This window comes from Aeromonas sp. FDAARGOS 1419 (genome assembly GCF_019047045.1).
Classification (GTDB): Bacteria; Pseudomonadota; Gammaproteobacteria; order Enterobacterales; family Aeromonadaceae; genus Aeromonas; species Aeromonas veronii.
The window spans coordinates 1,890,126-1,947,796 of sequence record NZ_CP077209.1 but is presented as its reverse complement, the minus strand read 5'-3'; the positions used below and the strand labels follow the sequence as shown (position 1 = coordinate 1,947,796).

The window sequence follows — 57,671 nt, the reverse complement described above, 5'->3', positions numbered from 1 at the left end:
GATGTCGTGGATAAGTCCCGCAAGTCCCGTCTCCTCAATCTCGATGGGGTTCATGCCGAGTTCGCGTGCCATCAGCATGGCGATAAAGGCGACGTTGAGGCTGTGTTGCAGCAGGATATCGGTGTGGGGGCTGCGAATAAGGTGGAGCCCGAGAGGCCCTTCATGCTGACTGAGGGTGAAGGCGGCATTGCGGACGATCTGGGCGGTATTGGCCAGTCCCTCATCCGGTTTGAGGTTCAGCGCCCCGAGTGCATCGCGCAGCTCGCTCATGGATTGGCCAAAGGCTTTGTCGGCTGCGCGCATGGAGCGGCGAAAGGCCTTTTCGTCAAAGGGGGGCGGGCCCGAGTCAATCAGCTCGTCCAACTCGTCAAGGTCAGGCCCGGCATCCGGGATATCGCCGCGCAGCAGCGGCTCGATGGGCAGATCGCTCTTGTCGGGGTCGACCATCAGCAGGGTGAGATCAAGATGACGGAGAATGTCGAGTTGCTGCTGATCCTTGATCTTGAAGGTATTGAACATAAACGGGTGGTTAGTCCATCCCGTGGGGAGATGGATATAGTGGCCTACTCTCAATTGCTCTATCGAGGCTTGGATCAGTGCCATCGGTTAACCTGCATTTCGTGAATGCCTACTCAACAAGCTAGCAAAATCCGATGGATAGACAACTAAAAATCCATTTCGGGGCTGCGGAGCACCCCGTGCTGTGATGGTGCGCACGAGCGCCGTGCTTCTCCTCTTAATTCGCGCTTAAGTTTTACTTCCTACGCTGGCCCCGTCGTTTTTGTTGGCTTGGCCGGCCCGCTGCAGTGCAGGCCGGTATGTAGGAGTTGTTTATGCGTGTAACTCTCGGTGTACTGCAGACCAATCTGTTGCTGGTGCTCTTTTTCGCCCTGGTACTGAACTGGCCAATCTTTTTGCATTTCTATACGGTGCTCAGCGCCCTGACCCATGTCAAAGCCGGATTTGCCATCTCGATCCCGCTGGTGCTGATCGCGGCGCTCAATGCCGTGTTTATTCCCTTCACGTTCCGGTTTGTGCTCAAGCCCTTTTTTACCGTGCTCATTCTGACTGGCTCCATCGTCAGCTACGCCATGCTCAAATACGGCGTCATCTTTGATGCAGGCATGATCCAGAACATAGTGGAGACCAACAGTGGTGAGGCGGGGGCCTATTTGAATGGCTCCGTTGCGCTCTGGTTTCTGCTGACCGGGCTGCTGCCTGTTCTGGTGCTCTGGTCACTGCGGATCCGCTATCCGGCTCGCTGGTATCAGGGGGTGGCGTTGCGGGCTGGTGCACTGGCTATCTCTCTGCTGTTTATCGGGGGCGTCGCGTCACTTTACTATCAGGATTACGCCTCGGTCGGGCGCAACAACAAGTCGCTGGCCAAAGAGATTGTGCCTGCCAACTATGTGCACGGCCTCTACAAATATGGGCGGGATGTGCTGTTTGCCACGCCGATCCCTTACCAGCAGTTGGGGACCGATGCCCGGGTGGTGGCCCGGGGAAGCAAGCCGACTTTGATGTTCCTGGTGGTGGGGGAGACGGCGCGCAGCCAGAACTACTCCCTTAACGGGTATGGCAAGGCGACCAACAGCTTTACGGCAAAAGAGCAGGGAGTGGTGTCGTTCAGGAATGTACGCTCCTGCGGTACAGCCACTGCAGTTTCGGTGCCCTGCATGTTCTCCAACCTCACGCGCCGTGGCTACGATGACCAGCTTGCCAGCTCCCGTGACGGCCTGCTCGATGTGCTGCAACATGCCGGAGTCTCGGTGTTGTGGAAAGAGAACGATGGCGGCTGCAAAGGGGTGTGCCGCAATGTGCCGACCATCGAGATCCTCCCCAAATCCTATCCTGCGCTCTGTCAGGGGGAGTCCTGCTATGACGAGGTGCTGCTGGAGGGGCTGGATCAGCAGATTGCCGGCATGAAGGGCAACAAGTTGGTGGCCTTTCATCTGATGGGCAGCCATGGCCCGACCTATTTCCGTCGTTACCCTGCCAGCGAGCGCGTCTTTATGCCGGACTGCCCGCGCAGCGACATCGAAAACTGCAGCAACGAAGAGCTGGTCAACACCTATGACAACACCATCCGCTACACCGACAAGGTGGTGGGGCTGCTGATAGACAAGCTCAAGTCGCTGGAGAGCCAGTACGATGTGGGGCTGGTCTATCTCTCCGATCACGGTGAATCCCTTGGGGCCATGGGGCTCTATCTGCACGGCACGCCCTACAAGTTTGCGCCGGATGATCAGACCCGGGTGCCGCTGCTGACCTGGTTCTCGCCTCAGTTACAGGCCGATCGCCAGCTTGATATGGGTTGCCTGGCAGCGGAGGCAAGCAGCCAGCGCTTCTCCCATGACAACCTCTTTCACTCCATGCTGGGGATCATGGATGTGCAGACGAGTGTTTACGACAACAAGCTGGATCTGTTCAAGCCATGTCGGGCGGGTTAAACCGCCAGCAAGCACACAATAGAAAACGGCAGCCACTGGCTGCCGTTTTGTTATCTCGCAAGGTCAGTGTCTTACTTCTGCTCCATGATGATCTGCAGCAGATCCCCTTCCAGCAGGGCACGTTTGACCAGCGCAAAGCCGCCATAGGTCGGCTGGTTCTGGAAGCGCGCCTTCACGATGGGCAGGCCACGGTGGAAGCTAGGCAGGGACTGGTGCTCAACGCAGCGGCGGATTGCGGGGAAGAGGATCTCTTCGGCTGCAGTGATTTCGCCGGCGATCAGCACCTTTTGCGGGTTAAAGAGGTTGACCGTGATGGCCACCGCCCGTCCCAGATGCTCACCCACGTTCTCGATCACGCTGCGAGCCAGTTCGTCCCCCGTCAGTGCCGTCTTGCACACCTCCTGAATGGTGATGTGCTTCTCCTGCAGCGAGCTCTGGTGGCCGCGGCTGATAAGCTCCTTCACCTTGTCGATGATCGCTTCGTTGGAGGCGATGGTCTCAAGGCAACCGAAGTTACCGCAGTGGCAGCGCTTGCCGAGCGGCTCGACCTGGATATGGCCGATCTCGCCGACGTTGCGGTTCTGACCGAGGAACACCTGACCCTTGGTGATGATCCCGGAGCCCGTCCCCTGGTGGACACTCACCAGAATGGAGTCCATGCAGTCGCGGGACTCGCCGAAGAAGTGTTCGGCCAACGCCAGCGAGCGGGTGTCGTTGCCCACGTAGCAGGGGAGGTTGAAGTGGTTCTCAAGCAGCTTCGCCAGCCCCAGATTGCGGATCTGGTACTTGGGGGTGTAGATGACCATACCGGATTCCGGGTTGACCAGACCCGGCATGGTCAGCGCGATGCTGATGAGGTTGCGACAACGTTCGCGGTTGGCATCGATAAAGGCGCCAATCTCTCGCAGCAGCATGTCGACCACGGGTTGCTGGTCGATCTCGGTCACCTGAATGACGTGCTGGTCGAGCTCCTTGCCATCGAGGTCATAGAGACTCAGTTGCAGGTAGCCGCGGCCCAGCTTGGCAGAGACAAACTGAAAGCGATGTTTGATGGTGGTCAGGGAGATGGCACGCCGCCCGCCGGTTGAGGCTTGCGGAGAGGTCTCCTTGATCAGGCCATGCTCGATCAGTTGCCGGGTTATTTTGGTCACGCTGGCCGGGGCCAGCTGACTCAACTCGGCAATCTTGACCCGGGAGATGGGGCCTTGCAGGTCGATGAGCCGATACACGGCTGCACTGTTGACCTGCTTGATAAGATCTACGTTTGCTATTTGTCCGCCAGTCATGATGTCACTGTTGTGTGTAGTGTCCGTTAACCACGGTCCCACGGACCGTGAAGTCCTGATCGAAGACAGTGAGGTTGGCTACTTTACCGACCTGGATACTACCGAGACGTGAGTCCCATCCAATGGCGCGAGCGGGGTAGAGGCTGGCCATTCTCAGTGCTTCATCGAGCGGTAATCCGACCTGCTTGACCAGATTTTCCACCCCCTCAATCATGGTGAGGGAGGAACCGCCGAGTGTACCATTCTCGTCGACACACTGACCATCGCGTAAAAAGACGGTGGTGCCACAAAAATCAAATTTCTCAAAGCCTTCCGGCGCTCCGGCTGCCGCGGTGGCATCGGTGACCAGCACCAGTCGCTCCCCCAGCGCCTTGTGAGCCAGACGCACGTTGGCCCAGTGCACATGGTGGCCATCGACGATGATGCCCGCGTAGACATCCTTGCGATCGTAGATGGCGCCCACGACGCCCGGCTCGCGACCGTTGAGGGTCGGGGTCATGGCGTTGTAGAGGTGGGTCGCAAAGCGAATACCGTTATCGAACCCGGCCATGGCCTGATCGTAACTGGCGGCAGTGTGACCGGCCGAGACCAGAATGCCCGCTTCCACCAGACGGCGGATATGGGCCGGCTCGTTGCGCTCCGGAGCCAGGGTGATTTTGGTGATGGCATCCGCGTTGGCGCAGAAGAAGTCGATCATTTCGTCCGCTGGCTGGCGAATTTGCGCGGCAGGGTGGATCCCCTTGCGCTTGAGGTTGGTGTAAGGCCCTTCCAGATGGACGCCCAGCACCTCGTTGGGGTGTGCCGCCATGTAGTCACGGGTGACCGCAACGGCCTGCTTCATATCCGCATCCGGACTGGTGATCAGGGTCGGCAGGAAGCTGGTGGTACCGGATTTGAGGTTGGCCGCCTGCATGGTCGCCAGGGTTTCGGTGGTGATGTCGGTGTTGAACATCACACCGCCACAGCCGTTGAGCTGCACGTCGATAAAACCGGCGGTCAGGTTGGCGCCTTTGAGGTCAATCTGCTCGATGCCCGCAGGCAGCTCGGCCAGTTGAGAGATGGCGACAATCTTGTCGCCCTCGATAAGCACCCCGTAGCCGGTCAGCACGCAGCTGCCGGTGTAGAGGGTGCAGTTGGTCAATGCGTACATGACGACTCCTTACAGACGGCCGATGTTGGCGGCTTCCAGTTGCTGGAAGTAGCGAACGGTCTTGACCTTGAGCTCCATGGTGGAGGGCTCGTCGCACACCATCATTCCCTTCGGATGCAGTTGCAGGGTGGAGATGGTCCACATGTGGTTGACGCTGCCTTCCACTGCGGCCTGCAGGGCCAGTGCCTTGCCGTGGCCGGTCACCAGGATCATGATCTCTTCCGCATCCATCAGGGTGCCGACACCCACAGTCAGGGCCAGCTTGGGCACCTGCTCCATGTCGCCACCGAAGAAGCGGGAGTTGGCGATACGGGTATCTTCGGTCAGGGTCTTGACCCGGGTGCGGGAGGAGAGAGAAGAAGCCGGCTCGTTGAATGCGATGTGGCCGTCGTTACCCACGCCACCCATGAACAGGTGGATCTTGCCGTAGGACTTGATCTTGTCTTCATAGCGCTTGCACTCGGCCACCAGATCCTCGGCATTGCCGTTGAGGATGTTGATGTTCTCGGGACGAATGTCGATGTGGCTGAAGAAGTTGTTGTGCATGAAGCTGTGGTAGCTCTCCGGGTGATCTTCCGGCAGGCCGACGTATTCGTCCATGTTGAAGGTGACCACGTTCTGGAAGCTCACTTCACCGGCTTTGTGCAACTCGATCAGGCGCTTGTAGGTGTTGAGCGGGGTGCCACCGGTGGGCAGGCCCAGTACGAACGGGCGATCGCTGGTCGGCTTGAACGCGTTGATGCGGTCAACGATGTAACGAGCAGACCACAGGCCTACTTGGCTGGCAGATTTCAACGGGATCAGGCGCATATGGGATACCTCTGTGTCGGGTTGCGACCGGTTTGGCGGTGGCAATTGGCTAAGACGGATTCAAGTTGTTTTATAGCGTAAATAAAGATTGCGAACTAAGCCACATCTATCCACCACCTTTATCTTGTTTGGGTGATAAGGATCACGATTATCGGTTTATTAATTTGCGCAGCGAAATAAAAGCCCTAGACTGCCAATCAAGCCTTGATGGCTTATGCGTCAAACGTGATAAGCACTTAATTTCTAGAAAAACATTAACTAAGGAGAGGAACCGTGAACATTCTCGGTTATTTGCAAAAGATCGGCCGTGCCCTGATGGTGCCGGTAGCGGTATTGCCTGCCGCAGCGATCCTGATGGGGGTTGGCTACTGGATTGACCCGAATGGTTGGGGTGGTGACAGTGCGCTGGCTGCCTTCCTGATTAAAGCGGGCGCAGCCATTATCGATAACATGTCCGTACTGTTCGCAGTCGGTGTCGCCTACGGTATGTCCAAGGATAAAGACGGTTCTGCTGCCCTGGCCGGTCTGGTCGGCTTCCTGGTCGTTACCACCCTGCTGAGCCCGGGTGCTGTGGCACAGATCAAGAGCATCCCGGTGGAGCAGGTTCCTGCCGCGTTTGCCAAGATCAGCAACCAGTTCGTGGGTATCCTGTGTGGTGTTATCGCCGCTGAGCTGTACAACCGCTTCAGCAGCGTCGAACTGCACAAGGCACTCTCCTTCTTCTCCGGTCGTCGTCTGGTACCGATCGTAACCTCCGTGGTGATGATCGTTGTATCCTTCATCCTGATGGCCGTATGGCCGGCAATCTACGGTGGTCTGGTCTCCTTCGGTGAGTCCATCGTGAGCCTGGGCTCTACCGGTGCCGGTATCTACGCCTTCTTCAACCGTCTGCTGATCCCGATCGGTCTGCACCACGCCCTGAACTCCGTGTTCTGGTTCAACGTGGCCGGTATCAACGACATCCCGAACTTCCTGGGTGGTCAGGCTACCATCGATGCCGCTCTGGCCGCAGGCAAGAGCCTGGATCAGGTGAAAGGCGTGGTCGGTATGTACCAGGCTGGCTTCTTCCCCATCATGATGTTCGGTCTGCCGGGTGCCGCTCTGGCCATCTACCACTCCGCCAAGAAAGAGAACAAAGAGAAAGTTGCCTCCATCATGATCGCAGCTGCCTTTGCCTCCTTCTTCACCGGTGTTACCGAGCCGCTCGAGTTCTCCTTCATGTTCGTGGCGCCGGTACTGTATGTCATCCACGCCGTACTGACCGGTATCTCCGTGTTCATCGCTGCCTCCATGCAGTGGATGGCCGGTTTCGGTTTCAGTGCCGGTCTGGTGGATATGGTGCTCTCCAGCCGTAACCCGCTGGCGACCAACTGGTACATGCTGATCCCTCAGGGTCTGGTCTTCTTCGGCCTCTACTACACCGTGTTCCGCGTAGTGATTGCCAAGCTGAACCTGAAAACCCCGGGTCGTGAAGATGACGAAGAGAGTGCTCCGGCTGCCGCTCAATCTACCAACCGTACCGAGCTGGCCAAGCAATACCTGGAAGTGCTGGGTGGTCAAGAGAACCTGGTCTCCATCGATGCCTGCATCACCCGTCTGCGTCTGACTCTGAAAGACCGCAGCATCGTCGATGAGCGCAAGCTGAAAGCCCTGGGTGCGGCCGGTGTGGTCAAACTCGGTGAGCAGAACCTGCAGGTGATTCTGGGCCCATTGGCCGAAATCATCGCCGGTGAGATGAAAGCCCTGCGTTAATCGAGCGACTCGCTCACCTCAAGTCTAAGTCCATTGTTGACATAACTAAGGGCCCCGCTCAGGGGCCCTATATAAAAAAGCCAAGAAAATCCAACCTTTACTTCAAATGAGAGCAGCAGTTATGAACTTGAAACATTCTCTGTTAGCCATTGCCATGTCTACCGTTTTTGTCAGCCAGGTCCAGGCAGCCGATGCCGCCAAGCAGGCCGTGGTCGACTCCCTCGCCAACAACCTGGTGGTCAAGTATGAAGTGGTCACCAACGACGGTGCCGGTGCCGGCCTCGATTGCCAGGCGCTCGGTTCCGAGTGGGCAAGCTGTGGCGTTGCCAAGCTGCACCTGACCAATACCGGTGCGGACGTGACCTCCAAAGACTGGAGCATCTACGTCTCCTCCATCCGTCGTATCCAGCGTGTGGATAACGACCAGTTCACCATCACTCACCTGACCGGCGATCTCTATCGTTTGACGCCAACCGAGAAGTTCCAGGGCTTTGCCAAGGATGCCACGGTCGAAGTGCCGCTGGTGGTGGAATACTGGGTACTGTTCGAATCTGACATCATGCCGAACTGGTATGTCGCCAGCGAAGGTGCCGAGCCGAAAGTACTGGCCAGCATGAGCAACATCAATGATGCCAGCACCTACGAGAAGCCGATGCCGGCTGATGGCTGGAAGCGTACCAAGGATGACAAGAACATCCTGATGAACAGCGAGACCCGTTTCGCGGCCAACCAGACCAGCACCCTGCTGCCGGCTGGCAAGATTGACAACCAGATCCTGCCGACCCCGATGAAGCAGGTAGTCAAAGCTGGTCCGCAGGTTGACTTCTCTACCATCAAGCTCAATGCCCTGGACTTGCCGAGCGATCGCGCCGAGGCCCTGAAGGCTCAACTGACCAAGCTGGGTGTTACCCTCTCCGACACCGGCTACCCGGTGACCATCAAGCTCGGCAGCAAGCTCAAGCAGGCTGAAGGCTATGATATGACCATCGGTCAGAAGGGCACAGTGATCCAGGGTCGCGATATCGACGGGGCATTCTGGGGTGCACAATCCCTGATCTCCCTGCTGGGTGTTGATGACAAGCTGGTGAGCCCGATGATCGTCGAGGATGCGCCGCGCTTTGAATACCGTGGCATGCAAACTGACGTGGCCCGCCACTTCCGCAGTCTGGATACCATGAAGAAGCTGGTTGACCAGATGTCTGCCATGAAGCTCAACGTGCTGCACCTTGGCCTGACCAACGATGAAGGCTGGCGTTTGGAGATCCCGGGTCTGCCGGAGCTGACCCAGGTCGGTAGCCAGCGTTGCCACGACGAGTCCGAAACCAAGTGCCTGATGCCGCAACTGGGTTCCGGCCCGGCCAGCGACAACCAGGGTTCCGGTTTCTACAGCAAGTCTGACTACGTGGATCTGGTGCGTTATGCCAAGGCCCGCGGTGTGACCGTAATCCCCGAGATCAACATGCCGGCCCACGCCCGTGCTGCCGTGGTCTCCATGGAAGCGCGCTACAAGCGTCTGATGGCGGAAGGCAAAGAAGCGGAAGCCAACCAGTTCCGTCTGACTGATCCGGCTGACACCTCCAACGTCACCTCGGTCCAGTTCTACGACAAGATGTCCTTCATCAACCCTTGCCAGCCGGGTGCTGCCACCTTCGTGGCCAAGGTAATGGATGAAGTTGCCCAGATGCACCAGGCCGCCGGTCAGCCGCTGACCGCATGGCACTACGGTGGTGATGAGGCGAAGAACATCATGCAGGGCGGTGGCTATCAGGATCCGGCCGTCACCAAGAAAGAAGAGCTGGTCGCCTGGAAAGGCAACGTCGACTCCAGCAAGCAGGACAAGCCGTTTGGCAAGTCCCCGATGTGCCAGAAGATGATCGACGAAGGCAAGATCAAGGAAGTGGGCGAGCTGCCGGTTTACTTCGCCAAGGAAGTGGGCCAGATGGTCAAAGACCGCGGCTTCTCTACCCTGCAGGCGTGGGAAGATGGTCTGAAGTACGCCAGCGGTGCCAAGGACTTCGCCACCGACAACACCCGTGTCAACTTCTGGGAAACCCTCTACTGGGGTGGCTTCAACGAAGCGATGAAGTGGGCCCACAAGGGTTACCAAGTGGTGCTGTCCAACCCGGATTACCTCTACTTCGACTTCCCGAACGAAGTACACCCGGCCGAGCGTGGCTACTACTGGGCAACCCGTTTCAACGACACCCGCAAGGTGTTCGCCTTCGCCCCGGAAAACCTGCCGCAGAACGCCGAGACCTCGGTTGACCGCGACGGCAACGCCTTCGTGGCCAAGGGTGACCAGGATCCGGTCAAGTTCAAGGGGATCTCCGGTCAGCAGTGGAGTGAAACCGTGCGTACCGATGCTCAGTATGAGTACATGGTCTACCCGCGTATCTTCTCCGTGGCCGAGCGTGCCTGGCACAAAGGTGGCTTCGAGCTGAACTATGTGAAGGGTCGCGAGTTCTCCGGCGAGACCAAGTTCGTCAACAAGGCCACCCTCAACAAAGAGTGGAACCAGTTTGCCAACGTACTGGGTCAGCGCGTGCTGCCGAAACTGGATCAGGCCGGTGTTGAATACCGCCTCTCCGTACCGGGTGCCAAGGTAGTGAACGGTGTGCTGGAAGCGAACGTAGATCTGCCGGGTCTGCCCATCCAGTACAGCCTGGACGGTACCAACTGGAGTGCCTATGACGCCGCGGCCAAGCCGAGCGTGAATGGCAAGGTCTACCTGCGTACCACCAGCTTCGATGGCAAGCGCACCAGCCGCGTCACCGAACTGAACTGATAGCAGTCAACCGTTAACATCAGGTGGGTCGCAAGACCCGCCTTTCCCAAGGGCGATGGCGCATCGGGTTTGGGAAAGGTTGACTGTGCGTGTGAGCCTTTGTTGTGTGTAATTGTCTGTTTTGTGTTTTTCATCACTTTCAGCCCCGCCTTGTGCGGGGCTTTTTTATGCATTTGGTGTGCAATGTGCCAAGCCACGCCGTTTTTAGTGGCGCAATGGCCGGGAAATGGCCCGGAAGTGCCAAATTCAGGTTGAGACAGCGCCCGTAATAAGGGATCATACCCGGCTTGACGGCGGGGGGATGAGGGTGCCAGCCGGCACAACTTCCGCCAGTGACGCTTTTTTGAGGTGAGCCATGAGTCAGGCGAACAGCCCAACTAACTTTATTCGTCAGATCATTGATGAAGATCTGGCCAGCGGTAAGCACAGCAGCGTGCATACCCGTTTTCCGCCCGAGCCGAACGGTTATCTCCATATCGGCCACGCCAAGTCCATCTGCCTGAACTTCGGCATCGCCCGCGACTATCAGGGCCAGTGCAACCTGCGTTTCGATGACACCAACCCGGTGAAGGAAGATATCGAGTACGTAGAGTCCATCAAGCAGGACGTACAGTGGCTCGGCTTCCAGTGGAACGGCGAGATCTGCTACTCCTCCGACTATTTCGACAAGCTGCACGGCTACGCCATCGAGCTGATTGAAAAGGGTCTGGCCTATGTGGACGAGCTGACGCCCGAGCAGATGCGCGAGTACCGTGGCACCCTGACTGAAGCTGGCAAGAACAGCCCGTTCCGCGATCGCAGCGTGGAAGAGAACCTGGCGCTGTTTGCCAAGATGAAGAATGGCGAGTTCGCCGAAGGCACCGCCTGCCTGCGCGCCAAGATCGACATGGCATCCCCCTTCATGGTGATGCGTGATCCGGTTATTTACCGCATCAAGTTTGCCCACCATCACCAGACCGGTGACAAGTGGTGCATCTACCCGATGTATGACTTCACCCACTGCATCTCGGACGCGCTGGAAGGGATCACCCACTCCATCTGTACCCTGGAGTTCCAGGACAACCGTCGTCTGTACGACTGGGTGCTGGACAACATCACCATCGATTGCCACCCGCGTCAGTACGAGTTCTCTCGTCTGAATCTCGAATACACCGTCATGTCCAAGCGCAAGCTGAACCTGCTGGTGACCGAGAAGCATGTCGATGGTTGGGACGACCCGCGCATGCTGACCGTCTCCGGTCTGCGTCGTCGTGGTTACACCCCGGCTTCCATCCGCGAGTTCTGCAAGCGCATCGGCGTCACCAAGCAGGACAACATCGTCGAGATGAGCATGCTGGAAGCCTGCATCCGTGAAGACCTCAACGAGAACGCGCCGCGCGCCATGGCCGTGTTGCACCCGGTGAAAGTGGTCATCGAGAACCTGGCTGCCGACGAAGTGCTGACGGCCCCGGCCCACCCGAGCAATGCCGAGATGGGGACCCGCGAGCTGAACTTTACCCGCGAAATCTTCATCGACGAAGCGGACTTCAAAGAAGAGGCGAACAAGCAGTTCAAGCGTCTGGTACTGGGCAAGGAAGTGCGTCTGCGCAATGCCTATGTGATCAAGGCCGAGCGTATCGAGAAAGATGCGGATGGCAAGGTCACCTGCATCTACTGCTCCTACGATCCCGAGACCCTGGGCAAGGATCCGGCCGATGGCCGCAAGGTGAAAGGGGTGATCCACTGGGTCAGCGCCACTCACTCCCTGCCAGCGGAAGTGCGTCTCTACGACCGTTTGTTCAAGGTACCGAACCCGGGTGCCGAGGATGACTTCGAAGCCGCGCTGAACCCGGAATCTCTGGTGATCATCGAGGGTGCCCGTGTCGAGTCTTCCCTGAAGAACGCCAAGCCGGAGCAAGCTTACCAGTTCGAGCGTGAAGGTTACTTCTGCGCCGACAACAAGCTCTCCAGCCCGGAGCATCTGGTGTTCAACCGCACCGTTGCCCTGCGCGACTCCTGGGGCAAAGTCGAAGGCTAACTCAGTAGGGCAGGGGAGACCCTGCCCTGTGCGATGCCACGGCCTTCGCCGGACAATAAAAAAGCCAGCATCAGCTGGCTTTTTTATTGTCCGTTATCTGCAAGTCGCGGGCGACTTATTCGTCGTGCTTGCACTCACCTGTTGCACAGTGACCGTAGAGGTAGAGGCTGTGATTGGTGAGACGGATATTGAATTTCTTGGCGATCTCGCGCTGACGCTGTTCGATCACTTCGTCGGAGAACTCGATCACCTTGCCGCAGTCGAGGCAAACCAGGTGGTCGTGGTGCTCCTGAGTGGCCAGCTCGAATACCGACTTGCCACCTTCGAAGTGGTGACGGGTAACGATACCGGCATCATCAAACTGGTTGAGAACGCGATAGACGGTAGCGAGACCAATCTCTTCACCCAGGTCGATCAGTCGTTTATAGAGATCTTCGGCGCTGGTGTGCTGGCAGTCCGGCTGTTGCAGGATTTCCAGGATTTTGACCCGGGGCAAGGTGATCTTGAGCCCGGCCTTTTTTAACGCTTGGTTGTTGTCTGCCATATTCTACTTATTCGCATTCTCGAAGGTGGGGTTATTCTGATGGACTGCCGCAGGAATGGCAACCTTGAACTCGCTTGGCCTGTCATTATAGGTCGTAGCTTCCCTAAAAATAAACCCAGCAATTCAAGGGGTTTAGCCATAAATGGCCGGTTGGATTGAAATAATCAATCGTGTCGTCCGACTTGCTGGCATGGCAGATGTTGATAAGATGTAACTTTCATATTCTGGTCGGATGAGATCCATGGATTGGCTTTTTGACAATGCGGCCTGGGTGCGCCGTGCACTCAACGCCTGGCCCCCTTTCTGGGGCGCCGGTATCAAGATAGAGACCCTGAGCGATGACTTTCGCTACTGCCGGGTGACCCTCAAATCCCGCTGGTGGAACAAGAATGCCAACCGCACCCAGTTTGGCGGCAGCATGTTTGCCATGACTGACCCCATTTATCCGCTGATGCTGATGGGCTACTTCAAGAATCGCTATTACGTCTGGGACAAGGCGGGCAGCATCAACTACATCAAGCCGGGCAAGGGCAAGCTGGTGGCCGAGTTTAACCTGACCGAGGGCAAGCTGGCCGAAATCGTGGCGGCGACCGAAGGTGGCAACAAACACTTCCCAGAATTCGAGGTCTCGGTGCAGGACAAGAGCGGCGAGCTGGTGGCGCAGGTCAAGCGCACCCTCTATGTGCGGGCCAAACCGGAGCACAGAGGGGAATAACAGGGGTGAATAAAGGCAGGCATCGCCACTTGCAGATACAACAAGGGCCCCGTCGGGGCCCTTGTTGTCAGAGGTATGAGGGGAAGCGGATTACTCCAGCTCGCCCAGGCACATCTCTTCGTGCAGCTGCTTGCACCAGCCCTTGACGCGCTCGGCGGTCAGCTCCGGCTGGCGATCTTCATCGATACCCAGACCGACAAAGTGCTTGTCATCGACCAGTGCCTTGGAGGCTTCGAACTCGTAGCCGGCAGTCGGCCAGTGACCGATGATGATGGCGCCTTTGGCTTCGACGATGTCACGCAGGGTGCCCATGGCGTCGAGGAAGTATTCGGAATAGTCTTCCTGATCACCGCAACCGAAGATGGCGACCAGCTTGTTGGTGAAGTCGATTTCGCCCAGATCGGGGAAGAAGTCGTCCCAGTCGGCCTGGGCTTCGCCGTAGTACCAAGTCGGGATGCCGAACATCAGCAGATCAAAGCTCTCGATGTCGGCCTTGCTGCTCTTGGCGATGTCACGGACTTCAATCAGATTTTTGCCCAGCTCTTTCTGGATCATCTTGGCGACAGCTTCGGTGTTACCGGTATCGCTGCCAAAAAACAGACCTACACTTGCCATAGTGTTTAGTTACCCGTATTTGGTGTTAATGCTCAACGCTCAGACTGCAATGTCCACCGCAAAGGCGGACTCAATCTGTTGTTTCAGGATAGATTGGATCAGCTCGGCTCGGCTGATGTTCTGTTGTAACGCAAGTTGGTTCAGGCGCTCCAGCAACTCGGCCTCCACCTTTAACTCTACCCGCTTCAGCCCATTTTCCCGATCGCGCTTAAGCTGGTTACGCTTGTTGATCTTGAGCTGGGTCTCGCGGGGGAGTGGATTGGTCTTTGGCCTGCCGGGGCGCTTCTCATTTGCGAACAGATCCAGTGTTGTTCGATCAGTTTGCTGTTTGGCCATACATCACAGATGAAAATAAGTTAGCCGAGTCCTGAGCCTTCCCAGCCCAGTTCGATCAGCCCCTTGGCGACAAAACCCGCACAACCCAGAAACAGTACCAACCAGACGATAAAACGACCGAAACGGGGCACGTTGCCGCGCTTGAGTACGTCCTGAATGGCCAGGCCAATCAATATGAAAATGGCCACAAAGAATAACTTGAGGCCCAAACTTTCGATCAGGTCGATATGTTCACTTAGCATGGATTGCGCACACTCCTTATGACGGGCGCACTATATCACAAAGGATTTGAAACTGTTAACCGCCTGTCGACAGGAAATCCACAACCAATTTGTTGAACAGAGCCGGTTTTTCAGCATGCAGCCAGTGGCCGGTACCCGCGATGACACGCACCTTTGCCGCCGGGAATTGGGCCAGTGCCGTCTCGCTGTATTGCGGCTGCATATAGTCAGAATCCCCCCCTTTGATAAAGAGCACAGGCCCCTCGAAGCGGCGTTCATCGTCTGGCCAGCCCATTATGTTGGCGTAGTTTTGCTCAAGGGCGGGCACATTGAAGCGCCAACCCCAGCCATGCTCGCCTCTGGCGAACGATTTGAGCAGGAACTGGCGTACCCCGGCGATCTCGATGTGCTGCGCCAGCATGGCTTCCGCTTCACTGCGGCTTTGCGGCGCCGTGCGCAGTGTGGCGTTGAGTCCGGCGAACACATTCTGGTGGCGGGAGTGGGGATAGGCGACCGGCGCCATGTCGGCCACCACCAGCTTGGTCACCCGCTCTGGCGCCAGCTTGGTGACCTGCATCCCTACCTTGCCCCCCATCGAGTGGCCTACTATCGCCGCCTGATCAAGCTCAAGGTGATCCATCAGCGCGAGAATGTCGGCCGCTTGCGCCGGATAGCTCATCTCGCTGCTATGAAAGGAGGCGCCGTGGTTGCGCAGATCGACGCTGATGACCCGGTACTGTTCGCAGAGGGCACGGGCCAGCAGGCCGAGGTTGTCGAGGCTGCCAAACAGGCCGTGGATCAGAATGACCGCCGGCCCCTGACCCTGCTCCTTGAAGTTCAATATGCTGTTTTGTTGCAAAATGACACCTTGTCGGTCGTGGGTGCGTATCGCTGTTTTATTTAACGCACTGGAAGGAAAAGGATTTCGTCCAATGGATTGGGATTTTATGTGGTTTTTTTTCTAAAAAATCCCGTCCGGATCGGCTATCAGTGCGGCTGATCACACACTTGGCCCGCTATTATGCCGTATTCTCGATGAGATTCATGTACATCTGCCAGCCCCTTGCTTGGGCTGTCGGGTTTGCCTATGTATAATCGCCGCATCCGAATTTCGACGAGTCCAGCGCATCCCTATGAAAACCATCGAGCTTGATGACGATCTCTACTTCTATATCGCCAGCCAGACCCGGCACATTGGTGAGAGTGCCTCCGATATCCTGCGCCGTCTGCTGGAACAGCCTGCTCACCAACGTGTGCCGGTTGCCGAGCCCGTTGCTGTCGCGCAGCCCAGTACCGTAGCCACCCAACAAGGGCTGCAAGCCTTGCTCGATTCTGGTGAGCTGCAAAAAGAAGAGAAGTCCATCAACCGCTTCATGCTGGTGCTGAGTACCCTCTACCGGGATAACCCGGAAGGCTTTACCCAGGCCACCGAAATCAAGGGGCGCAAGCGCGTCTATTTCTCGCAGGATCCCGAGGCTCTGCGCGCCAGTGGTAGCACCACCAAGCCCAAGCCGGTACCGGAGACCCCGTTCTGGGTGATCACCAACACCAACACCAGCCGCAAGCAGAACATGGTTGCCCAGCTGATGGCCAGCATGGGCTATGGCGAAGAGGTGATCGCGCAGGTGTGTGGCGCCATTTAACGATTCTTCAAGACTCAGGCCTTGCCCGGCAAGGCCGCCATTACGCAAGGAAAACGCCATGGCTCAGCATTCCCACGCCGGTCAACCGGCCCGTTTAAGCGATCTGACCAACATCCCCCGTCTGGTCAGCGCCTACTACCTCAACAAGCCGGACATGAGCCGCCCCGAGCAGCGGGTTGCCTTCGGTACCTCCGGCCACCGTGGCAGCGCCCTGCACAATGCCTTTACCGAATCCCATATTCTGGCGGTGACCCAGGCGCTGGTGGAGTATCGCCAGCAGGCCGGCATCACGGGCCCGCTGTTTGTCGGCATGGATACCCACGCCCTGTCCGAATCCGCCTTTGCCAGCGCCGTCGAAGTGCTGGCGGCCAACGGCGTTGAAACTCGCATTCAAGCCGGTATGGGCTTTACCCCGACCCCGGTCATCTCCCACGCCATCCTGCGCTACAACTCTGGCAAAGAAGGGGCCAGCAAGCCTGCGGCTCGTGCCGACGGCGTGGTGATCACTCCGTCCCACAACCCGCCGGAAGACGGTGGCTTCAAATACAACCCGCCCCATGGTGGCCCCGCCGAAGGGGAGATCACCAAGTGGGTGGAGGATCGTGCCAACGCCATTCTGGAAGCGGGTCTGACTGGCGTGAAACGGATGCCGTTCGCCGAGGCGCTCAAGAGCCCGTTCGTAGTCGAGCACGACTATGTCACCCCCTATGTGGATGATCTGAAGAACGTGCTGGATATGGATGCCATCAAGAACGCGGGCATCAAGATCGGTGTCGATCCGCTGGGTGGCTCCGGCGTTGCCTACTGGGACGTCATCGCCAAGACCTACGGCCTTAACATCGAGGTGGTGAACTACAAGGTCGATCCGACCTTCTCCTTCATGACCCTGGATAAAGACGGCAAGATCCGGATGGACTGCTCCAGCCCGTTCGCCATGGCGAGCCTGATTGCCCTCAAGGACAAGTTCGATATCGCCCTTGGTAACGACCCTGACTACGATCGTCACGGCATCGTCACCAAGTCTGGCCTGATGAACCCGAACCACTATCTGGCGGTGGCAATCCAGTATCTGTTTACCCATCGCACCGGCTGGTCTGCGGATGCGGCCGTTGGCAAGACGCTGGTCTCTTCCTCCATGATCGACCGGGTTGCCGGCGAGATTGGCCGCACCCTGAAAGAGGTGCCGGTCGGCTTCAAGTGGTTTGTGGATGGCCTCTACAGCGGCGAGTTCGGCTTTGGCGGCGAAGAGAGCGCGGGCGCCTCCTTCCTGCGCAAAGATGGTACCGTCTGGACCACCGACAAGGATGGTTTCATTCTGGCGCTGCTGGCGGCGGAAATTCTGGCGGTGACCGGCAAGGATCCGCAGGCCCACTACGACGCACTGGAAGCCAAGTTTGGCCGCTCCAGCTATCGCCGTATCGACGCCCCGGCCAACAGCGCCCAGAAAGCTGTGCTCTCCAAGCTGGATCCTGCTCTGGTAGAAGCCTCCACCCTGGCCGGTGAGCCCATCATCGCCAAGCTGACCAAGGCGCCGGGCAACGATGCTGCCATCGGCGGTCTCAAGGTGGTGACCGAGAACGGCTGGTTCGCGGCGCGCCCCTCCGGCACCGAGTCCATCTACAAGATCTATATGGAGAGCTTCAAGGGCGACGCGCACCTCGACCTCATCCAGCAAGAGGCCCAGCAGATCGTCTCCGCGGCACTGGCCAAGGCCGGTGTATAAGCCACCTTCAAGTCACTGACCGCTGACTAAAAAGAGGAGCCGCAATGGCTCCTCTTGTTTATGCGCGGATTGAGGTGGTCTGGTGTTTACGCCTCGTTACAGATCCCTGTACTCGCTCGGCGGGCTTGCCAACGTTTGAAGAAGGGGCGTGCTGGCAGCTTCATCAGGAACAGGGAGAGCAGGATCACCCCGATGCCGATCCACTGGCTGACATCCAGGGTTTCACCCACCATCAATACCCCAAGCGACACAGCCATCATGGGATTGGTGAGGGCCTGCATGCCCATCACCTCCGGGCCGTGGTGCTTTAATCCCCACAACCAGGCCCAGTAGCCCAGCGCGGTGTTGAGCAGGATCAACCAGAGCAATCCCGGCGCACTGGCCGGATCCGGTAACGGCATTGGGCCAGCTAGCCACCAGGCGAGCGGGATCAGCATCAAGCCCCCAAGCAGCAATTGCCAGGCGGTCAGCGCCAGCAGATCGTTTACCGGCCAGTGGCGCATCCAGCGGCTGGATTGGCCGATCAGCACTGTGGCCAGCATGGCGCATGCAACTCCGACAGGATCCAGATTGGCAGAGGGGTTGAGCAGCAGTAATACCCCAGCCAACCCCATCAATCCCAGCAGTAGCCATTTCAGGCTCGGTCGTGTGCTATCTTGCAACCAGGCCAGTAGCATCAGCACCAGCGGCAGGGTGGCACCAAGTGTACCTGCTACTGCCCCCGGCAGCCGGAAGGCCGCCACAAACAGCAAAGCGAAGAAGGCGGCAATGTTGCAAAACGCCAACAGGAACTGCTTGCCCCAGGGCAGAGGCGGCATGCGCGGATGTAACAGTAACAAGAGCAGCCCAGCAGGCAGTGCCCGCCATACGGCAACCCAGTAGGGTGAGTAGTCAGTCAGGTAGAGGCTGACGACAGCATAGGTGCTGCCCCACAGCAGTGGAGCCAGCAAGGCGATCAGCATTGGCATTATTTATCTCTTTATGAAGTATCTTCAAGTAAAGATAAGTTAGCGCCAAATTGATTTATCATCAAGTATCTCGATATAAAGATAAGTAGTTGGCGATGGAATCAGATCATGTAGACCTGCTGCTGGCTCAGTGGGCCCGGCAGCGACCGGATCTCGACTGTTCTCCTATGGGGGTGCTGGGTCGGGTAGCCCGGATGGCGGCAATTGCCGGTCGTGAGGTGAATGAAGAGCTCAAGGAGTGCGGCTTGCTTGGCACGGACTTCGACATTTTGGCGACCCTGCGTCGGTCGGGTGAGCCACTGACGCCGACAGTGCTCTACCAATCGGCCATGTTGAGTTCGGGTGCCATGACGGCCCGGCTCGACAAGCTGGCCGAGCGGGGACTGATAGAGCGGCAAGCGGCGCCCAGCGATCGGCGCAGCCTGCTGGTCTGCCTCACCGAATCGGGCAAAGCGCTTATCGACCGGGCGGTTGAGCTGCACGTGGCCAACGAGCGTCGCCTGCTGGCGCCACTGACCGAGGCGGAGCAGGCTCAGTTAGCGGCACTGCTCAAACGCTGGTTGCTGGAAAACGAATAACAAAAACGGGCCAGCAGGCCCGTTTTTGTTGGCAAATCAGTACCTGACTCAGTAACCGCCTTTGGCCTCTTTCACCGCCAGACCCAGCTGCCACACCGCCATGGCGTAGTGGGTGCTGTGGTTGTAACGGGTGATGGTGTAGAAGTTGGGTAGGCCGTACCAGTATTGGTAGCCGGTGCCGACATCGAGGCGCAGCAGGCTCGACTCGCTGTGGTTGCCGAGGGTGCTGGTGGGCGTCAGCCCTGCGCGGCGCAGGGTGGCCACCGGGTAGCGGGTCTGGAAGCCATGCTCATAGCCGGGCAGTTGGCCCTGACCACGCACCGCCACCGGTTGCCCTTTCTCCCAGCCATGGGCCTTGAAGTAGTTGGCGACGCTGCCGATGGCATCCACCGGATCCCACAGGTTGGTGTGGCCGTTGCCGTCAAAGTCCACCGCATAGCGCTGGAAGCTGGAGGGCATAAACTGGCCGTAGCCCATGGCACCCGCATAGGAGCCCTTGGGTTCGGTGGGATCCATCCCCTCATCGCGGGTCATCACCAGGAAGGCTTCCAGCTCGCTGGTGAAGAATTCGGCGCGGCGCGGGTAATCAAACGCCAGGGTGGCCAGTGCATCCAGAATGCGGGTCTTGCCCATCACCCGGCCCCAGCGGGTCTCGACCCCGATAATGCCGACGATGATCTCGGGCGGCACCCCGTAGGTCTGCTCCGCCCGGTTCAGCTCGCTTGCGTATTCACGCCAGAAGTTGACGCCGTTCTGTACGTTGTCCGGGGTGATGAACTTGGCGCGATAGCGGTTCCAGGCACCGGTCGGGCCAGTGGGCTTGGCGGTGGTCGGCGCCTGGGCATCCATCAGGCGGATGATCCAGTCGTAACGCTCTGCCTGTGCCAGCACCTGATGCAGCTGGGCGTTGTCAAAACCGTGCTTCTCGACCATCTTCTGGACGAATCTGTCCACGTTTGGGCGATTGGCGAAGTCCCCCTTGCTAACCCCTTGTGTATAAACGGGTTTGCTCGATGGCGCCTGATTGATAAAGGCGCTCTTGGGCTGGGGGACGACCACGGGCTTTGGCGCAGGGGCGCTGCTGCAGCCACCGAGCAGGGGGAATAACGACAGAGTGAGAAGAGAGGCAAGGCGACGCATAGGGTTCTCAAAGAGACTGATAAAAGTGCCGTCATGGTAAAACATTGTCATCCCCGTGCAAGTGTTCCGTGTGCCTTGTTTGCCGCCAATTCATCGTGCGATGGATTAGCCCTCCGGTGAGGGCTGTGCTGTTTATGGCTGGGGGGGACGCAGGGTGTGGTAACCGCTCCAGAGCCGGGTCAGGGTGGTGATGGCGCAGAGCATTGCAAAGCCGTAGGCGAGCGGGGCGAAGGCGGTGGGCCACAGGCACATCAGCACAAAGAGGGCGATGGTCTCGCTCCCCTCGGTGAGGCCGCCCAGATAGTAGAGGGATTTGTGGTGGTAGACCGGATTGTCGATCCCCCGCTTGCCCGCCATGATGGCAAACGCCAGAAAGCTTGACCCTGTGCCCATAAAGGCAAACAGCAGGGTGGCGGCGGGTAGTGGATTGGCGGGGGCGGCGAGGGCAAAGCCCAGCACCACGGCGGCGTAGAAGATAAAATCCAGCGTGATGTCGAGAAAGCCGCCGCAGTCGGTGATGCCGGTTTCCCGCGCCACGGCGCCATCGAGCCCGTCCAGCAGCCGGTTGAGCAGGATGGCCGCGAGCGCCCACGGATAGCAGCCAAAGGCCAGTAGCGGCAGCGCCAGCATGCCGATGGCAAAGCCGGTGAGGCTCACCTGATTGGCACTGATCCCGGCGCGGCAGAGCGGCTTGGCGAGCTGGGTGAGGGGGCTGCGGATCACGGGGATCAGATGGCGATCAAACAAGGTGAACTCCTTGGTCAAAAACAGGATTCGGTGAGATTGAGTATGGTGCCCGGCGCATCCTCTTCGTCGTGGGTCACCAGAATCGCGGGGATGGCCAGCGTCTTGATCTGCGCGAATACCAGCTCGCGAAAGGCGGCCCGCAGTGGCTTGTCGAGGCGGGAGAAGGGCTCGTCCAGCAGCAGGGCATCGGGTTCCGCCAACAGCGCCCGCAGCAGACTGACCCGCGCTCGCTGACCCCCTGACAACAGTTGTGGCAGCTTGTCAGCCTGATCCGCCAGTGCGACTTGTGCCAATGCGGCCAGTGCTTTTTCCCGCCGAGCGTGTTTTCCCTTGATGGCCGCAGGCATACCGAACATCAGGTTCTCCGCCACCGTCAGATGGTCGAACAGCAGGTCATCCTGAAACAGCATGCCGATGCGCCGCGCTTGTGCAGGCAAGGTGTTGAGTGGTCGCTCGCCGAGCCTTATCTCCCCCTCCAGCCGGATCGGGCCATTTCCTGTCTGCGCGCCCGGCAGTACTCCGGCCAGCCCTGCCAGCAGGGAGCTTTTACCGCAACCGCTCGGCCCCATCAGGGTCAATACCTCGCCAGGGGCCACCTGCAGGGCAGGGAGCGAGAGCAGCGGATTTTCATCAAGGTAAAGTCGAAGAGGCGTGGTGCTCAGCATATGGCTGTTTCCATCATCAGAGTTCATCGTGAGCCACCCCCCTTGAGCGCCGGATTGATCCGCGCCGGCAGCCAGAGCGCCAGCAGATAGATAATGAGCGGCAGCAGCAGTTGCAGCAGACCGTATAGCCCCGCCAGTCGCCGGTTTAGGCCGCTGCCGATGGCCACCGCTTCGGTGGTGATGGTGACCACTCTGCCTGCGCCAAAGAGCAGGGTCGGCAGATATTGGGCCAAACTCACCGCCGCCCCGACGCTGAAGGCAAATAGCAGCGGGCGCACCAGCAGCGGCGCTTTCACTTGCCACCAGGCTCGCCATGGCGTTGCCCCCAGCAGCAGCGCGCTTTGGGTGATCCGTGGATCGAACTGGCGATAGGGGCCGTGCAGACACAAATAGACATAGGGAAAGACAAATAGCAGCTGGCTCCAGAGCACCCAGCCCCAGCCAATGCCGCTGCTTATCGAACCATGTGCAAGCCAGTCCACCCCGAGCCGGATACCAAACAGCAGGCTCGCCTGCGGCAGCAACAGCGGCAGGCAGATAAGCCAGAGCGGCCAGGGGCGGCGGCCGGCTTGTGCCTCCAGACTGCACACCGCCATCACCAGTGCCAGCAAGCCGCTCGCCAATGCAAGCAGTGCGCTGGTTGCCAGCAGCGGCAGCAGGGTTGGCAGCAGATCCAGCCAGTAGTGACCACTCCACTGACTGGGCCAGAGGGCGGGAAAGGGCCAGCGGCGCGCCAGCGACCAGAGCAGCAGCGCCGCCAGCACCGCCAGATTGAGGGTGATCAGAGTGAAGGCAGAGCCTGCTGCGAGCCGGTTGGCAAAGAAGTGGGGCGCCGCCCGTTTGCCATCGAGCCAGCAGCCTTTGCCCATCTCTTTATGAAGCCACTCCAGTAATCTGAGCAGAGCGATGAGCAACGCCGTGATGGCGAGCAAAAGCAGGGCGCCGCTGGCGGTGGCGCCGCGCCAGAGCAGATCCGGATCCTGATACCAAAGCCACAGCCGTACCGCCAGCGGGGCGGGGGCATCGGGCCCGAGCAGCTGGGCGAGATCCACCACCGCCACTCCGTAGGCCGCCACCGCATAGATGGGCAGGCGCAGGGCGGGCCAGAGTGCCGGTAGCAGCAGACGCCACCAGATCTGGGGGACACTGAAACCGAGGCTTGCCCCCAGCCACTGCTGGCGTGCCAGCTGGATGGGTTGCTGTGCGGCCATGGCCATCAGCAGCAAAAAGGGGGTCTCCTTGAAAACGAGCAGTGCAATCAGCCCGAGCCCCCAAGGGTCACGAATGGTCTGCCAGTCGGGGGGGAGATCAAACCCCGTTAGAGCTGGCGAGACGAGCCGCAGCAGCCAGCCGGAGGGGGCGAGCAGAAAGGCAAAACCGATGGCAAAGGCGACGTGGGGCATGGCCAGCATGGGCGAGAGCAGACGACGGAGCAGCCCGAAAGCCCGGCTGTCGCTGTGGGCCAGCAGCAGGGCGGTCAACAGCAGACTACCGAGGGTTGAGGCGGCGCCAATCCACAGACTCAGTGCCGCTGAGTGCCAAAGACCGGGTTGGGCGAGCAGCAAGGCGAGATGAGAGGCGGTCATCCCCTCCGCCAGCAGTTGCCACAGCCCCGCCAGCAGAGGGATGACGAAGATCGCCAGATAAATGACCGCCATCCCCACATTCATACTGGGGTGGCGTGTCAAGCGGCGCCACGGTCGGGAGCAGGAATGCGGGTGACCAGCGGCACTCATCAGTGACCGTAACGCTCGGCCCAGGTGGCTTCGAGCCTGAGCTGCCAGCTGGGGTGAGGCTCGGCTACCGCCTTGAAGCGCAGTGCCGGTTGCCCTTTGGCGGGATCAGGCAGCGCATCGGCCCGCAGCACGCTGGGATCACCCCAGAAGGCCGGATTGGCCTTGCGCGCCTGCGCCGCCGGGCTCAGCAGGAAGTTGGCCACCACCTTGGCACCCGCACGGGCACTGGCGTTGAAGGGGATGGCGAGAAAATGGCTGTTGGTGAGCGCCCCTTTCTCCATGGCTACCGCTTCCACGCTGGGGGGCAGGGCGCCAATCTGGGCGGCGCTCTGCGCCTCCTGCGGGTTGAAGCTGATGGCCATGGCCAGTTCGCCATCATCGAGCAGCTGGCGGGTTTCGGCGGCGCTGGTGGGGAACAGCTTGCCCTTGCGCCAGAGTGCCGGGTGCAGCTCATCGAGCCAGGCCCAGAGCGGTGCTGTGAGCTTGGTAAAGTCGCTCTCGGTCGCCTCCCGATAGAGGGGGGCGGGATCCGGGGTCAACTCCAGCAGGATCTGCTTGAGAAAACTGGAGCCATGGAACTGGGGCGGTTTCGGATAGGTGAAGCGACCGGGATGGGCCTTGGCCCACGCCAGCAGGGCTGCAGCCGAGGTGGGTGGGCTGGTGACCTCTTCGGTATCGACCATCAGATTGAGCTGACCGATGCCCCAGGGGGCCTCCAGTCCCTCCACCGGCAAGGTGAAGTCCTCACTCACCGGCAGGGTGCTGTCGACCAGCGCCATGTTGGGCAGCTCCTGAGTAAAGGGTGCGCCAAGCAGTCCCTGCTCCTTGAGCGCCTTGAAGTTCTCGCCATTGACCCAGAGCAGATCGATGGGGCCGCCAGCTTGCTTGCCCGCCTGCTTGTTGGCAAGCAGCTGGCTGACGCTTTGGGCGATATCGTCCACCTTCACCTGCACCAGCTTGACCTGATAGTCGCGCGCCAGCTCCTGCCCGGCCCACACCAGATAGGCGTTGATCTCCGGGCTGCCGCCCCAGGCGTTGAAGTAGACGGTCTGCCCCTTCGCCTCCTCAAGGGTCTGTTGCCAATGGTCATCAGGGCTGGCTAACAGCGGGCCGCTGGCCAGCAGTGGCAGGGCGCACAGCAGGGCGTTTAGCCGCTGCTTGAGTTGAGAGTTCAGGCGTGAGCTGATCTGTGAGAATGGCTTGAGCATAAACGTTTCCCTGATTGTCAGGCGCCACGGCGCCAGCGGTGATAACTAGCCAGCAGGGTCAGCACCCGGGTGGGCTGGTGGGCCCGTTTCCATTCACCCGCCACATATTTGTTCCCCTCCATCAGGGTGGGATAGGCGTGAATGGTGCCGAGGATCTTGCCAAGGCCGAGGTGGTGACGCATGGCGAGTACGAACTCGGCAATTCGCTCACCGGCGTGAGTGCCCACTATGGTGGCGCCAAGGATAGTATCCTTGCCCGGCACGGTCAGCACCTCGACAAAACCGTGGCGCTCCCCATCGGCAATGGCTCTGTCCAGCTCGGCCAGCTCGAAGCGGGTCGCCTCGAAGGGGATCCCCTGCGCTTCGGCCTCCTTGCGATTGAGGCCAACCCGGGCAATCTCCGGCGTGGTGTAGGTGGCCGCCGGAATGACCCGATAGTCGGCCCGAAAGCGCTTGAACTGGCCAAACAGGGCATTGACCGCCGCGTACCAGGCCTGATGGGCGGCAAAGTGGGTGAACTGGTAAGGGCCCGCTACGTCTCCCACCGCCAGTATGCTGGGGAAGTTGGTGGCAAGGAAGCTATCGACCGCTATGGTGCCGCGGGGGGCCAGCTCGACCCCTAACGCTTCGAGCCCGAAGCCGCTCACATTGGCGACCCGTCCCAGTGCCAGCAGCAGTTGATCCCCTTCCACCACCTGTGTCTCATCGCCCCGGCGCAGTTGCAGCTGGATGGGGAGATCCCCCTCGGCTGCGGGCAGATAGTCGGCTCGTTCGGCGCGCCAGCCGGTGAGTAGCTGCACGCCATCGCGGCTCATCTGGCCGGCCAGGGCGTCGGCTACCTCTCTCTCTTCGCGGGGCAGCAGTTGCTCCGAGAGTTCCACTAAGGTCACGGGAATGCCGAGCAGGGCGAAGCTCTGGGCCAGCTCGCAGCCAATGGGGCCGCCGCCCAGCACCAGCAGGCGGCGCGGCGGGGTGCGCAGCTGCCAGAGACTATCCGAGGTGAGGTAAGGCACCTGATCCAGCCCCGGCAGCTTGGGCACCAGCGGCCGGGCGCCGGTGGCGATAACGATATGGCGGCTGGCAAGGCGCTGGCCGTTAACCTCCACCTCCCAGGGAGAGACCAGCCGCGCCTCTCCTTCGATGCACTCCACTCCAAGCCCCTGATAGCGCTCGATGGAGTCGTGTGGCTCGACCTCCTTGATAACCTCCGCTACCCGCTCCATCACGGCGGTAAAATCGGCGCGGGAGTGGCTTGGGCTAAAGCCCAGCTCGTCGGCTTTACGCTGCTCTGCGGCAAAGCGGGCGCTTCGGATCAGCGCCTTGGAGGGGACGCAACCGCTGTTGAGGCAATCGCCCCCCATCTTGTGTTTCTCGATGAGCGCCACCTTGGCCTTCACCGCTGCCGCGATATAGCTGGTGACCAGCCCACCTGCACCGGCACCGATCACCAGCAGGTTGTAGTCGTAGCGAGCGGGTTTGCGGTAGGGGGAGAGCAAGCGGCGCAGCGCGAGCTTGTCGGTCAATTTCTTGACCAGCCAGGGCATCAGCCCCAGCAGGGTCAACGCGACCATCAGGCCGGGGGAGAGAATATTGCCGGTGCTGGTTAACTGGCCAAGCTCGCTGCCCGCCAGCACATAGACGAAGGTGCCGGGCAACATGCCAAGCTGGCTGACCCAGTAGTAGGTGCTGACTCTGATGGGGGTGAGCCCCATCAGCAGATTGACCAGAAAGAAGGGGAAGATGGGGATGAGGCGCAGGCTCAGCAGATAGAAGGCCCCCTCCTTCGCCATGCCGGACTGAAAGGTGGCCAGCTTGTCGCCAAAGCGGGCGGTGACCCAGTCGCGCAGCAGAAAACGAGCGCTGAGAAAGGCCAGGGTTGCGCCTATGGTGCTGGCAAAGGAGACCAGCAGCAGCCCCCAGGCGACGCCGAACACTGCGCTACCACCCAGGGTGAGCAGGCTGGCGCCGGGCAGGGAGAGGGCGGTGCTCAGCACATAGATAAGCACGAACAGCAGGCTGGCCGAGACAAAGTGACTGTCGACCCATTGCGCCACTGCCGCCTGCTGGGCCTGCAAGGCGTCCAGAGTGAGGTAACGGCCAAGATCGAGGGCAAAAAAGGTGCCGATAAGGCTCCCCATCACCAGTGCAAGCAGCAGGCGGGTCCGGTTCATCAGGCGTCCTTGCTGTCTGGCTGGGCAGGGCGTTCCGGTTGCACAGGCAGCTGGCAGAAGCCCTGCGGTGCGATATCGAGGGCGGCGTTGAACTTGGCCGACATGTTCTGGAAGGCGATAAGGCCGGTCAGCTCCACCATGGCATCGTCATCGAACCAGGGCTTGAGGCGGGCCGCCTGTTCATCGCTCACCCCATCGAGGCCAGTCATCGCTTCGGTGTAGTCGAGCACCGCTTTTTCCCGCTCGTCAAACAAGGAGCTTTCGCGCCAGTTGGCCAGCGCCTCCACCTTCTCGCTGGAGCCGGCTCTCTTTACCAGGGTCATGGCGTTGATGTCGACGCAAAAACGACACCAGTTGAGCTGGGAGACCCGCACCGTCACCAGCGAGCGCAGCACGGGATCGATGGGGGAGCGCTTGCGGTTGATGACCCCGTAGAGGGTGGCGACGGCGGCAAAGAGGCGCGGCGAGCGGCCCCAGCACTTGCCCGGAATAAGCACCTGACCATAGTTGCGCTTTTGCAGCCAGAAAAAGGGGCGGATAAACCAGGCATATTCCCGGTCGGGTTTGACCTCAACGCGCATCAGTTACCTTCTTGTTGTTTCACTCTTACGGTTTCAAATTGGGTTTGTAGGCTTGGCCCAACCGCTCGTTCAGGCGGGTCAGGAAATCCTCGATCCGCGCCCGGTTGGTGCCCAGATCGCTTTGCCCCTGACGGGAGGCTGATCGCATATCGATGCGGGTCTCTTTGGGGCCGGCAAAGACCCGCAGCGCCACATCATCCTGAAAGCCGAACCAGCCGGTGGTGACCACTGCATCCAGGCCATCCGGGCTGGGTCGTATCTGCCAGCCCAGCTCCTGCATCAGCTCGTTGGCTTCAATCAGCACTTCGGCAGGAGAGGCCCTGGTAAAGAGAGGACCGGGTTTTGCCTCAACTGCTTTCAGCGGTGCGCTATTTATTGGCAGATCCTGCGCCGTTCTCAGCTCTGCCGCCCAGCGTAGCTGGGGGGGATTGTAGGGATCTGTGCTCACATCGTTGATCAGCGGCATGCGCAGCGCCTGCAGCACAAAGGTCAGCGGTAGCAGCAGTGGCAAGGCGCCAAGGCCGCTGGCATAGCGGTTGCGGCTCCAGGGCAGGCGTACCAGCAAGATCAGGGAGACAAGGGCTCCGATGAGACAGATCGCAAAACCTATCCACCAGGGCCAGAGATGAAAGCGGCTGCCGAGGGCGCCAGCGAGCGGGAGTAACCAGGCCAGCAGGGGCCACAAGCAAGAGCGGGGCATAGCACGGGATCCATCGTCGAATGTGGACAATGCCGAGAAGGATAAACTTAATTGCCTGATAACGTTAGTAAATTGATGAGAGTTTGGCGTGGTTTTGGCCAGTTTTGCGAGGGAATGCAGAGGGAGGTGAAGCCCGCCTGACGGGAGCTTCACCGAGAGAATGGTCAGTTGCGATGACTTAGTTGCGATAGAGCACTTTGATCAGATGAAAACCGAACTTGGTGCGCACCGGCCCCAGCACCTTGAGCAGTTCGCCTTTGAATACCGCATCGTCGAAGGGCTTGACCATATCCCCTTTATTGAACTCCCCCAGATCGCCGCTGCGTTTTGAAGAGGCGCAGGTGGAGAAGCGCTTGGCCATCTGGCCGAAGTCGGCTCCCTTCTCGATCTTCTCCTTGATCTCCAGACACTGTTTTTCGGTCTTGACCAGAATGTGCTGGGCACAGGCTTTTTTCATCGGGGCGCTCCTGGGAGTGATGGCGAAGGTTGTTAACGCCAAGAGTGGTAGCAAATGGGGGCGCAAGAGTACCCCAATTTGCCACCGGCGTCAGCCATCACCCCGCCATTTACCGGCGTTCGTCAGCCCTGTTACTGGCGAGCGCGGGTGGCCAGCACGGCGCGGGGACGCGCTTGCCAGATGATCTCCAGCCCGAGCAGGGCGTAGAGGCTCCAGATGGCCAGCGGATTGAGCCACTCTCCCCCCAGTTGCAGGGTCATCAGAGCGCAACCTGCCAGCAGCAAGGTGAGCCCCGGCAGCCGCCAGTGGGCGGGCAGGGGGGCCAGCATCGCCATCGCCAGCAAAATGCCGAGGCCAAACGGCAGGTTCAGGGCGGTAAAGGCCAGCGCCTGTTGGCCACTCATGCCGGTCAGCAGGGCCAGCAGGGCACTGCAACAGGCGAGAAAGGTGATGAACTCGAGACGATCGGCAATATAGTCAGCCATCTGTTCGCTACGTGCATGCATGATGTGTCTCCTTCAGTTGATGGTTCAAGTGTGAGGGAGGGGCGCTTGCAAAGGCAGCGGGATAATTCGATTGCGCTGAACGAGCAATTCTTAATCACCCGCTACGGCGGGCTTTGGTGTGTGCCGGGCCAGTTAAACGGTGAGGGTGGGGCGATGCCGACAAACTCTGTCGTGGTGGGTTTCTGGTGGTAAAGAGAGGGGGAGAGGTGACAAATGGTGCCTGACGACGAAGTGAACCTTGTTCAGGGCGGGTCAGCTCGCCCTCATCGGTAAAGCGGGCGTCGTCATTGTCACCAAAATGTGTGATTTGTGGTCAACCTCTTAAAAGATATGGCGAATTTGCCAATGGCACCACGCTGTCGCTTGCCGATGCCTATGTTAGGATAAGGTTCGCCATTTTTCTGGCGCGCATTTTTGTGTCACGGCCATGCCCTGCATGCCGTGCTGCGCCGCATTCGGGGTTGGCCCGAAAGGGCGCTGGTTTCCTTCACCACAGATTCAGGAATATTGACCTTTGACAGGATGCATTTCATCCCTGCTGGCAGGGCGTTCACTGTCTGGCGCTGCGTTTCACCGCGGCCTGCGGGTTCTGGGGGTGGGCCTGTTGCTGTCGCTGCTGGCTTCGCCCGCGTTTGCCGCCAAGCTCACCTATCAGGTCAAGGGGTTGAAAGGGGAGAACAAGGATAACGTTGAAGCCTACCTCAATGCCCTGCCTGTCTATCAGGAGCGGCAATACCGCCCGGCTCGCGCCAAAATCACCGAGAGCGTGCAAAAGGCGCTGCAGGTTTATGGCTACTACCAGCCGAAAATCACCCTGAGTCGCGACAAGAAAACCCCGTCCAAAGTGGTGATTGAGGTGGATAAAGGGGAGCCGGTCATCGTCTCCCGCCTCGATATTCTGCTGGAGGGGGATGCGGGCAGCGACGAGCTCTACAGCGCCCTGCTGGACAAGTTGCCCCTCAAAGAAGGTGAGCCCCTCAATCACGCCAAATATGAATCCATCAAGGCGGATCTGGGCAGCCTTGGGCTGGCCCGCGGTTACTTTGATGCCAAGCTGAGCAAGAGTCAGGTCAAGGTGTTCCCGGACAAGGGGACGGCAGAGATCTTTATTCTGTTCGAATCGGGCCATCGCTACCGTTTTGGCGAGATCCGCTACGATGCCACTCCCGAAGCGCTTCACCTTATTCGCCCGCTTATCAACATCAAGAGCGGCGACCCCTATCTCGCCATCCGTCTGGCCGAGATGTCGCAGGATGTCTCCTCCACCAAGCTGTTCCGTCAGGTCGATATCAAGCCGGTATTGAGCGAGGCGAGCAACTATCGGGTGCCCATCGCGGTGACGCTGGATAACCGGGTCGATCACGAAATCGAGACCGGTATCGGTTACGCCACTGACGTAGGCCCGCGGATGAGTGCCACCTGGGAGAAACCCTGGGTCAACCGCTATGGTCATCGTCTGTTTGCCACCGCCAAGGTGTCGGCGCCGGAGGCAGAGCTCAGCTTCGACTATCAGATCCCGGTGGGCAACCCGCTGCGGGACTACTACTCCATCCAGACCGGCTACCAGTACAAGGACAACAACGATACCCGCTCCGATCTCACTACCATCGGTGTGCACCGCTGGACGCGACGGCCGGAGAGCTGGGATCGGGACGTCTTTATCCGGCTGGAGAACGAGATCTATACCCAGGGTGCCGACGAGGGGAACAGCTTGCTGCTGATCCCCGGGGTCTCCTGGTCCCGACTGCGGGTGCGCGGCACCCTGGTGCCCGATTGGGGGGATCGCCAGCAGCTGACGCTGGAGTTCTCCGATCCCAGATGGGGTTCTGACATCAGCTTTATGCGGGTGTGGGGGCGCAGCAAGTGGCTGCGAACTCTTGGCGATAACCACAGATTCCTGATGCGGGCCGAGCAGGGGGCCATCATAGGTGACAGCTTCTCGCTGGTGCCGCCGTCTTTGCGCTTCTTTACCGGTGGCGATCAGACGGTGCGCGGCTTTGGTTACGAGAGCATCTCCCCCACCGGGCCGGATGGCAAGCTGACCGGTGGTCGTTACACCAGCGTGGCCAGTCTGGAATACAACTACCGCTTCAGCGAGAAGTGGCTGGGGGCCATGTTTGTGGATGGCGGTACCTCCACCACCGATTACAGTGAGCCCTGGAAAATAGGTACCGGCGTCGGTGTGCGCTGGGTCACCCCCATCGGTCAGGTCAGGCTGGATCTGGCGGTCGGGGTATCGGAGGAGGACAAGCCCTTGCGGCTGCATTTCGCATTGGGGCCTGAATTATGATGTTGTCTAAACGCTTTTTTCTTTGGCCGCTGCGGCTGTATCTTGCGCGGGGGTCTGCATTGTGATCTGGCTAAAACGTATTTTTCTCTGGCTGATGGGGCTGGTGTTCCTGCTGCTCATCGGCGTCAGCCTGCTGGGCTTTACCCATCAGGGCAACAAGTGGTTGTGGCAACAGGCCAAGGGAGCGCTGCCTTCTCTCAAGGGGGAGCTGGTGGCCGGTCAGCTTGGCTACGGCTGGACCCTGGAAGGGGCCGGCTGGCAGGATGATCTGGTGGATGTCACGGTCGATCGCGCCGTGCTCGACTGGGATCTCGGCAAGTTGCTGCAGGGCAAGCTCTGGATAAAATCCTTGGCGGTGACCCATCCGGTGGTCAAGGTAGCCGACTCCGAGCCTGCGCCGGAAGAGCCTTCCGAACCCTTTGTCTGGCGCCCGCTGCCACTCAAGATCCAGGTCGACAGCCTCAAGGTAGCCGATCTCGATCTGGCAGTGCCCGGCGTGGCCGTGACCCTGGGGTCCCTCGATATCGGCGCCACCCTCAACCGCAAGGGGCTGATTGTACGCGGCCCGGTGCTCGATAACCTGAAGGTGACGCTGGATGACGCGGCACCCTCCAACACAGCCAAATCTGCCAAGCAGCCGGCCGCTAACGAGAAGCAAGCCGGAACTGCGGTGGCGCGCAACGACAAGGCCAGCGCCAAGATCCCCAAACAGGGCAAAGGGACGCCAGCTGCAAATACGGCAAAGGCTGCCCCCATTCTCCTGCCCGCCATTCATCTTCCTTTCCCCATCCAGCTGGAAGGGGTCAGCGCGACCCGGGTGCAATATAAGCAGGGCGAGCTGATCGAAGGGCTCGACAAGCTGCTGCTGTCGGCCACTGCCGCCGACGATCGCATCGAAGTGCGCGAGCTCTCGCTGCGCCACGCCATGGCCGATCTGGCGCTCAAGGGGCACATCCAGCTCAGTGACGACTACCCGCTGGCGGTGACGCTGGATGCCAAGGCCCGCAAGGGGCTGCTGGATGGCGAGCTGCAGGGTGAGCAGGCCACGCTGGCGCTGAGCGGTTCGGTCGGCAAGCTGGGGCTGGCGTTGTCGGCCAAGGGGCCGGTCGCCGCCAATCTCAAGGGCTCGCTGGCCGCCCTCGACCCGGATCTGCCTTTTGATCTGGCCCTCGACTGGAAGAGCCTCGGCTGGCCTCTTCACAAGCCTGCCAAAGATGAGCCGAGCTATCGGCTGGACAAAGGGAGCCTGACTGCCAAGGGCAAGCTCTCCGGCTACCAGTTTGCCCTCAATACCTCCGGCAAGGGGACCGATGTCCCACCCTTCAAGCTTACGCTGGACGGCAAGGGGGATCTGGAGCGGCTCAGCAAGATCGCCTTGCAGCTCAATGCCCTCAAGGGGGAGCTGAAGCTCGATGGCAAGCTCGCCTGGAACAAGGGGATCGAGTGGCAGGGAACCACCCTGTTCAAGGGGATCAATCCGGCCGAGCTGCTGCCCGAGCTGAAAGGGACGCTGGCCGGTGAGCTGGAGAGCCGTTTCGTGATGAACGAAGCGGGCCACTGGGAGCTGAAACTGCCCAAGCTCAAGGTAGATGGCAAGCTCAACCAGTACCCGTTGGCCCTCAAGGGGGAGCTTAGCGGCAACGACAAGATGGAGTGGCAGATCCCGGCGCTCTCGCTGCAAAGTGGCCCCAACCAGTTGCAGGCCAAGGGCAGCATCAGCACTGCCCAATGGAAGCTCGATGCCAACCTGCAGGCTCCCCAGCTGGGGGGTATCTATCCCGGCCTGAAAGGGGATATCAAGGGACAGGTGAAGGTCAGTGGCAATCAGCAGACGCCAAAAATCGATGCGGATCTCGCCTCCGAGCGGCTCTACTATGCCGGCACCGACCTGAAGGGTATTAGTCTCAAGGGCAATGCGGTGATCGGCGCCAAACCGGCCGGTGAGTTCGCGTTGTTGGTGGCGCAGCTGAAACAGGGCGAAACCAAGCTCAGCCAGCTGGCCCTGAACCTCAGCGGCGATATCAGTCAGCATCTGTTGACCCTGACCATGAAGGGTGACCCTGTTGCCGCCAACCTCAAACTGGGTGGCGGCGTGCGGGGGGATCACTGGCGCGGGGCGCTCTCCGAGTTGCGGCTGAAAACCCCGCTGCGCCGTTGGGACTTGAGCTCCCCGTGGGCGCTAGATCTCGATCTGCCGCGTCAGCGGCTGGCGATGGGGGATCTCTGCCTCGGCTCCCAGGGGGCCAGCCTCTGCGTCAAGGGGAGTCAGGTCTCCGCTGCCCAGGGCACTCTGGAGTTTGCCCTGAGCGAGTTTGATCTCAAGCGGCTACGCCCCTGGTTGCCGGACAACTTCCGCTGGCAGGCGATGCTCTCGGCCGATGGCCGCGCCAGCTGGCGTGGCAATCAGCCGACCCTGCATGCGGTGGTACGCACCACGCCGGGCTCTTTTGTGGCCGATGGTCTCAAGACCGACTATCAGCAGCTGGCTCTGGCCCTGGATTTCGAGCGGCAGCAGGCGGCCATTCGCCTCGATTTTGCCTCCAAGCAGATCGGCAATATCGATACCGACCTGCTGATCAGGGAGCCCGCCGGTCACGGTCTGCTCGGCGGTCAGCTCAAGTTTGACGATCTCAAGCTCAATACCTTTGCGCCGCTCATCCCTGAGGTGCGCTCTCTGCAAGGGATCATCTCCGCCGATGCCCGCTTCGACGGTACGCTGGCGGCGCCCCTGCTGTTTGGTCAGCTCAACCTGCGTGACGGTGAAGTGCAGACTCACTCCGACATGGTGACCCTGACCAAGCTGGTGACCCGCCTCAAGATTGAAGGCAACCGCGCCGAGCTGGATGGTTCCATGCTGGTTGGCAAGGGGCCGCTGGCACTGGGAGGCTGGCTCAGCTGGGCCAAGATGCCGGTCAGTGGCAGCCTCACCATTCAGGGCAAGGATCTGGAGGCGCAATATCCGGGCATGGGCCGGGTCAGAGTCTCGCCCGATATCGCGGTGTCGCTGGGGGAGGAGACCCGGATTACCGGTCAGGTGGATATTCCCTGGGCGCGCATTCTGGTCAAGAGTCTGCCGGATTCGGCGGTGGCGGTCTCCGACGATGTGACTGTGGTCTATGACGATCTGCCCCCTGCTCCCAAGCAGGCAAGTCTGCCGCTGGCGATGAAGGTGGCGATCCGCCTTGGCAACGATGTGAAGCTCGATGCCATGGGGTTGAAGACAGATGTCTCCGGCGGTCTCAATATCCGTCAGGATCCCGAGAAACCGCTGGCAGGCAACGGCCAGCTGGTGCTGACCAACGGCCGCTTCAAGGCTTACGGTCAGAACCTTATCATCAAGGAGGGGCGGATCCTCTTCTCCGGTCCGCTGGATCGGCCGTTCCTCAACATCGAGGCTAACCGGGATCCCGATACCATCGAAGGTCAGGTGACGGTCGGGGTGCGGGTGACCGGCCCTGCCAGCAAGCCGGAGATCACTGTCTACTCCGAACCGCAGATGGCGCAGTCGGAACAGCTCTCCTATCTGCTGCGCGGCAAAGGGTTGCAGACTGGCGGTGAGGATGGCGGTTTCAACGGTCTGCTGGTGGCCGGAGCGGTGAGTCAGGCGAATGGCGTGGTGTCGAGCATCGGCGAGTCGCTGGGGATGAGCGATGTCTCCCTCGATACCGCGGGCAGTGGTGACAACACCCAGGTGACTCTGTCGGCCTATCTGCTGCCGGGTTTGCAGTTCCAGTACGGGGTCGGGGTCTTCAGTCCCATCGCCGAATTCAAGCTGCGCTACGAGGTATTGCCACGGCTCTATCTGCAGGCGATGAGCGGAGTGGCCCAGGCGGTCGATATCTTCTATCGCTTTACTCTGTAACGCTTCATCCCGTAACAGGGCTGATATGAACGTAAACGGGAGGCGCAGGCCTCCCGTTTTTTTATTGCGCGATCGGCTGCAGGTAAATGGCGATAAGAGACTGGAGTGCAGAGGGAGAATGGATTGCTGCGGGCTATAAATGCGAAAACCCGGCGCCAAGCCGGGTTTTCTGAATGATGGTGGAGGGAGAAGGATTCGAACCTTCGAAGGCAGAGCCGTCAGATTTACAGTCTGATCCCTTTGGCCGCTCGGGAACCCCTCCACGGGGTATTGCTTTCAAATTGTCGCACTTGAAATGGTGGAGGGAGAAGGATTCGAACCTTCGAAGGCAGAGCCGTCAGATTTACAGTCTGATCCCTTTGGCCGCTCGGGAACCCCTCCACAAGTGCGAGGCGCATACTAACAGATCTTCCGGTTTTGTGAACCCCCAAGCAGGATTTTTCCATTAAAAGAATTGGATTTGTGGCCGATAACCAGTGAAATCGCCATTTTCGAGAGTTATCTCATGCTGCCCAGTTCAATCCGTAATCACCTGCTCGTTGATGAGGGCCAGTTGGGGCAGCGCCTCAACCGTGACCTGCAGCATGGCGATCGCGCTGATTTCCGGTTGCATCTGGCCCTGCTGACCGACGCGGTGGAGGAGCAGCCCTGGTTTGATGCCAAACCGGCGGCCACTCCCCAGAGCCGTGACTGGCGTCTGCACTTTGCGCTGAGACCGGCAGAGGTGCTGGTGGCTGAAGGGGTTGGGAGTGACTGCAGTGCCATCAATGAGCGGCTGCAGCAGGGGGGAAGCATGGTGGATGTGCGGCTCTGGCTGGCGCTGCAAACACCGCCGCTGGCGGTCAAACAGCCACTGCTGGATGAGGCTGTCTACGACAACCTGTCACCGCTGGCGCGGGAGCGGTTGCAAGGAAAGCTGGCCGATATGCCGAGGCAGGAAGATCCGCTGGTATTGCTGCCGATCCTCGACCGTTTGCAAGAGGGGGTGGATACCCGGTTGCACTGGCTCAGTTGATGGCGCCTGTTCACTGGTGTAATGCTGTGCTTGTCGGCAAATCACAGGCAACAAAAAGGCGGGTGACCCCGCCTTTATGCTCTTTGGAATTTTTAGCCTTGCGGCATGCTATCAAGCGTCAGCTTCATCCGGTTGCGGCTGCTCTTTGAGCGCGGCATTGGCACGACGGGCAATCGGCTTTTCGGTGTGACGGTTGAGTTGGCGCTCCAGTTTTTGCCCCAGTTCGTTGATGGCGGCGTAGAGATCCTCATGCTCTGCCTGGGCAAACAGTTTGCCGTTGGGGATGCCAGCACTGGCTTCGACAGTGAACATCAGACGCTCTTTGGAAACAATCACATGGGGTGTGATGAGAGGCACCTGAAGACGTTCGAGCTTTTCAAAACGGGATTCGATGCGCTCGCGGATAGCCGGGGTGATGTCGATGATTTTGCTGGTAATTTCGATTTTCATATTGGCCCCCTTCGGGTCGTCTTGCTTGTGTCTTCACCTTCAGATTACTCATTGGTAAAGATTGGAGTGTGATCCATGTCACATAACCTTCCCTTGGCTATTCAGCAACTTATAAATTGTGATCTTTTCCGGTTTCGTGCCAAAAACAGCTTGAGCTCCATGAAACTGGCAGGCAGTATGACGGGAATAGGATCGTTTCTGTCCCTTCTTGGCAGCACTTCGTGTCGACCTCATGTCCGGTTTCCACTGCTTGATATCGCATGTTTGTACTCTTCCCTCGCAACCTCTGATCTGATGAGCGGATGCAGGGGGCGTTGCTATGCCTGATTGGACATCAAACGTGGTTGGTTGTTGTGTTGGAGTGGTAAATGAAGCAGCAGGCCACGCAAGTCATGTGGTTTTTCGATCGGCAACATGATCAGTGGAGTCTCTCTGATCAGGGGGCCTACCAGCAGTGGCAAGGGGAGGGCAATCATCCCTGGGCCGCTCGCCTGTTACCGGAAGATGAGGCTGGCTTTGCCGATTTTCTTGTCCGGCTTCATGAATCACATCTGCCTGAACAGTTCATCGGTCATCTGAAAGATGATCAGGGGCAGCTCAACCATGTGCTCTGGAGCGGCCAGTTTGTGCCCACCCAGCAGATCTGCTGTGGCTGGCTGGCCCCTCTTGATACCGCCAACAGTGCAGTATCCTCTCTCAACCTCTCTTTGCCGTTGCTGCAAACCACCCTGCTCACCCAGTTGGCGCAGGCGCTATCTGCCCGCACCGGGCTCGATTTCTTCAATACCCTGGTCAGCCAGCTGGCCCATATCCTCAAGGTGGATGCGGTCTGGGTGGGTGAGTTGTGCGGTGCAGATCGGGTCAAAGTGCTGGCTGCCGACGGGCTGGCGCTGAAGGACTATCCGCTGGCGGGCTCCCCCTGTCAGGAGCTCTACAAGCAAGGGGCCATCTGTTTCGAGGTTATCGACGAGTCGCAGGAGTATCAACCCTGGCTGGCGGCCGGGCAGACTTATTATGGTCAGCCGCTGTTTGATGCCAGAGGCCAACTTCTGGGCCATCTGGCGCTGCTCTATTCGGCCCCGGCAGATACCAGCAACCTCACCTCGGTGCTCAATACCTTCTCGGTACGGATGGTGGCCGAGCTGGAGCGTCTGCAATCCGATGCCCAGATGCGCCTCTCTGCCGTTGCATTCGAGACCCACGAAGGGATCATCATTACGGATCCGGGGTTCAAGATCCTGCGGGTCAACAACGCCTTCAGCCAGATCACCGGCTTTGACAGCCAGTCGGTGCTGGGCCTGCATCTGGAAGAGGATCTCTGGCCCAATCTGGGGGGGCTCGGCTACGAGCTCAATACCCTCAGTCGCTGGCAGGGGGAGACCCAGCGTCGCCATGTCGATGGTCACACCTATCCCCAGTGGGAGATAGTGACGCCGGTGCAGGACGAGAAGGGGGTGATCAGCCACTTTGTCATCTGCTTCGAGGATATCTCCGAGCGCAAGGCGGCCGAGCGACGCATTCAGGATCTCGCCTATTACGACGAGCTGACCGGATTGCCCAATCGCCGTCAGCTCCACGAGACTCTGGTGCAGACCTTCAACGAGGCGACCCGCGATGGCTTGATTGGCGCGCTGCTCTTTATCGATCTCGATCACTTCAAGACCATCAACGACTCCCTCGGCCACGCTACCGGTGACTGGCTGCTCAAGGAGGTCGCCGCCCGTCTCAAACGGTTGGTGAGACAGGGGGATTGTCTGGCCCGCCTCGGCGGTGACGAGTTTGTGCTGTTGCTGCCATCGCTCTCGGCGAGCCCGCCCCAGGCTGAGATGCAGGCCGATATCATTGCCGAACGGCTTATCACCGAGATTGCCGCTCCTTATACCTATGTGGGGCAGGTGTTGCACATCGGCGCCAGTGTCGGTATTACCCTGTTTCCGGATCGGGAGCAGGGGGTCGATGATCTGCTCAAGCAGGCAGATACCGCCATGTATCAGGCCAAGTCCGCTGGCCGCAAGACCCGTCGCTTCTTCGATGCCTCGATGCAGCAGCAGGCGGATCGCCGTCTGCTCATTCACAACGAACTGCGTAACGCCCTCAGCCAGCAAGAGCTGACCCTCTACTATCAGCCCCAGCATATGGTCGATGGCGGCGATATCATTGGTGTCGAGGCGCTTATTCGCTGGCAGCCGGCCGGTCGCTCGCTGGTCTCGCCGGCCGAATTTATTCCCATCGCCGAGGAAACGGACCTGATTGTCGATATCGGCAACTGGGTGCTGCACGAGGCGTGCGCCCAGTATGTGCTGTGGGAGGAGAACGGCATCCACATTCCGCAGATCTCGGTCAACGTCAGTGCCAAGCAGTTCCATGCCACCGATTTTGTCGAGCGGATCCACGATGTGTTGGCGCAAACCGGCATGGATCCGGCCTGCCTCAATCTGGAGATCACCGAGTCCGTGGTGCTGGGCCATGCCGAGGACACCATCAGCAAGATGACCGAGCTCAAGGAGCTCGGCATCAGCTTTGCCATCGATGATTTTGGCGCCGGTTACTCCTCCCTGAGCTACCTCAAGCGGCTGCCTGCCGATGAGCTCAAGATCGACCGCTCCTTCATTCAGGACATCCCGAAAGATGGCGACAACATGGCCATCGTCGAGGCGGTGATCGCCATGGCGCGACATATGGGGTTCAACGTCACGGCGGAAGGGGTGGAGTCCCGTCAGCAACTGGAGTTTCTCAAGGCGCAGGGGTGCAGTTTCTATCAGGGCTATCTCGCCTCCAAGCCGCTGCCGGTGCCCTATCTGGAGAAATATGTACAGCGGCTGACCAGACCGGAACAACTGCGTGAAATGCAGCTGAGCGAGGCAGAAAAATAGTCCCTGCTCCCCGCTGTAGCGCTGCCCGGCAACGGGTAGAATGAGAGGCAGTAGACCCACCGCCACCGGGCGGTGTATTGCCCTCAATGGAGATGTTCAGTGAAAGCTGTATGGGGAATTGTTTTGTCGGCGCTGTTTGTGCCGACCCTGATGGCGCAGACTGCCGACCAGACGCTCTACCGTCAGGCGTATGACGCCGTACGGGCCAATGATCAGGCCCGTTTCCAGCAAATTCGAGCCCGTTTGACCCATTACCCCCTGCTCCCTTACCTCGATTACTATCAGCTCGCCTTTCGTCCGGGGGCGGCCGATTACAACGATGTGACCCGCTTTATCCGCCAGCATGGAGATACCCCCCAGTCCAACCGGCTGGAGCGCAGCTATCTGACCTATCTGGCCCAGAGCCAGCAGTGGTCGCAGTTCCTGCGCTTCTATCCGGCCAAGCCGAGCTCCACCGATCTGCTCTGCATGCACTATCAGGCGCTCTATTACACCGGCAAGCCGAAAGAGGCGTTGCAGGGGGCGGGCAAGATCTGGATGAGCGGTCAATCCCGTCCCGATGCCTGCTCCCCGCTATTTCAGCTGTGGCAGGCATCCGGTCAGCGTACCCAGGAGAAGATCTGGCAGCGGATGACGCTGGCGTTCGAGGCGGAAAATCCCAATCTGATCCGCCATCTTGGCGCGACCCTGGGTAGCGGCTTGCAAAGCTATGGCGATCAGATGGTGACCTTGTTCGAGCAGCCCGCCAAGGCGATGAACCCGGCCTATTTCAGCAGCAACCCCTATTCCCGCAAGCTGCTCTCCCTCGGCTTGACCCGCTATGCCAATCAGGAGCCGGAGTCGGTGCTGCGCCAGCTTGCGCTGTTTCGCAGCCGTTTCGGCCTGACCCAGGCCGAGGTGAAACCGGTAGAGCGTGCCATTGCCCGCCGCCTGCTGCTGGATCGCTCCATTGCCCAGCGCAGCTGGGTCGACAGCACGGTGAAAAAGCTGGCGGATCCCGACATTACTGAGCTGCGAGCGCGACTGGCCATCTGGGAGCAGGATTGGCGTGGCCTCTCCGGCTGGGTGAAGATGATGCCGATGGCCCGTCAGAAAGAGGATCGCTGGCGCTACTGGATGGCGCGCTCCCTTGAAGTGCAGGGGCAGCAAAAACCGGCGCGGGACCTCTATCTGGAGACTGCCAACCTGCGTGGTTTCTACGGCTTTATGGCGGCCCAGCGCACCGGCGTGCCTTATCGCATCAAGAACCAGAGCGTCAAGCATGTACCGGACTGGCGCACGGCCAGCCAGCGCTGGCCCTTCCTGTTGCGGGTGCGCGAGTTGCTGTCGATGAACGAGATTGCGGCGGCCCGCTCGGAGTGGATCCACAACATGGATCGCAATCCGGTGGCCCAGCGCATCGAGTTTGGCCATATCGCCCTCAATCAGGGGTGGCACGAGCTGGCCATTCTCGCCAGCATTCGCGCCGAAGCGTGGGATGCCCTCGACCTGCGCTTCCCGCTGCCTCTCAAACGCACCTTCTCCCAGATGGCGCAAGAGCGCACCATGAACACCAGTTTGCTCTATGCCATCTCCCGTCAGGAGAGTGCCCTCTATCCGCTGGCCCAGTCGCCGGTGGGGGCGCGCGGCCTGATGCAGCTGATGCCCTCGACAGCCAAAGAGACTGCCGGCAAGCTGGGGGTACCCTATCGCAACGAGCAGCAACTGTTTGATCCGACGATGAATATTCGTCTGGGAAGCGCTTATCTCAAACGCTTGCTGGATGTCTATGATGGCAACCGGATCCTGGCGGCGGCCGCCTACAACGCCGGGCCAGGACGGGTAAAACGCTGGCGAGAGCAGAGTGACAACAAGCCGATGGACGTGTGGGTCGAGAGCATCCCCTACAAGGAGACCCGCAACTACGTACAAAACGTGTTGTCGTTCGATCTCATTTATCAGCACAAGCTGCAGCAGCCGCTGCGCTTCATGTCGGATCGGGAGCTCAATCACGCCTATTGAGTCGGGGGCCGCCAGCCGGCCCCTGTTTTCAAATTTCCCTGCTGCCGGGTATCATCGGGTAAGGTTTTGTTACCAAAGGAAACATGCCTGGTGACCTGGCTCCGGGAATTGCATCAGGCCGCAGGGTATACTCGGGCGTCGGCACCGACAGGTTCCCCCACAATAAAGGAATGGATAGTGGCAACGATTAAAGACGTTTCTCAGCTGGCAAATGTGTCTATCTCCACCGTGTCGCGGGTTATCAACAACACGGCACAGGTAGCACCGGAAAAGCGTGAGGCCGTACTGGCGGCCATGAAGGAACTGAATTTTCGACCCAACAGTTTTGCCCAGGCACTGGTCAGCAAGCGTTCCAACTGCATTGGCGTGCTGGTTGGCGACCTCTGCGGCGGCCCCTTCTTTGCCCAGATGATGCGTGGCATCGAAACCATGGTCGATCAGGCCAACAAGTTCACCATCGTCATGTCTGGCAACCACGATATCGCGCGCGAGCGTCATGCCATTCAGGCGCTGCTGCAGCGCCAGTGCGATGCGCTGATCCTCCACAGCAAGGCGCTCCCGGACGAGGAGCTGAGCGAGCTGGCGGCAGGCTCTACCCCCATCGTGTTTATCAACCGTCAGGTGCCGGGCTTTGAGGATCGCTGCGTCTGGCTCGATAACCAGGCGGGGATCACCACCGCGTGCCAGCACTTGTTGGATGCCGGTCATCGCAACATCGCCTTTATCACCTCCGATGATGAAGAGTTTGTCGATGGTCAGCAGCGGATGGCCGGTTACACCCAGACTCTGGCCAGAGCCGGGATCGCCTTTGATCCTGCTCTCGTCAGCCGCGGTTTTGCCGACGAGAATGGTGGTTATGTGGCGATGAGCGAGCTGCTGGCGCGCGGTGTCGAGTTCACGGCAGTGCTCGGTTTCAACGACGGTATGGTGGCCGGCGCCATCTCTTGCCTGCTGGAGCGGGGTTACAAGATCCCGCAGCAGGTGTCGGTGGTGGGGTTCGACGATATCCCCTACGCCCGCTACATCTATCCCAAGCTCACCACGGTTCGCTACCCCATCGAGGAGATGGGCAGCCGCGCTGCCGAGCTGGCGCTGCGCTTGCTCGATCACAAGCCGGTGGACGGCCTGGCGCTCAAGTTTGAAGCCCAGCTGGTGGAACGTGAGTCAGTCGCCTGACGTGCGTCAGACAGTGAACAACAATGTGGCCCCATCGGGGCCACACTCTTTTCTGCGTTATCTCTCTAATCCGCCATTTATCCCGCCAGAGCGACCCGCTGCTGACGGCGCGCCTCAACCCCTTCTGCCACCATATCGAGCAGCTGCCTTGTCTGTTCCCAGCCGATGCAGCTATCGGTGATCGACTGGCCGTAGCGCAGCGGTTTGCGGCTTATCTCCTGATGCCCTTCGCAGATAAAACTTTCCACCATGATGGCGGCGATGGCATGGCTACCAGCACCCAGCTGGTCGGCAATGTCACGTGCAACCAGCAGCTGGCGGGCATGCTGCTTCTGGCTGTTGCCGTGGCTGCAATCGATCATCAGCCGGAGTGACAGATGATGCTGGCGCAGCAAGTCGCCAGCCTCTGCCACATGACAGCTCTGATAGTTGGGTTGGCGGCCACCGCGCAGGATCAGATGACAGTCGGGGTTGCCATGGCTGCGCACCAGTGCCAGCTGGCCATTACCGGAAGGCTGGGTATAGAGGTGGGCCGCCCGGCTGGCGAGGATCGCCTCTACCGCGATCCGGATATTGCCATCGGTGCCGTTTTTATAACCGATGGGGCAGGGAAGGGCCGAGGCCAGCTGACGGTGGAGCTGGGATTCGGTGGTACGGGCACCGATGGCACCCCAGCTGATGAGATCCCCCAGATAGAGCATGCTGGTGAGATCGAGAAATTCGGTGGCACAGGCGAGCCCTTCCTGTCCAAGGGCCAGAAGTAACTCCCGGGCCTGGGATAGGCCCTTTTCCAGCCGATCGCTGCCATCGAGGTCGGGATCGAAGATAAATCCTTTCCAGCCGAGCGTCGTGCGCGGCTTTTCGAAATAGGTACGCATCACCAGTTGCAGCTGCTCCCCGTATTGGCCCTGTAGTTCAGCCAGCCGGCCACCATAGTCGCGGGCGGCTGCCGGATCGTGAATGGAGCAGGGGCCGATCACCAGCAGCAGGCGATCATCCTCTCCCTGCAGAATATGGCGGGCTTGCTGGCGGCTGCGTGCGATCTGGCGAGCGAGCCGTGCCGGACAGGGTCTGGCCTTTAACATCTCGTCAGGGGTGGGCAGGGTGGCAAGGGGTGAAGCATTCAGAAGTGAGGTGAACATGAGCGATCCTGATGACAAATGGAAATCTGCATGCTCTTTGCTGTCCAGTGGGGATCTTCCCCTTATTCTCTTGGTTAACAGAGCGCGGGCATGGGCCCGCGCTCTGTTATATCGGCCTTGGCTACCTTAGAAGCGGGCTGAGCCGCTGACGTAGTAGCTGCGACCCGGTTCGACGTTCTGGAAGACGGTGTCTTTCTCTTGCAGGCGCACGTCGGTCAGGTTGTTGATCCCCAGTCGCAGGTCAAAGTTCTCGGTGACCTTGAAGCCGGTGCCGAGATCGAAGGTCTGATAGCTGGGCAGCTTGTGCAGTACGACAACCTTGTTGACGGTCTGCTCGGCAAACTGGGAGCCGGTGTAGGTGGTGCCGACAAAGGCATTTACCCGCTCGGTGGCCTGCCAGGTGATCTTGGCATTGGCCTTGTGCTCCGGCCGCTCGGGCAGTGCCTGACCCTGATCGCCTTCAGCCTTGAGGTAGGTGTAGTTGGCGCCAAGGTTGATATCGTCGGTCAGATCGAGTTTGCCGGTCAGCTCCAGCCCCTTGGTGGTGGCTTTCTCCAGGTTGTACCAGGTGCGGTCAGTGGAGTTCGGCAACTGCTTGAAGGTGAGCATGTCGTCGATGTCGGAGTAGAAGAGGGTGGCGCTGGTTTCCCAGATCCCTTCTCCTGCGATGACACCCAGCTCGTAGTTGGTGCTGGTTTCCGGCTTGACCTTGTCGCTGCCATAGATGCGGCAGCTGCCGCCGCAGCTCTCGATGCTGTAACCGTTGGAGTACTGGTGTGGTGCCGGTGCCTTGAAGGCCTGGCTGACACCGCCTTTCACTGTCACCACATCGTTCATCTCATAGACCAGATAGCCGCGTGGGGTGAAGTGGCTGCCGTAGATCTCGTGGTAATCGTAACGGCCGCCCAGCGTGAAGGTCAGGCTGTCGGTCAGGCCAATTTCGTCCTGAGCGAACAGCGCCTCCTGAGAGTGACTCTCTTTGCCGCCGATATCCTTGTAGCTCACCGCATCCACCAGCTCCCGATCCAGATATTCACCACCCAGGGTCAGGTAGTGGTTGGCCAGCGCCAGGTTGGTATAGCCCTTGAGGGTCAAGGTGTTCTCTTCCAGCTCCCGCTGTTGCGGGGCAGAGTAGCTGGTGTTGAAGTCGTCGATCTGGGAGGTCTCGTAGTTGGCCATGACGGTGGTGTCACCCCAGCTCCAGTTCCCCTTGTGGGTCAGACCAAACAGGTTGCGATCGTTTTGCTGCTGGCGGCTGTGCACCTTGTTGCCGGTTTTGCGGAAGATATCGAGAGGCCGCTCATCCTGGTTGTAGAGGTACTCCAGCTCGAAGCGCTGCTGCTCATCCACCAGCCAGCTCAGGGTGGAGGCGAAGTTGCGGGTCTGTTTGGCTTCGATAAGGGGGATGCCGTCAGCAGCTTCGGTGGGGGTCCAGGCTTGACGGTCATACACCTCGCCGTTCATCCGGATCAGCAGGTTGTCGGTCAGCGGGCCGGTAAAGCCCAGGTTGGTTCTGTGCTGATCGCCGCCATCCTTGCCCTCGATGGCTTTGAAGTCGGCATCGGCCGCCCCTTGCCAGGTTTTTCCCGGCTGCTTGGTGATGATATTGATGACGCCACCGATGGCATCGGAGCCATAAAGTGCCGACATGGGGCCACGGATCACCTCGACCCGCTGGATCATGCCAAGGGGCACGGGAGTGTTGTCGAAGTTGCCGCCGCGCCACAGGGCATTGGAGGAGGAGAGGCGTTTGCCATCCACCAGCACTAGCGTGTACTTGCCGGACATGCCACGAATACCGATATCGCTGCGGCCATTGGTGTCGGTCTCGGCCTGAATGCCCACTTCGTGGCGCAGCAGGTCGGCAAGGTCATTGACGGGCGCGGCGGCGATCTGTTCGGCCGTGATGACAGAGATAGAGGCCGGTGCTGAGCGGGTATTGTGCGCCGTGGTGGTGACGGTGATCACCTCATCGGCTTGAGGGGTGTTGCTGGCGGCGATCGCTTGCTGGGTCAGCAGGGTGACGATGGTGGTGGCCAGCAGGCTGGGAGCAATAAAACGGGAGGTTGAGGATTTCATTATTTACATCTTCCATAATATACAAATGATAAGCGTTATCATTATCAAATTGAATTTGCTCCGATCGCAACTCTTTTTTATCGGCGAAGCTCAGTTTCGTTCGTCACCCTCTTTTGACTAAAAAGAAGTTGATGAAATTGATTCTCATTTGTATTGATCGTTTTTTCGCTCCTTGTTAGGATGCCGTTCACCCTGATATATGGTGAGTCAAATGACTCACTTTAAGTCCTGTCAGGCAGTGATTCATTCCAAGGAGTAGCACCGTCATGTGTGACCATGCACTGGAAGGAGAGTGGCCCGCCACAGCGGTCGGGTTGGATAAAGTGTGCTGTTTTGCCAGCGGTGACAGGGTTCTGGTCGCTTCCGGTATTCACGACAGTTTTACCGGCATCCCGCAGGATAAGCTGCTCGCCCATCTGCGTAAGCTGCGCCAGCAGGGGATGGTTAATCCCATCGCCATCGGCGCCATTCCGTTTGATACCCAATCCCCCTGGCATCTGGTGATCCCGGCGCAATCGCAGTGGGTCGCAAGGGATACGATGTTGCCCGCCCGCTGTTGCCAGCTCCATGGCGAGGTGAGTGAAGTGACCGGCTCTGCCCACTATCAGGGGGCAGTGCGGGCAGCGCTGCAGCAGTTCAGCGAGGGCCAGCTCGAGAAAGTGGTGTTGTCGCGCGCCATCGATGTGCAGAGCGCAGAGCAGACCTCCCCCGCACACGCCTTTGGCTCTCTGCTGGCACAGAATCCGGGCGCCTATGTGTTCCAGATCCCGCTGCCAGAGGGAGAGACTCTGCTTGGCGCGAGCCCCGAGCTGCTGGTATCGCGCAGCGAGATGGCGGTGGTGAGCAATCCGTTGGCGGGTTCCCGTCCGCGCCACGCTTTTTCCGATCAACAGGCGGCCAGTGCCGAACTGCTGGGGGCGCAAAAAGATCGCTATGAACATGCGCTGGTGGCCGATGCAGTCGCTGCAGCCCTCGCTCCCTTCTGCCGCGAGCTGGATGTCCCTCTGGAGCCGCAGGTGATCGCCACTCCTACCATGTGGCACCTCTCGACCCGCATTGCCGGGCGGCTCCATGAACCCTCTCCCGTGTTGGCTCTGGCGCTGGCGTTGCACCCGACGCCGGCGGTATGCGGCACGCCGCTCTCGGCAGCGCGTCAGGCCATCGCCCAGCTTGAGGGGTACGATCGCCGCTTCTACTGCGGCGCCGTCGGTTGGATGGATGCCGATGGCAATGGCGAGTGGGTAGTTACCATTCGCTGTGGCGTGCTGGCTGGCAGGCAACTGCGACTCTATGCCGGCGCCGGGGTGGTGGTGGGCTCCTCGCCGGAAGCGGAGTGGCAGGAGACCGCCGCCAAGCTCGGCACCATGTTGCGTGCCTTCGGCCTCGAAAGCCGGGAGCCGGAGGTAACTGCATGAAGCCGCTGGTGCCCTTTACCCCCTGGCCCGCCGAGCTGGCAGCCCACTACCGGGCACAAGGGTGGTGGCGCGGACAACCGCTAACCGCCCTGCTCGATGAATCTGCCGAACGTTATCCCGAGCGCACGGCCCTGATCTGCGGCGAGCGAACCCTCAGTTATGGCCAGTTAAAGCGTGAGGTTGATGCGCTGGCGGCGCGGCTGGCCGCGCGCGGGCTGGGCCATGGCGATACCGCGCTGGTGCAGTTGCCCAACTGCGCCGAGTTCTATATCTGCTGGTTTGCCCTGATCCGCTGCGGAGTAGTGGCGGTGCATGCCCTCTACAGCCATCAGCGGCGCGAGCTGGTGGCCTTTGCCCGCCAGATTGAGCCTGCCTTGCTGGTACTCAGCCCCTCTCACCCCGGCTTTGCCGGTGAAGCGGGGAGCCTCGCGGCCCTTGATGAGCGGGTATCGCCTTCCTGTCAGACACTGCTGTTCGAGCAGGCAGAAGGCTCCGATCTTCAGTCGGGATTTGCATGGTGTCAGCCTGACCCCATAGCCCGTGCTGATGGTTCGCCGCTGACGGCCATCGCGCCAACTCCTACCCCGGCCGATCAAGTCGCTGTTTTCCAGCTCTCCGGCGGCAGCACCGGCACCCCCAAACTGATCCCCCGTACCCACGATGACTATGGCTACAGCGTGCGCCAGAGCGTAGCGGTGTGCGGTTGGGATGAGCGGGTGATCTATCTATGCGCTCTGCCAGCGCCCCACAACTTTCCCCTGAGCTCCCCTGGGGCACTCGGGGTGTTTTATGCCGGTGGCTGCGTGGTGCTGGCAAAGGATCCCTCTGCAGCAACCTGTCTGCCGCTGGTGCAGCGCCATCAGGTCAACTGGGCAGCACTGGTGCCACCGGCTCTGGCGCTCTGGCTGGAGGCGGCCAGCCACTATCCGCAGACCTCTCTGGAGTGTGTGCAGGTAGGCGGTGCGCGCCTCAGCCCGGCTCATGCCGATGCGGTAGCGAGCCGCCTTGGTTGCCGCTTGCAGCAGGTGTTTGGCATGGCCGAGGGGCTGGTCAACTACACCCGCATCGAGGATGACCAGTGGCACATCGTCAATACCCAGGGCCGCCCGATGAGCCCGGGTGACGAGGTGGAGGTGCGAGACAGCGACGGGCGCCACTTGCCCGATGGTGAGTGCGGCGAGCTCTGGACGCGTGGCCCCTACACCTTTCGCGGCTACTTCAAGGCTGATGCCCACAATCAGCGCGCCTTTGACCGGGACGGTTTCTACTGCACCGGCGATCTGGTCTGCCGCTTGCCCGACGGCCATCTGATAGTGGTGGGACGCAACAAGGATCAGATCAACCGGGGTGGGGAGAAGATCGACGCCCTCGAAATTGAAGAGCTGTTGCTGACCCACCCGGAGGTGCGGCAGGCGGCGCTGGTCGCCATGCCGGATCCCATGCTCGGGGAGCGCAGCTGTGCCTTTCTGATGTGCCGCGAGCCCCTCAATTTGCCCCGCTTGCGCCGTTTCCTGCGCGAGCAGGGGGTGGCCGATTACAAACTGCCCGATCGCCTGGTGCTGGTGGAGCAACTGCCCCACACCCCGGTCGGCAAGATAGACAAACAGAGGCTGCGCGAGCAGCTCGCCAAGGAGTGTGCATGACCATTCAATCCCTCGCCTCCTATCCGCTGCCTACCGCCGAGGAGCTGCCTACCGGGCGGGTGAACTGGCCCTTCGAACCGGGCCGCGCCGCCTTGCTGGTCCACGATATGCAGCACTATTTCGTCGATTTCTACGGGCCGGGCAATCCGCTGATCAATCAGGTCATCGACCATATCGCCACCCTGATCCGTCAGGCGCGTATTCTTGGCATGCCGGTGGTCTATACCGCCCAGCCCGCCGAGCAGAGTCAGGCCGATCGGGCGCTGCTCAACGACATGTGGGGGCCGGGGTTGACCCGGGCGCCGGAGCGTCAGCCGATTGTTTCGGCGCTGGCCCCCGAGCCGCAGGATACGGTGCTGACCAAGTGGCGCTACAGCGCTTTTTGCCGCTCACCGCTGGCCGAGCTGATGGCCGGATGGGGGCGGGATCAGCTGGTGATCTGCGGCATCTACGGCCATATCGGGGTGATGCAGACGGCGGTCGATGCCTTTATGCGGGATATCCGCCCCTTCCTGGTGGCAGATGCCATCGCCGACTTCTCCCGCGAGGATCACCTGCAGGCGCTCTCCTACGTCAGCCGCAATGCCGGTCGGGTGATTACCGTGGCCGAGGTGATGGCGGCCAGCAAACGCCCCCTGACTCGCGAGTCGCTGCGTGCTCAGGTGTTGGCGCGGCTGCCCGCCGAGATGCAGCATGAGCAGCCCACCGAGGATGACAACTTGCTCGACTATGGTCTCGATTCGCTGGCGGTGATGGGGCTGGTGGAGGAGTGGCGCCAGCAGGGAGTGGTGGTGGAGCTGGCCGAGCTGGCCCGCACGCCGACCCTGGCTCACTGGTGGGCGCTCCTCTCCCGTCAGCTTAATGTCAGTCAACCCAATGTCAGTCAGGGCACGGCTTATCAGGTTGTCAACGAAGATCACGTCAGCGAACCGGAGTGCACCCCATGAGCGAGTGGCAAGGTAGAACCATCTGGGTGACCGGCGCGGCGCAGGGAATTGGCCATGCGGTGGCGCGCACTTTTGCCGAGGCAGGGGCCAGCGTGGTTGCGTTCGATCTGCAACTGGCCGAGGCACTGCCCGGCAACGTGAAGAGGGTGGTGATCGATGTCAGCGACAGCGAGGCAGTGACCCGCTGCTGCGAACAGCTGCTGGATGAGGGGCTGGGGCCCGATGTGCTGGTCAATGTCGCGGGCGTACTGGCGACCGGCAGGCTCGATGAGGTGGATGACGCCCTTTTGCAGCGCACCTTTGCCATCAACACCTTCGCCCCCTTCTATCTGATGCGGGCCCTGACCCTCTGGTTTCAGGGGCGGCGCAGGGGCGCTATCGTCAATGTATCCTCCAATGCCGGTCGGGTACCGCGAGTGGGGATGGGCATCTATGGCGCCTCCAAGGCGGCGCTGACCAGCCTCACTCAAACGGCAGGGCTGGAACTTGCCCCCTATGGGGTGCGCTGCAATCTGGTGTCGCCGGGCTCGACCCGAACCCCGATGCTGTACGGGATGTGGCAGGAGGGGGAGGCGGAGCAGCGGGAGGGAGAGCAGCGCACCATCGCGGGCCTGCCCGGGCAGTTCAAGCTGGGGATCCCCCTTGGCAAATTGGGAACACCCGACGAGGTGGCTGCCTGCGTGCTGTTTCTCGCCTCCGATGCCGCCAGCCATATCACCCTGCAGGATCTGGTGGTCGATGGCGGTGCCACCCTGGGGGCCTAGCCCGCGCGCTGCCGATCTGGCAGGCGTGACACTCTCTTTATGGAGGAGGCCTGGCCTCCTCGCTTTTCAGCCATGCGGGCAGGGGCAAGCCGCTGCCCGCTCGATGTTTGCGCAAGGACATTCCCATGGAACAGACAATGGCGATGCGCGCCACTCACCAGCGTGGTGAGCAGCCGCGCTGGCCGCTTACCACCGCTCAGGCGGGCATCTGGTTTGCCCAGCAAAAATACCCGCAGAGCCCCGCCTGCAATACCGGCGAGTATTGGCTGCTGGAGGGGGCGCTGGCTCCCCATCACTTCACCCGTGCGGTGCGCCAGACCATCGACGAGATCCTCGGTCTGCACTGCGCTTTTGTGGCCACTGCCGATGGCCCGCAGATGGTGGCCAACCCCGCCTGCTGGCAGCTGACAGAGCGGGATCTGCGCAGCGAAGCTGACCCGCTTGCGGCCGCGCAGGCCGAGATGCGTGCGCAGCTGGCCGTCCCCTTCAATCTGGCCGGGGGGCCGCTGTTTGCCACCACCCTCTATCGCCTTGGCGAGGGGCGGTGGGCCTGGTTTATTGCCGTGCACCATATCGCCATCGATGGCTTTGGCCTGAGTCTGCTTTGCCAGCGGGTGGCCAATTGGTATGAGGCGCTCTGTGCCGGCGAGCAGCCTGCACCCTGTCGCTATGCGTCCCAGCAAGAGCTGCTGGCTGAAGAGGCGGCCTATCAGGATTCGCCGCGTGCCGCGCGGGATCGCGATTTCTTCGTGCAGCAGCTGGCCGGGGTGGAGAACCCGGCGTCGCTCTCCCGCCGTCCGGCGCAGGGGCCGGGCCCCACTTATCGTCTTGAGCAGCGGCTTGCTGGCCGCCAGTGGCAGGCATTGGTGGCACGGGCGAGTCGTTCGGCCTGTCACCCCTACAGCCTGCTGCTGGCGGCGGTGGCCAGCTATGTGCAGCGGATGAGCGGCGCTGGCGAGGTAGTGCTGGGTATTCCGCTGATGGGGCGGCTGGGCTCAGTGGCGGCCGATACCCCCTGCATGAAGGTCAATGTGGTGCCCCTGCGCATCGAGCTGAGCGGCACCAGCCGGGTAGGGGAGTTGCTGGCACAGGTTGAGCGGCAATTTGCCGCCCTGCGCCGTCATCAGGGCTGCCGTCAGGAGTGGTTGCAACAGCGCCAGCCGGGCCAGCCGTTGTTTGGCCCTCAGGTCAATCTGATGCCCTTTGCCCGCACCCTCAGCGTTGGTGAAGGACACAACCAGGTTCGTGGCGAGATGCAGGTGCTGGCGGCGGGGCCGGTGGAGGAGTGCGCCTTCTATTTTGCCGAGGAGGCAGGCGCGATGACCCTGACCCTCGAAGCACATCAGGGGCGCTTCAGCTATCAGGAGAGCGAACGTCATCTGGCCCGGCTGGTAGCCTATCTGGCGGCCTGGAGTGAGGCGGATGACGAGGCCGAAGCGGTGCGTTTGCCGCTGTTGCTACCCTGCGAGCAGGCTGAGCTGGCGCGCTGGAACCAGACCGACCATCCGCTGCCGACTACTACCCTGAGCGCACTGCTGGCCGAAGGGCTGGCGGCGGCAGATCAGAGCGCAATCGCGCTGGAGTGTGGCGCCGAGCGCTGGCGTGTGGCCGAGCTGCGCCAGCGTACCCGCCAGCTGGCCAGCTATCTGGCGGGGAGGGGCGTGGGCCCCGGTTGTCGGGTGGCGGTAGTGATCCCGCGCTCTCCCGAGCTTATTCTCGCCCAGCAGGCCATCATGGCGGTGGGGGCTGTCTACGTGCCCGTTGATCCGGACTATCCGGCGGAGCGGATCGGCTACATTCTCGCCAGCAGCGCCCCTGCGCTGGTGCTGACCAGCCGCACCTTGCGGATGCCGCTCGATGTGGCCGCGCCACTTGTCTGCCTCGATGCCCCCGGTGTGGCAGAGCAGCTGGCGATGATAGACGTGGCGGCGATAGCACCTTGTGAGCTGCCAGCCCCCAAGCCGGAAGATGCGGCCTACATCATCTACACATCCGGCTCGACCGGTCGGCCCAAAGGGGTGGTGGTGAGCCATGGCGCCATCGTCAACCGACTGCTCTGGATGCAGCACATGTATCCCATCGGCCCGGCGGATCGGGTGCTGCAAAAGACCCCGGCCGGTTTCGATGTCTCCATCTGGGAGTTCTTCTGGCCCTTTATGACAGGTGCGAGGCTGGTGCTCACCAAACCGGGTGGCCACAAGGATCCCGCCTACCTTGCCGAGTTGATTGAGCAGGCCGGGATCACCACCTTGCACTTTGTCCCCTCCATGTTGCAGATCTTCGTCGCACAAGCCGAGCCAGCCCGTTGCCGCGCCCTGCGCCAGGTCTTCTGCTCCGGCGAGGCGCTGCCCGCGGATCTGGTGCAGCGCTGGTATGGGGCATTTTCAGCTCCCCTGCACAACCTCTATGGCCCGACCGAGGCGGCGGTGGATGTCACCTGGTATCCCTGCCGGGCAGACGAGGCGGTGACCAGCGTGCCCATCGGCTATCCGGTCTGGAATACCAGCATCCACATTCTCGACCCCTGGTTGCAGCCAGTGCCCCCCGGTGTGGCGGGGGAGCTCTGGATCGGCGGCGTGCAGGTGGCGGATGGCTACTTTGGCCAGCCCGAGCTCACCGCCGAGCGCTTTATTGCCAACCCCTTCGGCGCGGGACGGCTCTATCGCAGCGGCGATCTGGCCGCCTGGCGCGAGGATGGTGCCATCGAGTATCTGGGGCGCCTCGATTTTCAGGTGAAGATCCGCGGCCAGCGCATCGAACTGGAGGAGATCGAGCAGGTGCTGCTGCGCCATCCCCGGGTGGCACAGGCGGTGGTGCTGGCCCCCGAATTTGCCCCCGGCGATCGCCGTCTGGTGGCCTATGTGGTGGCCGCAGATAGTGGCGAGTTGACGCTTGCCGAGTTGGCACCCGCCCTTGGTGCAGCCTTGCCTGACTACATGATGCCGGGGCTCCTGGTCACTCTGGCAGAGCTGCCGCTCACCCCCAATGGCAAGCTGGATCGCAAGGGGTTGCCGCTGCCTGATATGGCGTCGGCGGTCGGTCAGTCACTGCCGAAAACCCTGCTGGAGGAGCGGCTCTGTCGCCTCTTCGCCGAGGTACTGGGGCTGGCGCGGGTCGGCGCCGACGATAATTTCTTTGCCCTCGGAGGCCACTCCCTGCTGGCGGCACAGCTGGTGGTGCGCATTGAAGAGTCGCTTGGACAGACTCTCACCTTGGCCAGCCTGTTCGAAGCACCCAGCCCCGCCCAGCTGGCGCGTCGTCTTGGTGGTGAGCGGGAGGCGATGCCCGTGCTGCTGCCCCTGCGGGCGCCCGGTGCGCAGGCGGGTACATCGGGCCCCACTCTCTTTTGCGTCCACCCCGCCGGCGGGCTCGGCTGGTGTTATGCGCCGCTGGTGCCCCATCTGCCGACCGACATGGCGGTCTATGCCCTGCAGGCGCGGGCGCTCTGTCAGCCGGATGCGCCGCTGCCTGCCAGCTTCGACGAGTTGGCCCTCGATTATGTGACCGAGCTGCGTCGTCAGCAGAGCGAGGGGCCCTACTGGCTGCTTGGCTGGTCGCTCGGGGGCATGCTGGTGCACCGGATGGCCGCCATGCTGCAAGAGCAGGGACAAGAGGTGGCCATGGTGCTGCTGCTTGACGCCTATCCCTGCCGTCAGTGGCAGACCCAGCCGTTGCCCGACGAGCAGCGGATGCTCGATGCGCTGCTGCGGATGGGAGGCATTGCGGTTGCGGACGAGGCGCTCGATTCCCTTACTCGGGGCGACGTGGTGGCCCGACTGGGGGCGGAGGGAAGTGCGCTGGCCATGCTCGACGAGCAGGTGGTGAGCGCCATGATTGAGCTGGTGGGCCACAACAACCGGCTGATCCGTGAGCCGGTCGACTACTGCTACCACGGGGAGGTGATCTTTATCGAGGCGTCAGCCTCCCGCCAGCCCTGGCTGGATGGACGCGGTTGGGAGCCGCTGACAAAAGGCGAAATCCGCTATGAGCGCTTCCCCTGCCTGCATCAGGAGATGGTGCATCCCGACTGGCTGGCGAAGGTCGGCGCCCTTATTGGTGAGCGGGTCGATGTGGTTGAGCAACAACCGGACATCCGGCAGGAGGGGGACGCATGACCCCGGTTGCTGCCATCCGGGAAGCCTTACTGGCGGGCAAGCTGGTAGGGCTGGGGGAGCCGCACTGGCACCCGGATTTTATACGGTGCCAACACGCCTGGCTCTGCGATCCTGCGCTCTGGGGAATCATGACCGATCTGGTGCTGGAGTGCGGCAACCGCCGCCATCAAGGCTTGCTCGATGCCTGGTTGGCGGGGGAGGAGAGCTGGCAGGGGGAGCCGCTGACGCTGGGGCGGCTCTATCCGGTCTGGCTCGACTCCTGTGCCTTTCCCGCCTGGATGGCCCCCGAGTTTCCAGCTCTCTTTTCCGCTCTGCGCCAGAGCAATATGGCGCGCCCTGAACATATGCCGCTGCGGGTGCATCTCTGCGAGCCCTCATTCGAGTGGCAGGAGATGAGCCCGGAGCGGTGGCAGCAACACAACAGGGGGCGGGATCAGGCGCTGGCCGACTATCTTCTTGCACTTCCCGCCCGCGGCGTGGTGCTGCTGGCGGGGGCGCGCCATCTGCTCAAAGCCGCAGGGGATCCCCACTTTGCTCAGCCGACGCTGGGCCAGTTGCTGGAGGCAGCACGGCCGGGCTGGCTGCATGTTCTTCACCCCTGGCCAATGGTTGCTGGGAAGGGAGATGAGGAAGAGGAGCGGGTGTGCGATCTGGCAGGGATTGCGACCGCCGATCTCTATCCTCACTGGCCGGCGTATCCGCCGCTGGAGACTCTTATCGACAGGTTGGTGCGCGTGACTGACCGGGGACGGGAGATGCGAATTTGCCCCACCTTGCTGGCCGAGCCCTGGCGCAGCCACTTGCTAAGCCGCGCGCACTTGCTGCCAGCTGGCATGGCCCGCCAGCTGCAACAGTGGCTAGCGTAACTGCTGGCTGGCGTAACCGCTGACTTGAGTAACAGAAGGGGGAGCAAGGCTCCCCTTTTTCACATTTGGCATCCTGCATTCAGAACTGCAAAGTTGCACCATTTACGGCATACTTTGCCACTCATCGCCGAAAATTCAGCTCCTTCGCTACTTTAAAGAAGTTTCTACTGGTCTTACCTGAGTAAATCCCTTTGCTTTTTATTTAACAAGGTATTTACATCTAGGTGTCACCAGCATCGGTGACGTCTACAACGGCAAGGAGCCAGTTATGACCCATGTCGACATCCCTTTCCTTCGTTACCTCGATGCGGAAGGGTGCCCGGTCGCCACCTTACCGACCTGGCTGGACAAGGCGATACTGCACACCTTCTACCGCAATATGGTGATGGTGCGCAGCTATGACAAAAAAGCGATTGCGCTGCAACGAACCGGCAAACTCGGTACTTTTCCCTCCCATCTCGGCGCAGAAGCCGTGGGGATTGGCATTGGTCTGGCCATGCAGCCGCAGGATGTCTACGTCCCCTACTATCGGGACATGCCCACCCTCTATGTGCGGGGCGTACCGATGGAGAAAAACCTGCAATATTGGGGCGGTGACGAGCGGGGGAGTTATTTTCTCAAACCAGATGGGACTCCCTCTGAAGATCTCCCCATCTGCGTCCCCATCGCCACCCAGATCACCCACGCCTGCGGTATTGCCTCTGTCTTCAAACTGCGTAATCAACCGCGTGTCGCCGTAGTCACTATCGGCGATGGCGGCACCTCCAAGGGGGATTTTCTGGAGGGGCTCAACTGCGCCGGTGTCTGGCATCTGCCGATGGTCATCATCGTCAACAACAACCAGTGGGCCATCTCGGTGCCACGCAAACTGCAATCGAGCGCTCCTACGCTGGCCCAGAAGGGGATTGGCGCCGGGGTGCGCAGCCTGCAGGTGGATGGCAACGATGTGGTGGCGGTCTACGATGCTGCCCGCAGTGCCGTCGAACGGGCCCGCAGCGGCAAGGGGCCGACTTTGATCGAGGCGGTCAGTTATCGTCTCGGCGATCACACCACGGCCGACGATGCCACTCGCTATCGCGACGGGGCCGAGGTCGAGGCCGCCTGGGCCAAGGAGCCGGTCAAGCGGCTGCGCCAGTTTATGCATAGCAAAGGGTGGTGGGATGAAGAGCAGGAGCAGAGCCTGCTGGCGGAGGCTACCCGAGAGGTAGAGCAGGCGGTTGCCCGTTATGAGGCGATGGCGCCCCAGCCGCCGGAGGCGATGCTCGATTATCACTACGCCAGCCTGCCCGCCGAACTCGTGCCCCAGCGCGAGCGAGTGATTGCCAAGGGGATGAAGCAGGAGATGGGCCATGAGTGAGATCAGTTTGCTGGAAGCGGTCAACATGGCCCTTCACTACGAGATGGAGCACGACCCGGATGTGGTGGTGCTGGGCGAGGATGTGGGGGTCAACGGCGGGGTGTTTCGCGCCACAGTGGGCCTGCGCGACAAGTTCGGTTTCAAGCGGGTGATCGACACGCCGCTGGCCGAG

At 60.6% G+C, this 57,671-nt stretch carries 45 protein-coding genes and 2 tRNA genes (2 of these 47 cut by a window edge); 22 read left to right on the top strand and 25 right to left on the bottom strand.

Translation table 11 applies throughout. The annotated features are described in order from the left end of the window. Positions 1–603: the 5' end (the start) of an HD-GYP domain-containing protein gene (locus I6L49_RS08650; RefSeq protein ID WP_216951255.1), read on the bottom strand. The gene continues 633 nt to the left of window position 1, outside the view; the window shows 603 of its 1,236 coding nt (coding positions 1–603); the start codon lies at positions 601–603; its stop codon lies off the left edge, out of view. Between the two features lie 230 nt (positions 604–833). Between I6L49_RS08650 and I6L49_RS08645 the strand changes: the two genes are divergently transcribed. After that, the gene (locus I6L49_RS08645) at positions 834–2,450 is read left to right on the top strand and encodes a phosphoethanolamine transferase (protein ID WP_216951253.1); all 1,617 of its coding nucleotides are present in this window, start codon (positions 834–836) and stop codon (positions 2,448–2,450) included. A 71-nt stretch (positions 2,451–2,521) separates the two neighbouring features. On the opposite strand, the gene I6L49_RS08640 is transcribed toward I6L49_RS08645, so the two are convergent. Genes I6L49_RS08640 through nagB form a run of 3 tightly spaced genes read right to left on the bottom strand, consistent with a single transcriptional unit; the run spans position 2,522 to position 5,696 of the window. Next, on the bottom strand, positions 2,522–3,736 hold the full coding sequence (locus tag I6L49_RS08640; RefSeq protein ID WP_216951251.1) for an ROK family protein: 1,215 nt from the start codon (positions 3,734–3,736) through the stop codon (positions 2,522–2,524). Positions 3,737–3,740: 4 nt separating this feature from the next. Beyond that, positions 3,741–4,886 (bottom strand): N-acetylglucosamine-6-phosphate deacetylase, encoded by a 1,146-nt coding sequence (nagA, locus tag I6L49_RS08635; protein WP_216951250.1) that lies wholly within the window; start codon positions 4,884–4,886, stop codon positions 3,741–3,743. A 9-nt stretch (positions 4,887–4,895) separates the two neighbouring features. Beyond that, on the bottom strand, positions 4,896–5,696 hold the full coding sequence (nagB, locus tag I6L49_RS08630) for a glucosamine-6-phosphate deaminase (protein ID WP_005334308.1): 801 nt from the start codon (positions 5,694–5,696) through the stop codon (positions 4,896–4,898). A gap of 273 nt (positions 5,697–5,969) precedes the next feature. Here nagB and nagE point away from each other — a divergent pair, with 273 nt between their 5' ends. The 3 genes from nagE (at position 5,970) to glnS (ending at position 12,250) form a co-directional block, all read left to right on the top strand. Next, positions 5,970–7,448 carry an N-acetylglucosamine-specific PTS transporter subunit IIBC gene (gene nagE, locus I6L49_RS08625; protein WP_058056009.1) on the top strand — a complete coding sequence of 493 codons (1,479 nt, stop codon included), beginning with the start codon at positions 5,970–5,972 and terminating at the stop codon, positions 7,446–7,448. 121 nt (positions 7,449–7,569) lie between these two features. Then, positions 7,570–10,233 carry a beta-N-acetylhexosaminidase gene (locus I6L49_RS08620; RefSeq protein WP_216951248.1) on the top strand — a complete coding sequence of 888 codons (2,664 nt, stop codon included), beginning with the start codon at positions 7,570–7,572 and terminating at the stop codon, positions 10,231–10,233. A gap of 355 nt (positions 10,234–10,588) precedes the next feature. Beyond that, on the top strand, positions 10,589–12,250 hold the full coding sequence (gene glnS, locus I6L49_RS08615) for a glutamine--tRNA ligase (RefSeq protein WP_216951247.1): 1,662 nt from the start codon (positions 10,589–10,591) through the stop codon (positions 12,248–12,250). A gap of 115 nt (positions 12,251–12,365) precedes the next feature. Here glnS and fur read toward each other — a convergent pair whose 3' ends face one another. Further along, entirely contained in the window at positions 12,366–12,794 is a 429-nt protein-coding gene (gene fur, locus I6L49_RS08610) for a ferric iron uptake transcriptional regulator (protein WP_005334301.1), read from the bottom strand. Between the two features lie 241 nt (positions 12,795–13,035). Between fur and I6L49_RS08605 the strand changes: the two genes are divergently transcribed. Next, positions 13,036–13,509 (top strand): DUF4442 domain-containing protein, encoded by a 474-nt coding sequence (locus I6L49_RS08605; protein ID WP_058056010.1) that lies wholly within the window; start codon positions 13,036–13,038, stop codon positions 13,507–13,509. 90 nt (positions 13,510–13,599) lie between these two features. Here the strand turns inward: I6L49_RS08605 and fldA are convergent, their stop codons facing one another. From fldA to I6L49_RS08585, 4 genes are read right to left on the bottom strand one after another with little or no spacing between them, the layout of a single operon-like run. Next, entirely contained in the window at positions 13,600–14,124 is a 525-nt protein-coding gene (gene fldA, locus I6L49_RS08600) for a flavodoxin FldA (RefSeq protein WP_005334298.1), read from the bottom strand. A gap of 39 nt (positions 14,125–14,163) precedes the next feature. Continuing rightward, positions 14,164–14,460 carry a LexA regulated protein gene (gene ybfE, locus I6L49_RS08595; protein ID WP_005334297.1) on the bottom strand — a complete coding sequence of 99 codons (297 nt, stop codon included), beginning with the start codon at positions 14,458–14,460 and terminating at the stop codon, positions 14,164–14,166. Between the two features lie 20 nt (positions 14,461–14,480). Next, on the bottom strand, positions 14,481–14,702 hold the full coding sequence (locus I6L49_RS08590; protein ID WP_005334296.1) for a DUF2788 domain-containing protein: 222 nt from the start codon (positions 14,700–14,702) through the stop codon (positions 14,481–14,483). Positions 14,703–14,757: 55 nt separating this feature from the next. Continuing rightward, entirely contained in the window at positions 14,758–15,522 is a 765-nt protein-coding gene (locus I6L49_RS08585; protein WP_216951627.1) for an alpha/beta fold hydrolase, read from the bottom strand. Between the two features lie 292 nt (positions 15,523–15,814). On the opposite strand from I6L49_RS08585, the gene seqA reads away from it, so the two are divergent. After that, entirely contained in the window at positions 15,815–16,324 is a 510-nt protein-coding gene (gene seqA / locus I6L49_RS08580; RefSeq protein ID WP_005350541.1) for a replication initiation negative regulator SeqA, read from the top strand. A gap of 58 nt (positions 16,325–16,382) precedes the next feature. Beyond that, on the top strand, positions 16,383–18,047 hold the full coding sequence (gene pgm / locus I6L49_RS08575) for a phosphoglucomutase (alpha-D-glucose-1,6-bisphosphate-dependent) (protein ID WP_216951245.1): 1,665 nt from the start codon (positions 16,383–16,385) through the stop codon (positions 18,045–18,047). An 86-nt stretch (positions 18,048–18,133) separates the two neighbouring features. Here the strand turns inward: pgm and I6L49_RS08570 are convergent, their stop codons facing one another. Continuing rightward, entirely contained in the window at positions 18,134–19,015 is an 882-nt protein-coding gene (locus I6L49_RS08570; RefSeq protein ID WP_216951243.1) for a DMT family transporter, read from the bottom strand. Between the two features lie 95 nt (positions 19,016–19,110). Between I6L49_RS08570 and I6L49_RS08565 the strand changes: the two genes are divergently transcribed. Next, positions 19,111–19,593 carry a MarR family winged helix-turn-helix transcriptional regulator gene (locus I6L49_RS08565; protein ID WP_216951241.1) on the top strand — a complete coding sequence of 161 codons (483 nt, stop codon included), beginning with the start codon at positions 19,111–19,113 and terminating at the stop codon, positions 19,591–19,593. Positions 19,594–19,641: 48 nt separating this feature from the next. Here the strand turns inward: I6L49_RS08565 and mltB are convergent, their stop codons facing one another. The 10 genes from mltB to I6L49_RS08515 form a co-directional block, all read right to left on the bottom strand. Beyond that, the gene (gene mltB, locus I6L49_RS08560; RefSeq protein WP_216951239.1) at positions 19,642–20,733 is read right to left on the bottom strand and encodes a lytic murein transglycosylase B; all 1,092 of its coding nucleotides are present in this window, start codon (positions 20,731–20,733) and stop codon (positions 19,642–19,644) included. A gap of 132 nt (positions 20,734–20,865) precedes the next feature. Next, a complete protein-coding gene (locus I6L49_RS08555) occupies positions 20,866–21,480 on the bottom strand; it encodes a CDP-alcohol phosphatidyltransferase family protein (RefSeq protein WP_139406355.1) in 615 nt (204 codons plus the stop codon). 14 nt (positions 21,481–21,494) lie between these two features. Continuing rightward, entirely contained in the window at positions 21,495–22,145 is a 651-nt protein-coding gene (locus I6L49_RS08550) for an ATP-binding cassette domain-containing protein (protein WP_216951237.1), read from the bottom strand. Between the two features lie 23 nt (positions 22,146–22,168). Next, positions 22,169–23,803 carry an ABC transporter permease gene (locus tag I6L49_RS08545; protein ID WP_216951235.1) on the bottom strand — a complete coding sequence of 545 codons (1,635 nt, stop codon included), beginning with the start codon at positions 23,801–23,803 and terminating at the stop codon, positions 22,169–22,171. Positions 23,804–23,880: 77 nt separating this feature from the next. Next, the gene (locus I6L49_RS08540) at positions 23,881–25,089 is read right to left on the bottom strand and encodes an ABC transporter substrate-binding protein (RefSeq protein ID WP_216951233.1); all 1,209 of its coding nucleotides are present in this window, start codon (positions 25,087–25,089) and stop codon (positions 23,881–23,883) included. A gap of 17 nt (positions 25,090–25,106) precedes the next feature. Beyond that, on the bottom strand, positions 25,107–27,260 hold the full coding sequence (locus I6L49_RS08535) for an FAD-dependent oxidoreductase (protein ID WP_216951231.1): 2,154 nt from the start codon (positions 27,258–27,260) through the stop codon (positions 25,107–25,109). After that, a complete protein-coding gene (locus I6L49_RS08530) occupies positions 27,260–27,841 on the bottom strand; it encodes a carboxymuconolactone decarboxylase family protein (RefSeq protein ID WP_005344442.1) in 582 nt (193 codons plus the stop codon). The genes I6L49_RS08535 and I6L49_RS08530 overlap by 1 nt, the downstream gene beginning before the upstream one ends. 25 nt (positions 27,842–27,866) lie before the next feature. After that, positions 27,867–28,541: a DUF1499 domain-containing protein gene (locus I6L49_RS08525; protein WP_139406362.1), complete on the bottom strand. Its 675-nt coding sequence runs from the start codon at positions 28,539–28,541 to the stop codon at positions 27,867–27,869. A 178-nt stretch (positions 28,542–28,719) separates the two neighbouring features. Then, positions 28,720–28,998 (bottom strand): peptidylprolyl isomerase, encoded by a 279-nt coding sequence (locus I6L49_RS08520; RefSeq protein WP_033136755.1) that lies wholly within the window; start codon positions 28,996–28,998, stop codon positions 28,720–28,722. Between the two features lie 131 nt (positions 28,999–29,129). Continuing rightward, a complete protein-coding gene (locus I6L49_RS08515; RefSeq protein WP_216951229.1) occupies positions 29,130–29,504 on the bottom strand; it encodes a hypothetical protein in 375 nt (124 codons plus the stop codon). A 514-nt stretch (positions 29,505–30,018) separates the two neighbouring features. On the opposite strand from I6L49_RS08515, the gene I6L49_RS08510 reads away from it, so the two are divergent. Together I6L49_RS08510 and I6L49_RS08505 are read left to right on the top strand one after the other, a co-directional pair. Further along, the gene (locus tag I6L49_RS08510; protein WP_216951228.1) at positions 30,019–31,794 is read left to right on the top strand and encodes an autotransporter assembly complex family protein; all 1,776 of its coding nucleotides are present in this window, start codon (positions 30,019–30,021) and stop codon (positions 31,792–31,794) included. A 61-nt stretch (positions 31,795–31,855) separates the two neighbouring features. Then, complete coding sequence (locus I6L49_RS08505; RefSeq protein ID WP_216951226.1) at positions 31,856–35,656, top strand: translocation/assembly module TamB domain-containing protein; 3,801 nt, start codon at positions 31,856–31,858, stop codon at positions 35,654–35,656. 177 nt (positions 35,657–35,833) lie between these two features. Here I6L49_RS08505 and I6L49_RS08500 read toward each other — a convergent pair. After that, positions 35,834–35,918 (bottom strand) — tRNA-Tyr (locus I6L49_RS08500). Between the two features lie 34 nt (positions 35,919–35,952). Continuing rightward, a tRNA-Tyr gene (locus I6L49_RS08495) sits at positions 35,953–36,037 on the bottom strand. Between the two features lie 124 nt (positions 36,038–36,161). Between I6L49_RS08495 and I6L49_RS08490 the strand changes: the two genes are divergently transcribed. Continuing rightward, a complete protein-coding gene (locus I6L49_RS08490) occupies positions 36,162–36,671 on the top strand; it encodes a VC2046/SO_2500 family protein (RefSeq protein WP_216951224.1) in 510 nt (169 codons plus the stop codon). Between the two features lie 111 nt (positions 36,672–36,782). Here the strand turns inward: I6L49_RS08490 and raiA are convergent, their stop codons facing one another. Next, on the bottom strand, positions 36,783–37,121 hold the full coding sequence (raiA, locus tag I6L49_RS08485) for a ribosome-associated translation inhibitor RaiA (RefSeq protein ID WP_005334257.1): 339 nt from the start codon (positions 37,119–37,121) through the stop codon (positions 36,783–36,785). 368 nt (positions 37,122–37,489) lie between these two features. On the opposite strand from raiA, the gene I6L49_RS08480 reads away from it, so the two are divergent. The 3 genes from I6L49_RS08480 (at position 37,490) to I6L49_RS08470 (ending at position 43,171) form a co-directional block, all read left to right on the top strand. Further along, on the top strand, positions 37,490–39,994 hold the full coding sequence (locus I6L49_RS08480; RefSeq protein WP_128815547.1) for a bifunctional diguanylate cyclase/phosphodiesterase: 2,505 nt from the start codon (positions 37,490–37,492) through the stop codon (positions 39,992–39,994). A gap of 99 nt (positions 39,995–40,093) precedes the next feature. After that, complete coding sequence (locus I6L49_RS08475) at positions 40,094–41,995, top strand: transglycosylase SLT domain-containing protein (RefSeq protein WP_216951222.1); 1,902 nt, start codon at positions 40,094–40,096, stop codon at positions 41,993–41,995. A gap of 177 nt (positions 41,996–42,172) precedes the next feature. Continuing rightward, positions 42,173–43,171, top strand: coding sequence for a LacI family DNA-binding transcriptional regulator (locus tag I6L49_RS08470; protein ID WP_216951219.1), 999 nt, complete (start codon positions 42,173–42,175; stop codon positions 43,169–43,171). Positions 43,172–43,248: 77 nt separating this feature from the next. On the opposite strand, the gene I6L49_RS08465 is transcribed toward I6L49_RS08470, so the two are convergent. Beyond that, positions 43,249–44,313 carry a 3-deoxy-7-phosphoheptulonate synthase gene (locus I6L49_RS08465; protein WP_216951217.1) on the bottom strand — a complete coding sequence of 355 codons (1,065 nt, stop codon included), beginning with the start codon at positions 44,311–44,313 and terminating at the stop codon, positions 43,249–43,251. A 126-nt stretch (positions 44,314–44,439) separates the two neighbouring features. Then, on the bottom strand, positions 44,440–46,392 hold the full coding sequence (locus I6L49_RS08460; RefSeq protein WP_216951215.1) for a TonB-dependent receptor: 1,953 nt from the start codon (positions 46,390–46,392) through the stop codon (positions 44,440–44,442). Between the two features lie 266 nt (positions 46,393–46,658). Between I6L49_RS08460 and I6L49_RS08455 the strand changes: the two genes are divergently transcribed. The 8 genes from I6L49_RS08455 to I6L49_RS08420 form a co-directional block, all read left to right on the top strand. After that, complete coding sequence (locus I6L49_RS08455) at positions 46,659–47,807, top strand: isochorismate synthase MenF (RefSeq protein ID WP_216951213.1); 1,149 nt, start codon at positions 46,659–46,661, stop codon at positions 47,805–47,807. Beyond that, complete coding sequence (locus I6L49_RS08450; protein ID WP_216951211.1) at positions 47,804–49,450, top strand: (2,3-dihydroxybenzoyl)adenylate synthase; 1,647 nt, start codon at positions 47,804–47,806, stop codon at positions 49,448–49,450. The genes I6L49_RS08455 and I6L49_RS08450 overlap by 4 nt, the downstream gene beginning before the upstream one ends. Then, positions 49,447–50,397, top strand: coding sequence for an isochorismatase family protein (locus tag I6L49_RS08445; protein WP_216951209.1), 951 nt, complete (start codon positions 49,447–49,449; stop codon positions 50,395–50,397). The genes I6L49_RS08450 and I6L49_RS08445 overlap by 4 nt, the downstream gene beginning before the upstream one ends. Next, positions 50,394–51,161, top strand: a complete 768-nt coding sequence (gene dhbA / locus I6L49_RS08440; RefSeq protein ID WP_216951207.1) for a 2,3-dihydro-2,3-dihydroxybenzoate dehydrogenase — start codon at positions 50,394–50,396, stop codon at positions 51,159–51,161. Before I6L49_RS08445 ends, dhbA begins: the two co-directional genes overlap by 4 nt. 125 nt (positions 51,162–51,286) lie before the next feature. Continuing rightward, entirely contained in the window at positions 51,287–55,276 is a 3,990-nt protein-coding gene (locus tag I6L49_RS08435; RefSeq protein ID WP_216951205.1) for a non-ribosomal peptide synthetase, read from the top strand. Continuing rightward, positions 55,273–56,142, top strand: a complete 870-nt coding sequence (locus I6L49_RS08430; RefSeq protein ID WP_216951203.1) for a hypothetical protein — start codon at positions 55,273–55,275, stop codon at positions 56,140–56,142. Before I6L49_RS08435 ends, I6L49_RS08430 begins: the two co-directional genes overlap by 4 nt. 268 nt (positions 56,143–56,410) lie before the next feature. After that, on the top strand, positions 56,411–57,499 hold the full coding sequence (gene pdhA, locus I6L49_RS08425; RefSeq protein ID WP_216951201.1) for a pyruvate dehydrogenase (acetyl-transferring) E1 component subunit alpha: 1,089 nt from the start codon (positions 56,411–56,413) through the stop codon (positions 57,497–57,499). Further along, on the top strand, positions 57,492–57,671 hold the start of the coding sequence (locus tag I6L49_RS08420; RefSeq protein WP_216951200.1) for an alpha-ketoacid dehydrogenase subunit beta. It continues 807 nt past the right edge of the window; only the first 180 of its 987 coding nucleotides appear in the window; its start codon is at positions 57,492–57,494; its stop codon lies beyond the right edge, outside the window. The genes pdhA and I6L49_RS08420 overlap by 8 nt, the downstream gene beginning before the upstream one ends.

Coding starts and splice junctions, on each gene's coding strand:
- I6L49_RS08645 (WP_216951253.1), top strand. CDS start 834: ATGCGTGTAACTCTCGGTGTACTGCAGACCAATCTGTTGCTGGTGCTC.
- I6L49_RS08640 (WP_216951251.1), bottom strand. CDS start 3,736: ATGACTGGCGGACAAATAGCAAACGTAGATCTTATCAAGCAGGTCAAC.
- nagA (WP_216951250.1), bottom strand. CDS start 4,886: ATGTACGCATTGACCAACTGCACCCTCTACACCGGCAGCTGCGTGCTG.
- nagB (WP_005334308.1), bottom strand. CDS start 5,696: ATGCGCCTGATCCCGTTGAAATCTGCCAGCCAAGTAGGCCTGTGGTCT.
- I6L49_RS08620 (WP_216951248.1), top strand. CDS start 7,570: ATGAACTTGAAACATTCTCTGTTAGCCATTGCCATGTCTACCGTTTTT.
- glnS (WP_216951247.1), top strand. CDS start 10,589: ATGAGTCAGGCGAACAGCCCAACTAACTTTATTCGTCAGATCATTGAT.
- fur (WP_005334301.1), bottom strand. CDS start 12,794: ATGGCAGACAACAACCAAGCGTTAAAAAAGGCCGGGCTCAAGATCACC.
- I6L49_RS08605 (WP_058056010.1), top strand. CDS start 13,036: ATGGATTGGCTTTTTGACAATGCGGCCTGGGTGCGCCGTGCACTCAAC.
- fldA (WP_005334298.1), bottom strand. CDS start 14,124: ATGGCAAGTGTAGGTCTGTTTTTTGGCAGCGATACCGGTAACACCGAA.
- ybfE (WP_005334297.1), bottom strand. CDS start 14,460: ATGGCCAAACAGCAAACTGATCGAACAACACTGGATCTGTTCGCAAAT.
- I6L49_RS08590 (WP_005334296.1), bottom strand. CDS start 14,702: ATGCTAAGTGAACATATCGACCTGATCGAAAGTTTGGGCCTCAAGTTA.
- seqA (WP_005350541.1), top strand. CDS start 15,815: ATGAAAACCATCGAGCTTGATGACGATCTCTACTTCTATATCGCCAGC.
- pgm (WP_216951245.1), top strand. CDS start 16,383: ATGGCTCAGCATTCCCACGCCGGTCAACCGGCCCGTTTAAGCGATCTG.
- I6L49_RS08570 (WP_216951243.1), bottom strand. CDS start 19,015: ATGCCAATGCTGATCGCCTTGCTGGCTCCACTGCTGTGGGGCAGCACC.
- I6L49_RS08565 (WP_216951241.1), top strand. CDS start 19,111: ATGGAATCAGATCATGTAGACCTGCTGCTGGCTCAGTGGGCCCGGCAG.
- mltB (WP_216951239.1), bottom strand. CDS start 20,733: ATGCGTCGCCTTGCCTCTCTTCTCACTCTGTCGTTATTCCCCCTGCTC.
- I6L49_RS08550 (WP_216951237.1), bottom strand. CDS start 22,145: ATGCTGAGCACCACGCCTCTTCGACTTTACCTTGATGAAAATCCGCTG.
- I6L49_RS08545 (WP_216951235.1), bottom strand. CDS start 23,803: ATGGCGGTCATTTATCTGGCGATCTTCGTCATCCCTCTGCTGGCGGGG.
- I6L49_RS08540 (WP_216951233.1), bottom strand. CDS start 25,089: ATGCTCAAGCCATTCTCACAGATCAGCTCACGCCTGAACTCTCAACTC.
- I6L49_RS08535 (WP_216951231.1), bottom strand. CDS start 27,260: ATGAACCGGACCCGCCTGCTGCTTGCACTGGTGATGGGGAGCCTTATC.
- I6L49_RS08530 (WP_005344442.1), bottom strand. CDS start 27,841: ATGCGCGTTGAGGTCAAACCCGACCGGGAATATGCCTGGTTTATCCGC.
- I6L49_RS08525 (WP_139406362.1), bottom strand. CDS start 28,541: ATGCCCCGCTCTTGCTTGTGGCCCCTGCTGGCCTGGTTACTCCCGCTC.
- I6L49_RS08520 (WP_033136755.1), bottom strand. CDS start 28,998: ATGAAAAAAGCCTGTGCCCAGCACATTCTGGTCAAGACCGAAAAACAG.
- I6L49_RS08515 (WP_216951229.1), bottom strand. CDS start 29,504: ATGCATGCACGTAGCGAACAGATGGCTGACTATATTGCCGATCGTCTC.
- I6L49_RS08490 (WP_216951224.1), top strand. CDS start 36,162: ATGCTGCCCAGTTCAATCCGTAATCACCTGCTCGTTGATGAGGGCCAG.
- raiA (WP_005334257.1), bottom strand. CDS start 37,121: ATGAAAATCGAAATTACCAGCAAAATCATCGACATCACCCCGGCTATC.
- I6L49_RS08480 (WP_128815547.1), top strand. CDS start 37,490: ATGAAGCAGCAGGCCACGCAAGTCATGTGGTTTTTCGATCGGCAACAT.
- I6L49_RS08465 (WP_216951217.1), bottom strand. CDS start 44,313: ATGTTCACCTCACTTCTGAATGCTTCACCCCTTGCCACCCTGCCCACC.
- I6L49_RS08460 (WP_216951215.1), bottom strand. CDS start 46,392: ATGAAATCCTCAACCTCCCGTTTTATTGCTCCCAGCCTGCTGGCCACC.
- I6L49_RS08455 (WP_216951213.1), top strand. CDS start 46,659: ATGTGTGACCATGCACTGGAAGGAGAGTGGCCCGCCACAGCGGTCGGG.
- I6L49_RS08450 (WP_216951211.1), top strand. CDS start 47,804: ATGAAGCCGCTGGTGCCCTTTACCCCCTGGCCCGCCGAGCTGGCAGCC.
- I6L49_RS08445 (WP_216951209.1), top strand. CDS start 49,447: ATGACCATTCAATCCCTCGCCTCCTATCCGCTGCCTACCGCCGAGGAG.
- dhbA (WP_216951207.1), top strand. CDS start 50,394: ATGAGCGAGTGGCAAGGTAGAACCATCTGGGTGACCGGCGCGGCGCAG.
- I6L49_RS08435 (WP_216951205.1), top strand. CDS start 51,287: ATGGAACAGACAATGGCGATGCGCGCCACTCACCAGCGTGGTGAGCAG.
- I6L49_RS08430 (WP_216951203.1), top strand. CDS start 55,273: ATGACCCCGGTTGCTGCCATCCGGGAAGCCTTACTGGCGGGCAAGCTG.
- pdhA (WP_216951201.1), top strand. CDS start 56,411: ATGACCCATGTCGACATCCCTTTCCTTCGTTACCTCGATGCGGAAGGG.